Below are 57,281 nucleotides of genomic sequence, written 5' to 3' on the forward strand. Positions count from 1 at the left end.
CCGCGCGCCCCGCGACCGCGGCACCGGCCGCGCCTGCGCCGCGGCCTGGCGCCCCCGTGGCCCGGCCCGGAACCACCACGACCCGCCCGGGAACAACGACGGCGCGTCCTGCAACGACAACCGCACAGCGTCCGGGTGTACCGGCAGGTCGCGGCCCCGCAGTTGCAGCCGAACCGGATGAGGACGAGGCACCGCGCCAGATCCGCCGCGGTCCCGGCGGCGCCGCGCGTCCCGCGCCCCCGCCCAAGACCACGCACAAGCCCGGCCCGCAGAAAGAGCGCGGCCGCCTCACCGTCGTCACCGCGCTCAATGCCGACGAGGTGCGCGAGCGCTCGATCGCCTCGTTCCGTCGCCGCACCCAGCGCCTGAAGGGCCATGCCTCGAACGAGCCGAAGGAAAAGCTCATCCGCGAGGTGGTCATTCCGGAAGCGATCACGATCCAGGAGCTCGCCAACCGCATGGCCGAGCGCGCGGTCGACGTCATCCGCATGCTGATGAAGCAGGGCGCGATGCACAAGATCACCGACGTGATCGACGCCGACACCGCGCAGCTGATCGCCGAAGAGCTCGGTCACACCGTCAAGCGCGTCGCCGCGTCGGACGTCGAAGAGGGTCTGTTCGACCAGGTCGACGATTCCACCGACACCGAGACGCGTTCGCCCGTGGTGACCGTGATGGGTCACGTCGACCACGGCAAGACCTCGCTGCTCGATGCGCTCCGTCACGCCAACGTGGTCTCCGGCGAAGCCGGCGGCATCACCCAGCATATCGGCGCCTATCAGGTGGTGTCGCCCGAAAGCGGCAAGAAGATCACCTTCATCGACACGCCCGGCCACGCCGCGTTCACCGCGATGCGCGCCCGCGGCGCCAAGGTCACCGACATCGTCGTGCTGGTGGTCGCGGCCGATGACGGCGTGATGCCGCAGACCGTCGAAGCCATCAACCACGCCAAGGCGGCGCGGGTGCCGATCATCGTTGCCATCAACAAGATCGACAAGCCCGATGCCAGGCCCGAGCGCGTGCGCACCGAGCTGCTCCAGCACGAAGTGCAGGTGGAATCCTTCGGCGGCGACGTCGTCGACGTCGAGGTGTCCGCCAAGAACAAGACCAATCTCGACAAGCTGCTCGAGATGATCGCGCTGCAGGCCGACATCCTCGACCTGAAGACCAATTCGGAGCGCCCGGCCGAAGGCACCGTGATCGAGGCCAAGCTCGACCGCGGCCGTGGCCCGGTCGCGACCGTGCTGGTCCAGCGCGGCACGCTCCGTGTCGGCGACATCATCGTTGCCGGCGCCGAGATGGGCCGCGTTCGCGCGCTGATCTCGGATCAGGGCGAGACTGTGCAGGAAGCGGGTCCGTCGGTGCCGGTCGAGGTGCTCGGCTTCAACGGTCCGCCGGAAGCCGGCGATCGCCTCGCCGTCGTCGAGAACGAAGCCCGCGCCCGCCAGGTCACGAGCTACCGCGCGCACCAGAAGCGCGAGAACGCGGCAGCCTCGATCTCCGGCATGCGCGGCTCGCTCGAGCAGATGATGTCGCAGCTGAAGACGGCGGGCCGCAAGGAATTCCCGCTGATCATCAAGGCCGACGTGCAGGGCTCGCTGGAAGCGATCCTCGGCTCGCTGGAGAAGCTCGGCACCGACGAAGTCGCCGCCCGCATCCTGCATGCGGGCGTCGGCGGCATTTCGGAGTCGGACGTGACGCTCGCGGAAGGCTTCAACGCCGCGATCATCGGCTTCTCGGTTCGTGCCAACAAGGAAGCCGCTGCGGCCGCCAAGCGCAACGGCATCGAGATCCGCTACTACAACATCATCTACGACCTCGTGGACGACGTGAAGAAGGCGATGAGCGGCCTGCTCGCGCCGACCTTGCGCGAAACCATGCTCGGCAATGCCGCGATCCTGGAGATCTTCAACATCTCCAAGGTCGGCAAGGTCGCCGGCTGCCGCGTCACCGACGGCACCGTGGAACGCGGCGCCAATGTGCGCCTGATCCGCGACAACGTCGTCGTGCACGAAGGCAAGCTGTCGACGCTGAAGCGCTTCAAGGACGAAGTGAAGGAAGTCCAGTCCGGTCAGGAATGCGGCATGGCCTTCGAGAACTATCACGACATGCGTGCCGGTGACGTGATCGAGTGTTATCGCGTGGAGACGATCCAGCGCTCCCTGTAAGTCCAAATCTTACCGAAGCGCCCGGATCTTTTTGAACTGAAATAGCGGGAGTGAGATTGCCGGATTTTTCCGGCCATCCACGCCTCTTCGTTTCAACAGGACAAATGACAATGCTCGTGTCCCAAACACGGGCATGACGAGGTGATTTCCAGACCATGCCCCGCCACCATCAAAAGAAGAGTTCCGCGCCAGGCGGAGGCTCGCAACGCCAGTTGCGCGTCGGCGAACAGGTTCGCCATGCGATGGCCGAGATTCTGGCGCAAGGCAACGTGCATGATGCGGACCTCGAAGGTCACATCGTCACCGTGCCGGAGGTGCGGATGTCGCCCGACCTGAAGCTCGCGACAATCTACGTGATGCCGCTCGGTGGCCGCGACACCGAGGTCGTCATCGCTGCGCTCGAGCGCAACAAGAAATTCCTTCGCGGCGAAGTCGCGCGGCGCGTTAACCTGAAATTTGCACCTGATGTTCGCTTCCGCGTCGACGAGCGATTCGACGAAGCGGAACGGATCGAGAAGCTTTTGCGAACACCTGCGGTGCAGAAGGACCTGGAACAGGATCCGGATTCGGATCAGGAAGAAGAGCAATGACGATGGACCCGGCTCACGGCACGATCGGCGGTGAAGAGGCCGATCAGCGCGACGTGCAGAAAAATAATTTTGCGGACATGGGCGGCAATTCTCAGCCACACCAGGAGCCGCGCCGCGTCAACAACGATCCCCGCGCCAGGCAGCAGAAGGGCAACCAGCCGCGCCGCGACCGCCGCGACGTCCATGGGTGGGTCGTGCTCGACAAGCCGATCGGCATGACCTCGACGCAGGCCGTCGCCGTGCTCAAGCGCCTGTTCAACGCCAAGCGCGCCGGCCACGCCGGCACGCTCGATCCGCTCGCGTCCGGCGGCCTGCCGATCGCGCTCGGCGAAGCCACCAAGACGGTTCCCTTCGTCATGGACGGCCGCAAGCGCTACCAGTTCACCGTGTGCTGGGGCGAGGAGCGCGACACCGACGACATCGAGGGCCGGGTCACCGCGACCTCCGACCAGCGCCCGACCCGGGAGGCCATCCTGGCGCTCTTGCCCCGCTTCACCGGGGTGATCGAGCAGATCCCGCCGCGCTATTCCGCGATCAAGGTCCAGGGCGAGCGCGCCTATGACCTCGCCCGCGACGGCGAGGTCGTGGAACTGGCTCCCCGCCCGGTCGAGATTCACCAATTAACCCTTGTGGATCAACCGGATAAGGACCGGACCGTGTTCGAGGCCGAGTGCGGCAAGGGCACCTATGTCCGCGCCCTCGCGCGCGATATGGGCCGGATTCTGGGCACTTACGGCCATATCTGCGCGCTGCGGCGGACCCTGGTCGGCCCATTTGGCGAAAACGACATGATTCCGCTGGATCAGTTGGAGGCTTTGTGCGATAGAGCCGCGTCCGGCGAGGGAAGCCTCGCCGACGCGCTTTTGCCCGTTGAGACCGCGCTGGACGACATCCCGGCACTGGCCGTCACTCGGGCTGATGCGGCAAGGCTCCATCGGGGCCAGGCCGTTTTGTTGCGCGGACGGGATGCGCCCACTTGTAGCGGCACAGTCTATGTCACGGTGGCAGGCCGCCTTTTGGCGCTTGCCGAAGTCGGCAATGGCGAAATCATCCCCAAGCGTGTGTTCAACCTGACCGGCCTGACTGCCAGCCCCGGTCGCAACGAGAGAAATTGACGATGTCGATTGCCGCAGAACGCAAAGCGGAAGTCATCAAGACGAATGCCACCAAGGCCGGCGATACCGGCTCGCCCGAGGTTCAGGTCGCGATCCTGTCGGAACGCATCAACAACCTCACCAACCATTTCAAGACCCACGTGAAGGACAACCATTCGCGTCGTGGCCTCTTGAAGCTGGTTTCGACCCGCCGCTCGCTCCTCGACTACCTCAAGAAGCGGGACGAGGCGCGCTACAAGGCGCTGCTCGAGAAGCACAACATTCGTCGTTAAGTGTTCCTGCGCGCGCCACTGGCGCGCGTTTTCGTGCGTGGTTTCGAACGAAAGCGTTTGTTTAAAGGTTTTTGATCGAGGCTGCGTGCACGTCGGGTGCGGGCCAACACTGATTCGCATCCGGGGCATGATCGGCGAAGACCGCGGTTCGGTGTTCGCGTTCGTGCCGACTGACAGTCCAGCAGCAATCCGGCGGCTGGGCACAACGGGCAAGGCGCCCGTATGACCCGAAAGGATGGACGCCATCCGAATTCCAAAAACCATGGCAGGATCGCAGGACGCTGATCATTCGCTCCGATCAGCGTCCCGCAATCTTGCGCATGGTTTTTGTTTTTCAAAGCGTCCCTTCTTTCGAGAACCCATGAAAGAAGACCTCTATGTTCAATAAGCATTCAGTCGAGATCGACTGGGGCGGACGCCCTCTCAAGCTCGAAACCGGCAAGATCGCCCGCCAGGCCGACGGCGCCGTCGTCGCCACCTATGGCGAGACCGTGGTGCTCGCCACCGTCGTCGCGGCGAAGGCGCCGCGCGAAGGCGTCGACTTCCTGCCGCTGACCGTCGACTACCAGGAGAAGACCTACGCCGCGGGCCGCATTCCCGGCGGCTATTTCAAGCGCGAGGGCCGTCCGACCGAGAAGGAGACGCTGGTCTCCCGCCTGATCGACCGTCCGATCCGTCCGCTGTTCGTCGATGGCTGGCGCAACGAGACCCAGGTGATCGCCACCGTGCTGTCGCACGACATGGAGAACGACCCTGATATCGTCGCGCTGGTGGCATCGTCGGCTGCGCTGACTCTGTCCGGCGCTCCCTTCAAGGGTCCGATCGGCGCGGCGCGCGTCGGCTTCGTCAATGACGAATACGTGCTCAACCCGACGCTCGACGAGATGGTCGACACCCAGCTCGACCTCGTCGTCGCCGGCACCGCCGACGCCGTGCTGATGGTGGAATCGGAAGCCAAGGAGCTGAACGAAGACATCATGCTCGGCGCCGTGATGTTCGGTCACCGCCACTTCCAGCCGGTGATCAACGCGATCATCGAACTCGCCGAGAAGGCCGCCAAGGAGCCGCGCGAAGTCACCGTCATCGACAATGCCGCGCTCGAGAAGGAAATGCTCGGCCTCGTCGAGCAGGAACTGCGCGCTGCCTACGCCATTCCGGTCAAGCAGGATCGCTACGCCGCGGTCGGCAAGGTCAAGGAAAAGGTGATCGCCCATTATTTCCCCGAAGGGCAGGAGCCGAAATACGACAAGCTGCGCATCGGCGCGGTGTTCAAGGAGCTCGAGGCGAAGATCGTTCGCTGGAACATCCTCGACACCGGCAAGCGCATCGACGGCCGTGACTCCAAGACCGTGCGCAACATCATCGCCGAAGTCGGCGTGCTGCCCCGCGCCCACGGCTCGGCACTGTTCACCCGCGGCGAGACCCAGGGCCTGGTCGTGACCACGCTCGGCACCGGCGAGGACGAGCAGTACATCGACGCGCTGTCGGGAACGTACAAAGAGACGTTCCTGCTGCACTACAACTTCCCTCCCTACTCGGTCGGTGAGACCGGTCGCCTCGGCGGCACCAAGCGCCGCGAGATCGGCCACGGCAAGCTGGCCTGGCGCGCGATCCACCCGGTGCTGCCGCCGCATCACGAGTTCCCGTACACGATCCGCGTGGTCTCCGAGATCACCGAATCCAACGGCTCCTCGTCGATGGCTTCGGTCTGCGGCGCCTCGCTCGCGCTGATGGACGCCGGCGTGCCGTTGAAGCGGCCGACCGCGGGCATCGCGATGGGCCTGATCCTCGAAGACAAGCGCTTTGCGGTTCTCTCCGACATCCTCGGTGACGAGGATCATCTCGGCGACATGGACTTCAAGGTCGCCGGCACGGAATCGGGCATCACCTCGCTCCAGATGGACATCAAGATCGAGGGCATCACCGAGGAGATCATGAAGGTCGCGCTCGGCCAGGCCAAGGATGGTCGTATCCACATCCTCGGCGAGATGGCCAAGGCGCTCACCAACGCCCGCGCCGAGCTCGGCGAATACGCGCCGCGCATCGAGACCTTCAAGATCGCCACCGACAAGATCCGCGAAGTGATCGGCACCGGCGGCAAGGTGATCCGCGAGATCGTCGAGAAGACCGGCGCCAAGGTCAACATCGAGGACGACGGCACCGTGAAGGTCGCCTCCTCCGACGGCGAGGCGATGAAGGCCGCGATCAAGTGGATCAAGTCGATCGCGTCCGATCCCGAAGTCGGCCAGATCTATGACGGCACCGTCGTCAAGGTGATGGAGTTCGGCGCCTTCGTGAACTTCTTCGGCTCCAAGGACGGCCTCGTTCACATCAGCCAGCTCGCTTCGGCGCGCGTGCAGAAGACCTCCGACGTCGTCAAGGAAGGCGACAAGGTCAAGGTCAAGCTGCTCGGCTTCGACGATCGCGGCAAGACCCGCCTCTCGATGAAGGTCGTCGACCAGACCACCGGCGAAGACCTCGAAGGCAAGGGCGGCGAGGGCGAGAAGGCCCCGCGCGAAGCGGCCGGCGAGTAAATCGCTCCGCACATCAGAAACACGAAGGGCGGCCTCGCGGCCGCCCTTTTTGTTTGGGTTCGCTCCGGGCGAAATGCGCGCCCTCTCCCGCAAGCGGGAGAGGGGAAGCACCTCACGCCGCGATGTCGAACCGGTCGAGGTTCATCACCTTGGTCCAGGCCTTGGCAAAGTCCTTGACGAACTGCTCCTTGGAGTCCGACGTGGCATAGACCTCGGCGTAGGCGCGAAGCTGCGAGTGCGCGCCGAAGATGAGATCGGCGCGCGTGCCGGTCCCCTTCACCGCGTTGGTCTTGCGGTCGCGAGCCTCGTAGGTGCCGTCGGCCGCCGGCGTCCACTGCGCGCTCATGTCGAGCAGGTTGACGAAGAAGTCGTTGCTCAGCGTGCCCACCTTCGCGGTGAGGACGCCGTGCTTCGAACCGTTCGCATTGGCGCCGAGCACGCGCAGGCCACCGACCAGCACGGTCAACTCAGGTCCCGTGAGCTTCAGAAGCTGCGCGCGATCGACAAGCGCTTCTTCCTGCTGCAGGAACTGATGCTTCTTGCTGATGTAGTTGCGGAAGCCATCGGCCCGCGGCTCCAGCGGCGCGAACGACGCCGCGTCGGTCTGCTCCTGCGAGGCATCCATGCGGCCCGGCGTGAACGCGACCTTGACGTCGACGCCAGCGTCCTTCGCGGCTTTCTCGACCGCGGCGGTGCCGCCGAGGACGATCAGGTCGGCGAGCGAGACCTTCTTCGCACCGGCCGAGGCGTTGAACTCCTTCTGGATCGCTTCGAGCTTGCCGAGGACCTTCGAGAGCTGAGCCGGCTGGTTCACTTCCCAGTCCTTCTGGGGGCTGAGACGAATGCGCGCGCCGTTGGCGCCGCCACGCTTGTCCGAGCCGCGGAACGTCGAGGCCGACGCCCACGCCGTCGAGACCAGCTCCGGCACCGAGAGGCCCGAGGCCAGGATCTTGGTCTTCAGCGCAGCGATGTCCTGATCGCTGACCAGTTCGTGATTCACGGCCGGGATCGGATCCTGCCAGATCAGCGTCTCCTTCGGCACCAGCGGGCCGAGATAGCGCTGGATCGGACCCATGTCGCGATGGGTGAGCTTGAACCAGGCACGGGCGAATGCGTCCGCGAACTGATCCGGGTTCTCGAGGAAACGCCGCGAGATCTTCTCATAGGCTGGATCGAGGCGCAGCGAGAGGTCGGTGGTCAGCATCGTCGGCCGATGCTTTTTGGACTTGTCGAAGGCGTCAGGAATGATCGCCTCGGCACCCTTGGCCGTCCACTGGTTCGCACCGCCCGGGCTCTTCGTTAGCTCCCATTCGTACTTGAACAGGTTCTCGAAGAAGTTGTTGCTCCACTTCGTCGGCGTCGTCGTCCACGTCACCTCGAGACCGCTGGTGATGGAATCGCCCGCCAGGCCCGAAGCGTGCTTGCTCTTCCAGCCGAGGCCCTGATCCTCGAGCGCGCCCGCTTCCGGCTCCGGTCCGACCAGCGACGGATCGCCCGCACCATGGGTCTTGCCGAAGGTATGACCGCCGGCGATCAGCGCGACGGTTTCCTCGTCGTTCATCGCCATGCGGAAGAAGGTCTCGCGGATGTCCTTGGCCGCGGCGATCGGATCCGGCTTGCCGTTCGGGCCTTCCGGATTGACGTAGATGAGGCCCATCTGCACCGCGCCGAGCGGCTCGGCGAGCTGGCGTTCGCCGCTGTAGCGCTCATCGCCCAGCCAGGTGCCTTCCGGACCCCAATAGAGCTCTTCCGGCTCCCAGACGTCGGCGCGACCGCCGGCGAAGCCGAAGGTCTTGAAGCCCATCGACTCCAGCGCGACGTTGCCGGCGAGCACCATCAAATCGGCCCAGGAGATCTTGCGGCCGTATTTCTGCTTGATCGGCCAGAGCAGCCGGCGCGCCTTGTCGAGATTGGCGTTGTCAGGCCAGCTGTTGAGCGGCGCGAAGCGCTGCTGACCGGCCCCGGCGCCACCGCGCCCGTCGGAGATGCGGTAGGTGCCCGCGCTGTGCCAGGCCATGCGGATCATCAGGCCGCCATAATGACCGAAGTCGGCGGGCCACCACTCCTGCGAGTCCGTCATCAAGGCGGTCAGGTCCTTGATGACCGCGTTCAGGTCGAGCGTCTTGAATTCCTTGGCGTAGTCGAATTCCTTGCCCATCGGGTCGGACAGGCCGGAATTCTTGTGCAGCATCTCGATGCTGAGCTGGGTCGGCCACCAGTCGCGGTTTGCCGGCGCGCGTTTTCCACCCGAAAACGGGCACTTCGAAGTGTCGTCCATGAATACCTCCTCTGGTGGCGTCAAACTCGCGCCTTTGACCAGGTAGAACCACTCTAAGCCCCGCATTCCATCAGGGGAAGTTGACTTTAGTGATCGCTGCGATAGGATTTTCTGATGGTCAACGTGACGATGCGCCAGCTCCGGTATTTCGACGCGCTGGCGCGTCACGGGCATTTCGGGCGCGCAGCGGAGGCGAGCTCGATCTCGCAGCCGGCCCTCTCGATGCAGATCAAGGAACTGGAGGAGGCGCTCGGCGGCCTGCTGCTGGAGCGTACCGCCCGGCAGGTCGCGCTGACGCGGTTCGGCGAAGAGCTCGCTCCGCGCGTCCGCGACATCCTGCGCTCGGTCGATGAGCTCGGCGATTTCGCGCGGGCGTCGCAGGACCGCTTCGCCGGCCGCCTGCGCATCGGCATGATCCCGACGATCGCGCCCTACCTGCTGCCCAAGATCACCAAGAATCTCACGCGTATGCATCCGGAACTCGACATCCGCGTGCGCGAGACGATGACGCCGCGGCTGATCCAGGAACTGGTTGAAGGCCGGCTCGACACCGCCATCGTCGCGCTACCGGTGTCCGAGTCCTCGCTCACCGAGGTCGCCCTGTTCGAGGAAAAATTCCTGCTGGTGCGGCCGGGCGCGGATGAGGGAACGCCTGCCCCCTCGCGCGAGATGATGCGGGAGATGCGGCTCCTGCTGCTCGAGGAAGGACACTGCTTCCGCGACCAGGCGCTGTCGTTCTGCAACATGCAATCGGCGCCGCCACGCGAGATGCTGGATGCGAATTCGCTGTCGACGCTGGTGCAGATGGTCAGCGCCGGCATCGGCGTCACCTTGATCCCGGAGATGGCGGTGCCGGTGGAGACGCGATCGGCCTCGGTGTCCCTTACGCGCTTTCGCGACCCGCAGCCCTCGCGCACCATCGGCATGGTCTGGCGCAAGACCAGCCCGCTGGCGCGGCAGCTGCTCCAGATTTCCGAGGTGGTGTGCCTGTCGGCCGGCAAGGTGCGGACACGGCCATCCGTGCGCAATCAGCGGGCCTGAAGCCTCGATGTTGCATCCCGTCATCCGCCCCGCCCGCGCCGACGAATATGACGAGATCGGCCGCGTCTGGATGGAAAGCTGGGTCTCGACCGGCCTCGCCGAGGCGAGTGAATTCCTGCTGGCAAACCTGCGCGCACGCATCAGGCGCGAGATCGAGAACGGCTGGAGCCTGTTCGTCGCCGACGACAACGGCACGATCGCCGCCATGCTGGCGCTGCATCTGCCAAAACGCTATCTCGACATGCTTTTCGTCGGGCCCGCCTACCAGGGCCAATCGCTCGGACGGCAATTGCTCGCCTTCACACGCACGCAAATGCCCGACGAGATGTACCTGCGCTGTGTGCGCGAGAACGAAAAGGCCTGGCGCTGGTACGAGCGCGAGGGTTTTGTGTTCGAGAAGGAAGAGGTTGAACCGTCGAACGGGTTCGTGATGAAGTATTACCGGTGGAAGCGGCCACGGCCCAGCGGCAGGTAGGAAGACCGGGTCTTCACCTTGCGGTTGTCATCGGCGCGCTCTAGTAGACGTCTCACGTCGACGAGAACATCCTGGAAGCCGCAACCCGCATCAGCCGCCCCATGTTTCGCATCTGCTTGACTACGATCTTCCTGTTCGGGCTCATCGCAGGCGCGGCGGCCCAATCCGCTCCATCACCGGCTCGGCCAGCCAAGAGCGTCACGCCGAAAACCGCCCCGAGTTCCAAACAGCCCGCCGCTGCGGACGCGGGACCGTGCGCGATTGGCCTCATTTCCGTCGTCGGCAGTCGGTTCGGTGTTCAGCAGGTTGGCTTCACCATGTTCGGCAACGAGTACGCGCCCGTTGCGATCGATGGCTGGGGACTTGATGACATCGTCATGTCGCGGGTTCGCGCGGCCGCGTCCGGCAAATCCGTCAGGCGCCTAGCGTATTCGCCGAGCGCCTGGGCACGTGCGGGTGAATCGGGTTCGCCGATGCTGAGGCGAAACCCGGAGCGACAGGAATTCGTTCAGCAGAGCGCGGCAGGCGCCAAATGCCAGCTCTATGTCCTAATCGAGAGATTCCAGAACGGCTTCAGCAACACCAACCAATCCGTCGAAGGGTTTGGCATCGTGAAATGGGGCAACCCTATCAAGCGACGCACGTTCCTGTTCGCGCTGACTTATATCACCGTGTACGACGGACAGTCGTTCGAGGTCGTCAAGAAGGCCGCGGCGTCAACGAATGACGAACCCATGATGTCACGCTTGATCGGGATCAACCCGATCAGCGGCCCCAACAAGGAATTGGATGAGACGGCTTTTCCGGCTTCTGCCAATGAGGTGGCGGGCAACCAGGCGCTGCGCGATGGTGTCCGCACGCTGCTGACGACAAGCCTCGACAAGACGCTGCCCCAACTGCTCCGGCAATAAAGGGATTCCGCCATGATCAAGCTCTACTGGTCGCCCCGTTCTCGCTCGTTCACGACGCTCTGGCTGATGGAAGAGAGCGGCCTGCCCTATGAGCGCGTGCTGACCGACATCTCGACCGGTGCGCAGAAGGCGCCGGATTATCTAGAGATCAACCCGATGGGCAAGGTGCCGGCGCTCAGCGACGGAGACGCTGCGCTCGGCGAGGCCGCGGCGATCTGCGCCTATATCGCCGACCGCTATCCCGAGACGAAGCTTGCACCCGCTGTGACCGATCCGCGCCGCGCGCGCTATCTGCAATGGCTGTTCTTCTCACCGGGCTGCATCGAGCCCGCCATCATCCAGATCTTCACCAAGCTCGAGATCCCGACCTCGACGGCGGCGTGGGGCAGCGCGACGCAGGTCTTCGACGTGCTGGAAGCTGCGCTCGCCAAGGGGCCATGGATTCTCGGCGAGGATTTTTCGGCTGCCGACATCACGATCGGCTCCGGCCTGAACTTCGCGGTGCGCCGGTTCAAGATGGTGCCGTCGCGCCCCGCCTTCGATGTCTATCTGGCGCGCTGCATGGCCCGACCGGCGTTCCAGCGCGCGGAGAAGATCGCGGCGGGTTAGAGCGTTTTCAAGCGAAGTGGATACCGGTTCGCGTAAAGAAAACGCGTAAAAACTAGAATCCGGCTCAGAGCCTGATCTTGAGGACGGCGAGCCCGGACTGCTGAAGCAATCCTGAGGATGTCGCCGAGAGGCCGTAGCGGAGGCCAAGATCGAAACGACTGTTGTCGGCCGCGACGAGGCCCAGCGCGGTCGAGTAGATCCACGGCGACAGGGCAAGGCCGCCGGTCGTGAAGGTCTCGCCGCCGCCGGCAAACGCTGACTTAATCTGAAGTCCCTGATTCAGCGCGTTGTAGCCGACGCCGACGTCGCCGGTAAGATAGACGTGCTGCGCGATCCTGTAGGCGCCCTTCAGCCCTGCCGTCAGCGTCAATTCGCGATAGGTTTGCGAATCCACGTTGAGGCTGAAGCCGCCTGCGCCACCTTCCTGATAGGCGGGCGAACGGACCTGTCCATAGTCCAGCCGCAGTGACGGGGCGATCGCAAATCCCGGCTCGATCGGGATCAGCTTGCGAACGCCGATACCGGCGTGCCCGCTATAGGACCGATAGCCGGCCGCAGCCGTCCTGTTGATGAACGTGAGCGAGCGGCTCTCGCCATTGTCGTTCAGTGCGCCGTCAAGCTGGCCATCGACCTGAACGCCATGGCCGAGCGCATAGGCGCCGTAGAGTCCGGCCTGATAGGAATCGATCGCGAGCCGGTTCGGGACGGGATCCTCGCTGCCGGTGATCGTCTGATGCGAATAGGCGAACACACCGCCAAGCATTGCGCGTGGCGAGACCGTCGTGTCCACACCGACGGCAATGCCGCCGCCGGACGCGTTATAGCCGGGGACGCCATCCAGGCTGCTCTGCCGGACAACGCCGCCGAGCGGCTTCATCCAAAAATTCCGCTCAGGCGTTGCACCCGCGTTCAACCCGAGCAAATCGTCCAGCCGCCCCGTCATCGCCTGATGGAACATGCGCTGGGTGGAATAGGTCGCCTGCGATGCCGCGCCGGTGAGTACAGGCAATGTCTGGTTGACGGCGTTGACGAGACCGGAGCCGCTGAGATTGTCGAGCGCGGTGAACCCGGTCGCCATGCTGCCGGTCCAGCCGAGTGACGTCGCGGACAGGCGATAGAGCATGTCGGCCGCACCTAATCCCGCACGGCTGTTCTGCGCCTGAAGCGTCTCGGCGTAGGGGCGCACCAAGGAGAGATAGGCGACGCCGCCGGTCGGATTGCCCGAGAGATCGTAGCTGCTGACGAGCATCCGTGCACCCGAAGCGTCGCCGCTGGCTGCGCCATAGAGACTGGCGAGCGTGCCGCGCGAGAGCGTATTGAAGAGCACGTTGCCCTCCGGCGTCACCGACCCCAGCAGTGTGAAGTTCGCGGCACTGCTTCCCGCGGGCGCGACGCCGGCGCCCCAGAAATATCCGTTCTGGTAATTCGTGATGACGAAGCGGCCGGGCGCGGACGTGCCGAACAGCGTGGAGCTGACGATCCGCCACGGCGTACCCGATGTCCAGGCCCACTGCGGGACGGAGTTCGCGGGAACTGCCTGCGAGGCCGGCGGCGTGAAGGTCGCGGGATCGTAAGGAAGCATATAGGCCCAATGCGTCACCAGCAGGCTGTCGCCGGTGATCATCTGCATTTCCATCGCGGTCACGCCGTTGATGGTTCGCATATGGCCGAGACCGACGGTCACTGCGCCGCCCGCGGTCGGCGTGAACAGCATCGTGATCTGGCCCGCGGTCGTGACGAACCCCTGGATGGTCGAGGTATCCGTCAGAAGCGCCGGACCAAGCTTGAGTTGTGCCACGCTCGTTCCGGCGAAAGCACCGTTGGTCGCGGCCGCAAGCGACCATAGCGTCTGGTCGCCGATCGGGATTGGATTGGAGAAGCCGGTCTTCGGCGCGGCGTAAGCCAGCAGCTGCGCGGTTGGTACGTACCAGTTCGTGTTGGAGAGCGTCGAATCCCAGATCGCCGACTGCGCCAGGGCACGGGAGTTGCCGCAGACCAACGCGACGCCCATGGCGGCCGCCAGCGCGCCTGCGCGACAGATCGCATGCACTCTCGGCAAGATCGTTCCTCCCGAACCGCGGGACGCGCCATTCGCGCGGCGCCACCGGGCAGAGGAAACACCATCTTATGGGAGAGTCTGCCCCATGATCGTGGGGGATACGAGGAAACGTCGCGGCCTCAAGCGGCCTGCGGACGTTTTATTCCGGCTTCAGATCGTCCGGCCTCGGCATCAAGACGATGTTGTAGCCGGAATCGACGTAATGGATCTCGCCGGTCACGCCGCCGGAGAGATCCGACAGCAGATACAGCGCCGAGCCGCCGAGCTCGTCGAGCGTGACGCCGCGGCGGAGCGGCGAATGTTTTTGCATGAAGGCAAACATCGCGCGCGCCTCACCGATGCCGGAGCCGGCGAGCGTGCGGATAGGACCGGCGGAGATCGCGTTGACGCGAATGCCGCGCGGTCCGAAATCGGAGGCGAGGTAGCGCACGGAAGCTTCCAGCGCCGCCTTGGCCACGCCCATCACGTTGTAGTTCGGCATCGCGCGCTCGGAGGCACCGAAGGTCAGCGTGATCATGCTGCCGCCCTCCGTCATCAGCTCGGCCGCGCGTTTTGCGACCTCCGTGAACGAGAAGCAGGAGATCACCATGGTGCGCGAAAAATTCTCGCGGCTGGTGTCGGCGTAGCGGCCCTTCAGCTCGTTCTTGTCGGCGAAGCCGATCGCATGGATCACGAAATCGAGCCGGCCCCACTTTTCGCGGAGCGCGGCGAAGGTGGCATCGACGCTGGCGATGTCCTCGACGTCGCACGGCAGCACCAGATCCACACCAAGCTGCTCCGCCAGCGGCTTGACGCGCTTGCCCAAGGCATCGCCCTGGAAGGTGAAGGCAAGCTCGGCGCCGTGGGCACGCAGCGTCTTCGCCATGCCCCACGCGATCGAATGATCATTGGCGATGCCCATGATCAGACCGCGCTTGCCCTTCATCAAACCTTCCATTGCCACCATTCTCCGCTCTTCGTCATGCCCGGGCTCGTCCCGGGCACCCACGTTCTTCCGAGCCTCAGGCCAAGACGTGGATGGCCGGGACAAGCCCGGCCATGACGAAACAATCACCAGTCGCCGATAGTAACGTCACACATCCAGCCGGCTGAACACCAGCGTGGCGTTGGTGCCGCCGAAGCCGAAGGAGTTCGACAGCACGGTGCCGATCTTGACGTTGTCGATGCGCTTGCGCACGATCGGCATGTCGGCGAACACGGGATCGAGCTCCTGGATGTGCGCGCTCTCGCAGATGAAGCCGTTGTTCATCATCAGCAGCGAGTAGATCGCCTCCTGCACGCCGGTGGCGCCCAGCGAATGGCCGGTCAGCGCCTTGGTCGCCGAGATCGGCGGGCACTTCTCGCCACTTCCGAACACCCGACGGAGCGCGTCAATCTCCGGCGGATCGCCGGCCGGCGTCGAGGTCGCATGCGGATTGATGTAGTCGACCTTGGTCTTCACCGTCGACATCGCCATGCGCATGCAGCGCTCGGCACCCTCGCCGGAAGGCGCGACCATGTCGTAGCCATCGGACGTCGCGCCATAACCGACGATCTCGCCATAGATGCGCGCGCCGCGCGCCTTGGCATGCTCGAGCTCTTCCAGCACCAGCACGCCGGCGCCACCGGCGATGACGAAGCCGTCGCGGTTGACGTCGTAGGGACGCGACGCCGTAGCGGGCGTGTCGTTGTACTTCGAGGACATCGCGCCCATGGCGTCGAACAGCACCGACAGCGACCAGTCGAGCTCCTCGCAGCCGCCGGCGAAGATGACGTCCTGCTTGCCGATCTGGATCGTCTCATAGGCATTGCCGACGCAGTGGTTCGACGTCGCGCAGGCCGAGGAGATCGAATAGTTGACGCCCTTGATCTTGAACCAGGTCGCGAGCGTCGCCGAGGCCGTGGAGGACATCGCCTTCGGCACGGCAAACGGTCCGACGCGCTTCGGCCCCTTGGTGCGGGTGATGTCGGCGGATTCGACGATGGTCCGGGCGGACGGGCCGCCGGAGCCCATGATGATGCCGGTGCGGATGTTGGAGACTTCGTCAGGCCCTAGACCGGAATCCTGGATCGCCTGCTCCATCGCGACGTGATTCCACGCTGCGCCCTGGCCGAGGAAACGCATGGCGCGGCGATCGACCACTGTCGAAGGATCGAGCGTAGGCTCACCTTGCACCTGCGAACGGAAGCCGAGCTCGGCATATTTCTCAGCCCGCGAAATGCCCGACTTCGCCTCGTGAAGGCTCGCAAGCACTTCCTGGGTGTTGTTTCCGATGGACGAGACGATGCCCATCCCGGTGACCACAACCCGCCTCATGACAGCCTCGCCTAAATCGTTGTCTTTCTTTGTGATGCGTTCAGCCCAGGCTCGTGCCCTGCTTGAACAGGCCGACCTTCAGGTCCTTCGCGCGATAGATAATCTGGTCGTCGACCGAAAGCCACCCGTCGGCAATACCGAGCACGAGCTTTGCCCGCATCACGCGCTTGATATCGACGTTGTACACAACCTTGCGGGCCTCGGGCAGCACCTGGCCGCTGAACTTCAGCTCGTTCAGGCCAAGCGCGCGACCGCGACCTTCACCGCCGCTCCAGCCCAGATAGAAGCCGACCATTTGCCACAGCGCATCGAGGCCGAGGCAGCCGGGCATCACCGGATCGTTCTTGAAATGGCAGCCGAAGAACCAGAGGTCGGGCTTCACGTCGAGCTCGGCACGCACCAGCCCCTTGCCGAACTCGCCGCCATTGTCGTTGATTTCCGTGATGCGGTCGAACATGAGCATCGGCGGCAGCGGCAGCTGGGCATTGCCCGGGCCGAACATCTCGCCGCGCGCACACGCCAGCAGATCTTCGTATTCGTAACCGTTGCGCCTGTTCAGCATGCATGAGCCTCTGTTCAAAGTCCGATTGAGCGACGTTTTTTGGCGAAAATGGGCCCCGTCCCGGTCGGAGAGCAACGCCAATTGCCATCGTCAGGCGCAACTCCCACAAGCCGCGGATGGACTGCGGACCGGGCCTCGATGCCCGGATGCACCAAAATCGGCTAAGCGGAACCGCGCGCTCTCTAACACAGGCCATTTCGGTGGCAAAGCGCTGTCATGAAGGTAAAATGACGGGCTGCTCGCTCGGTTCCAGTCTCATTAGAACCTCTCTAGTTGCGAGAAACTTGCATCTGCATCTATCTGTTCTTATATTGCAGGTACATACTGTTCACGCGTGCCCGAAATCTGGAAATGAGCGAGAATACCGCGCCCCATCACGACGACGACGTCCATGCCGCAGCCCTCCTGTCCGGCCGCCAGCCGGCTTTGACCGGCTGCCCGTGGCACGACGTTAACGAAATGCTCCAGTCCGCCGGGCTCCGTCCGACGCGCCAGCGCATGGCGCTGGGCTGGCTCCTGTTCGGCAAGGGTGCGCGCCACCTTACGGCGGAAATGCTGTACGAGGAAGCCACGCTGGCCAAGGTTCCGGTGTCGCTGGCGACCGTCTACAACACCCTGAACCAGCTCACCGACGCCGGCTTGCTCCGCCAGGTCAGTGTCGACGGTACCAAGACCTATTTCGACACCAACGTCACCACCCACCACCACTATTACCTCGAGAACAGCCATGAGCTGGTCGACATCGAGGATCCGCATCTGGCCCTGTCCAAGATGCCGGAGGTGCCCGAGGGTTACGAGATCTCGCGCATCGACATGGTCGTGCGCCTGCGCAAGAAGCGCTGAGATCGATCCAAAGCTGTAGAATTTGTCGTCAATGGCCGGGCTTGTCCCGGCCATTGTTATTTGCGCGGTCATTCCGGGATAGTCCGAAGGACCAGACCCGGGATCTCGAGATCCCGGGCTCGATGCTGCGCATCGCCCCGGGATGACGCCTGCGGCGTCAGTTGACCTGCTCGTCCGAGTACACGCCCCAGAGGCGTTCCTGCTGGATCCAGCCGTCAAAGCCGTTACCGGTGACGCGGCACCAGTTTGCGCTGCACTTCTTCACCTGGGTGACCACACCGGCCTGGAGCTTGGCCGCAACCGCGCTGTCGGGATCGGCGCGGTCGTAGATCGGCGCGAGCTCGTCCTTGTGCTTCATGGTGACGACCGCGGTGCGGCGGCCCGACAGCAGCGAATGATAGACCCAGCCCTCGGCGCCTTCGGAATCGCGCACCCGGCGCCAGTTCTCGAACTCGGCGGTGATTTCGACCGGCAGGCCGGCACGGGTATAGACCCAGGCCACGTCATTGTCCTTGGTCGGACCGGCACGGACGTTCACGTGATCCGATTTGAGGCTGACATAGCGCGGCACCGGGAGGCCGCTGGCGCTCTGGGGGGTATTGTCCTTCGCCGAATGCGAGGGGCTGACCGACGCGCTCAACCAGGTGCAAACGAGCGCCATCACCGAACAAAAACGCCCCAACGCCATCAACCCGTCTCCTGTCGAGGAGCCGGCCGAGCCGGACCCTCACCCCAAAATTCCAAAAAAAACCCTGCCGCGGTCGTCCCTGACCCGCCCCACGCGGGTGTTCCCCAAGCCTGGCCCGTGGTTCTTGTCTTGGCCCGGCCTTCTGCTAGAGAGGACGGACGCTTGAACAACCAGTTTGGCCCGATTTTCCGGGTGGAAATATCGGGAGAGCTTGAAGGAAACGCCGGGGACGACACGGCAAGGGCAGTGTCGAACAACCGGGTTAATGAGGACTGAACGGCCGGCCTTTGGCGACAGAGGCGGGCTTGCGATGCCTCATGAGAGCAGGACATGTCGGTGAAGAAAAAGCCCCTCGTCGTGGTGACGCGCAAGCTGCCGGATTCGATCGAGACGCGGATGCGCGAGCTGTTCGACGCGCGGATCAATCTCGACGACACGCCGATGTCGCCCGAGCAGATCGCGGAAGCCGCGCGCACCGCCGACGTGCTGGTTCCGACCGTCACCGACCACATCACCGCCGACATCGTCAACCAGCCCGACTGCAAGCTGCGCCTGATCGCCAATTTCGGCAACGGCGTCGACAATATCGATGTCGAGGCCGCGCATGCCCGCGGCATCACCGTCACCAACACGCCGAAGGTTTTGACCGAAGACACCGCCGACATGACCATGGCGCTGATCCTGGCCGTGCCGCGCCGGCTGATCGAAGGCGCATCGATCATGACGGAAGGAAAACCCTGGGCCGGCTGGTCGCCGACCTGGATGCTCGGCCACCGCATCGGCGGCAAGCGTCTCGGCATCATCGGCATGGGCCGCATCGGCCAAGCGGTGGCGCGCCGCGCCCGCGCCTTCGGCCTGCAGATCCACTACCACAACCGCCGTCCCGTCGCGCCGAAGATCGCCGAGGAGCTTGGCGCGACCTATTGGGAAAGCCTCGACCAGATGCTGGCGCGGATGGACATCCTCTCGGTGAACTGTCCGCATACGCCGGCGACCTATCACCTGCTCTCGGCGCGGCGGCTGAAGCTGATCCGCAAGGACGCCTACATCGTCAACACCGCGCGCGGCGAGGTCACCGACGAGGACACGCTGATCAAGCTGATCGAAGCCGGCGAGATCGGCGGCGCCGGCCTCGACGTCTACGAGCACGAGCCCGCGGTGAATCCCAAACTGGTGCGGCTTGCCAAGGCCGGTAAGGTGACGCTGCTGCCGCATATGGGCTCGGCCACGATCGAAGGCCGCGTCGAGATGGGCGAGAAGGTGATCATCAACATCCGCACCTTCCTCGACGCGCACAAGCCGCCGGATCGCGTGCTGCCGAGCATGCTCTGAGGCGCTGTGCGCCGGGGCTCGCAGACGCGCGCGACTGTCTCCGCCCGGCAATGTGGGCAGCCGCTTCGTCACGCGCCTACTCGCGATGGATGCTTAGATCCTCGAACACAGGCCCATCGCCGTTGAGCGGATTGGCCGGATCGCGCGCGTAGCGCAGCGTCTCGAAGCGCATCGCGCGCGCATCGATCATCAGCAGGCGGCCAACGAGGCCGTCGCCGAAACCGACGATCTCGCGGATCGCCTCCAGCGCCATCATCGAGCCCAGCACGCCCGCGAGCGCGCCCATGACACCGGCCTCGGCGCAGGCCGGCACCGTGCCGGGCGGCGGCGCTTCCGGAAACAGGCAGCGATAGGTCGGATTGAATTCGCCGGCCTCGTTCTTTTCATGCGCACGGATGGTGGTGAGCGAGCCGTCGAAGGTGCCGAGCGCCGCGGTGATCAGCGGCCTCTTGGCGAAGAAGCAGGCATCCGAGACCAGATAACGCGTCGAGAAATTGTCGGAGCCGTCGAGCACGAGGTCGTAGTCGCCGATCAGGCTGAGCGCGTTGTCGGCGTTGAGCCAGGTGGCGTGACCGACGAAGCGCACATGTGGATTGAGAGCGGAAATGCGCTCGGCCGCGCTCTCGACCTTGTGGCGGCCGATGTCCGGCGTCGTATGGATCACCTGGCGCTGGAGGTTGGACAGCGACACCACGTCGTCATCGACCACGCCGAGCGTACCGATTCCGGCGGCGGCCAGATACATCAAGGCGGGCGCGCCGAGCCCGCCGGCGCCGATCACCAGCACGGAGCCCCGCTTCAGCGCAGCCTGGCCCGGGCCGCCGACGTCGCGCAGCACGATATGGCGGGCATAGCGTTCGAGTTCGTCCGGGCTCAGCATTCTCAGCTCTTCCTAGATTGCTGCCGCTCCCCGTGAGGAGCGCGGAAGTCGCGCACACTGTCATTCCGGGGCGATGCGAAGCATCGAACCCGGAATCTCGAGATTCCGGGTTCGGCTCTTCGAGCCGCCCCGGAATGACTCCGTAACACCCACGTCCTCTCAGATGAGGATCCGGCCTGCCCGCAGGCCTGAACCACCCCGAGATTGTTCGCGACCAACGAGATGTGCTTCAATGGCATTGCGTTCAATGGGCTGGCTGGATTTGTCATGAGATCGATGCTTGCGGCAACACTGATGTTTGCGGCTGCCACAGGCGCGAACGCCCAGATGACGACGCCGCAGATCCCCGGCACCAAGCCGAAGACGGTCCAGACTGTTCCGATCCGCCCGCCCGCGCTTCAGACGCCGTCGGAAACGGCCGATGCCATGGCGCAGGCCGAACGCCTGTCGCTCCAGTCCGACCTCGCCTGGGTCGGCCAATATAACGGCGCCATCACCGGCGACGTCAGCGAGCGCATGGTCAATGCCATCAAGGAGTACCAGAAGAACAAGGGCGGCAAGCCGACCGGCGTGCTCAATCCGCAGGAGCGCGCCGCGCTTGCCGAGACTGCGCGGCGGAAGCAGGACAGCGTCGGCTGGAAGATCGTGATGGAGCCGACCAGCGGCGCCCGGCTCGGTATTCCCGGCAAGCTGGTGCCGCAGCAGGCGACCGACGCCAACGGCTCGAAATGGACCTCGCCGACCGGAACGGTGCAGGTGCTGCTCAGCCGGCGCAAGGAGGCGAACCCGACCACCGCAAAGCTCGCGGACGCCGAGAAGAAGGAGCCGGCCGGCCGCAAGATCGACTACACCGTGGTGAAACCCGACTTCTTCGTGCTGTCCGGTCTCCAGGGCCTGAAGAAATTCTACGTGCGCGGCACCTTCAAGGGCGATGAGGTCCGCATCATGACGATCCTCTACGACCAGGCCACCGAGAACACGGTCGAGCCGGTCGTGATCGCGATGTCGAGCGCGTTCAATGCGTTTCCATCGGGACCGCAAGCCGGACCGGCACCGCGCAAGACCGTCGAATACGGCACCGGCATCGTCGTCAGCGACGACGGCGCGATCCTCACCGACCGCCTAGTCACCGACAGCTGTCTTGCGATCACCATCGCCGGCTACGGCAGCGCCGATCGTCTCGCCGAGGACAAGGAGCACGATCTCGCGCTGCTGCACATCTACGGCGCGCGTGGCCTGAAGCCGCTCAGCCTCGCTGGCGGCGGGGCGAAGACGAATGTCGACGTCGTCGGCATCGCCGATCCGCAAAGCCAGGGCGGCGCGGCCGGGGTCTCGAGCGTCAAGGGCGCGCTGGCGCCCGTCACGAGCAGCGATTCTGCGCTGTCGCCGCCACCGGCGGTCGGATTTTCCGGCAGCCCCGCGATCGACGCCGACGGCAAATTCGCCGGCATCGCGCTGCTGAAGCCGGCGATGGTGGCGGGACCCGCGACGTCGGTGCCGGCATCGCAGGCCGTGATGGTCTCAGCGGAGACGGTGCGCGATTTCCTGAAGGCCAACGACGTCACGGCGAACGGCACGTCAACGGATGCGAAGGCGGCCGTCGTCCGTGTGATCTGCGTGCGGAAGTAAGCCGGGCGACCATCACAATCTCTCGTGTCCATCGGCGCACATCGCACGTACGACTACGGGTCCAGTAATGGTACGGATTAGCTGGCATTCCCGATTCCGCCATCATTGTTACCGTTGATTCGGACTTCCGCGATCCCTTTGGATCGGGCCGGCACGTCCTGAGCGAGAAGAGCTCAGCATCCAGCAGCGATGCACGTTCGCGTGGCGTATTCCTGACCCAGACACTCCAAAGGATTTATCTTCCATGCACACGATCGTACTGGCCACCCAAAAGGGTGGCAGCGGCAAGAGCACGCTTGCCATCGGCCTCGCGCTGGCGGCCAAGCAGGCCGGCTTCACCGTCCGCCTGATCGAGACCGACCCGCAGGGCACGCTGTCCAACTGGCTGCGCCGTCGCACCACCGAGGATCTCGTGGTCGAGCCGATCTATCACGCCGCCGACATCGGGCCTCGCCTGAACATGCTGGCTGACAGCGGCCTGCAGCTTGCGATCGTCGACACCGCAGCCGGCCTCAGCGCCGCGACCACCGCTGCGATCCGCCATTCCGACCTCTGCCTGATCCCGGCCCGCCCGAGCGTCGCCGACATCGAGGCGACCGCCTCGACGCTGAGCGTCGCACGCGCCTGGAAGCGGCCCTACAGCTTCGTGCTGAACCAGACGCCGATCCGCGGCCAGCGCATCGACAATGCCGCCAACACGCTCGCCGAGGACGCCGCGCTCGATCTCACCGAGGTGCTCGCGCGTCCCCTGATCGCGATGCGCAACGACCACCAGGATTCACTCGCCAGCGGCCTCGCCGTCAGCGAATTCGCGCCGAACGGAAAGTCGGCGGACGAGATCCGCGGCCTCTGGCAGTGGATCGAGACCCGGCTCGAGCTCAGCGCCACGACCAATGTCCTGATCGACCAGGTCATCTCGGCCACGGACGGCATGCTGCATGCCGCCACCGAGCTTGCGGCGGACGAGACCACGACACTGGCGTCCTGAGCGGGGCGATCGCTCAGGCGGCAGCCGGCTTTTCACTATCCGGAAGGCTCCAGCGACGAAACAATCCGGCCACCAGCCCGGCCGGATTGCTTTGCTTCGTATTTTTCGGAGACTCCATCCACCCGTCATTGCGAGCGCAGCGAAGCAATCCAGAGTCTTTCCGCGGAGGGATTCTGGATTGCTTCGCTGCGCTCGCAATGACGGCTCCTTCCAGCCCGGATTGCGCTACGCTCCATCCGGGCTACGGTGCTGCGTCATTTCTGACATTTCCGACACCAGAAGGTCGAACGGCCGTTCTGGTTGAAGCGCTTGATCGTGCCGCCGCAAGCAGGCGTCTTGCAGGTCTCGCCTTCGCGGTCATAGACCTTGAACGAATGCTGGAAGTAGCCGAGCTCGCCTGTGGTCTGGCGATGGTCGCGCAGTGAGGAGCCGCCGGCCTTGATGGCGTCGTTCAGCACGGTGTGGATCGCACCGACCAATCTCTTCGCATGGTCTGTCGGCTCGCCCTTCCTGGTCGACAGCGTCGCGGCGATCCTGCGCGGCGAGAGATGAGAGCGATGCAAGGCCTCGCAGACATAGATGTTGCCGAGCCCGGCCACCACGCGCTGGTCGAGCAGCGCGGCCTTCAGGCTCGTGGTCTTGCCTTCGCAGGATCGCGCCAGCATCGCGGCATCGAATTCGTTGCCGAGCGGCTCGGGGCCGAGGCCGCGCAACAGCGGCTCATCTTCGAGCGCGTTGCGCGCGATCACTTTCATGTAACCGAAGCGGCGCGGATCGTTGAAGACGATGTCGGCGCCCGAGGACATCCGAAACAGCACGTGGTCATGGGTGGTGTCTTTGCCACGCGGATAGTGAAACTCGCCAGGTGCGGCCTCATTGTCCGGTTTGATGACGCGAAACGAGCCCGACATGCCCAGATGCATCAGGAGCACGTCGCCGGAGGCCAGATCGGCCATGAGATATTTTGCGCGGCGGCCAAGGCCGGTGACGACCTGCCCCTGGAGCCGGGCCACGAAATCCGGCTGGAACGGAAAGCGCAAGTCCGGCCGGCGGGCCTCCGCGACGACGATTTTCGCACCCTCCATGACGGGCTGAAGGCCGCGGCGGACGGTCTCGACTTCGGGCAATTCAGGCATGGTTCAGGCATTCACCTTATGAGGGCGGTGTGATAGCGCCATTGCGGCGGGCACGCTATGGTCCGCCTCGTGGAGTAGAGTAATGGATCGGCCGGGCGAAACCACGCATTTTGGCTTCAGGGACGTTCCCCTGGGGGACAAGCAGACGCTGGTGAACGATGTGTTTCACAGCGTTGCGTCGCGCTATGACCTGATGAACGACCTGATGTCCGGTGGCCTGCACCGGGTCTGGAAGGACATCATGATCAACGCGCTGGATCCGCCGAGGGGCGACCGGCCGTTCGCGTTGCTCGACGTCGCCGGCGGCACCGGTGACATTTCGTTCCGCGCCGCCAAGGCGGGCGGCCCCGGCTTTCACGCCACGGTCTGCGACATCAATTCCGACATGCTTGCCGTGGGCCGCGAGCGCGCCGCCAAGCGCCATCTCGAGACCCAGGTCGATTTCGTCGAAAGCAATGCCGAAGCGCTCGCTTTTGCCGACCGCAGCTTCGACGCATATACGATCGCTTTCGGCATTCGAAACGTGCCGCAGATCGACCTAGCGCTGCGCGAGGCCTATCGCGTGCTGAGGCCCGGCAGCCGCTTCCTGTGCCTGGAGTTCTCGACCGTCGAGATGCCTGGCCTCGACAAGCTCTATGACCTGTTCTCGTTCAAGGTGATCCCGCCGCTCGGCCGCATGATCACGGGCGATGCCGAATCCTACCAATATCTCGTCGAATCGATCCGCAAGTTTCCCAAGCCCCACGCCTTCGCCGACATGATCCGCGACGCCGGCTTCGCCCGCGTGAACTGGCAGATATTGTCCGGCGGCATCGTCGCACTGCATTCGGGCTGGCGTTTGTGATTTCTGCCATCACCCACACTGCGCGCCTGATGCGCGCTGCGTTCGTGTTCGCGCGCGAGGGCGTGTTCGGCTCGGTCGATCCGAGCCTGGTGCCGCCGCCCGGGCAGCTCGCGCTGAAGCTTGCGCGCATCATCGAACGGCGCGGTCCAAAGCACGGACCGCGACTATCGCGCGCGCTGACCCGGATGGGCCCGGCCTATCTCAAGCTCGGGCAGTTTCTGGCCACGCGCCCCGACGTCGTCGGCTTCATCATGGCGCGCGATCTGGAAAGTCTCCAGGATCGCCTGCCACCGTTTTCGCAGGAAGAAGCGGAAGCAGCGATCGCGACCTCGCTGGAGCGCCCGCTGAAAGACGTGTTCACGAGCTTCGGCCCGGCGGTCGCCGCCGCTTCGATCGCACAGGTGCATCGCGGGGAAGTCCTGCGCGACGGCATTTCCAAGTCGGTCGCGGTCAAGGTGCTGCGGCCCAACGTCGCCTCGCGCTTCCGCCGCGATCTCTCCGATTTCTTCTTCGTCGCGTACAAGGCCGAGGCCTATTCGTCCGAGGCGCGGCGCCTGCGCCTCATCGAGGTCATCAACACCATGTCGCGCTCGGTCGCGATGGAGATGGATCTGCGGCTGGAAGCCGCGGCGCTGTCGGAGATGGCGGAGAACACCCGCGACGATCCTGATTTCCGCGTGCCGACCGTCGATTGGGACCGCACCACGCATAACGTGCTGACGATGGAGTGGATCGACGGCATCGCGCTGAACGATCACAAGCGCCTGAAAGAAGCCCAGGTCGATCTGCCCGATCTCGGCCGCAAGGTGATCCAGAGTTTTCTGCGCCACGCGCTGCGCGACGGCTTCTTCCATGCCGACATGCATCCCGGCAATTTGTTCCTGGACGATACCGGCCGCCTCGTCGCGGTCGATTTCGGCATCATGGGCCGACTCGGGATGAAGGAGCGGCGTTTCCTCGCCGAAATCCTGCTCGGCTTCATCACGCGCGATTATCGCCGCGTCGCCGAGGTGCATTTCGAAGCGGGCTACGTGCCTGCGCACCACTCGGTCGAGAATTTCGCGCAAGCGATCCGCGCCATCGGCGAGCCGATCCACAACCGCACCGCCGAGGAGATCTCGATGGCGCGGCTGCTGACGCTGCTGCTCGAGGTCACCGGCCTGTTCGACATGACGACACGGCCCGAGCTGATCCTGCTGCAGAAGACCATGGTGGTGGTCGAAGGCGTCGCGCGCGTCTTCGATCCCAGGCTCGACATCTGGAAGGTCGCCGACCCAGTGGTGCGGGAATGGATCGAGCGCAATCTCGGACCGATCGGCCGGGTGCAGGGCGCGATTTCCGGCGGCGGCGATCTCGCCCGCGTGCTGATGCGCCTGCCCGACATCGCGCAGCGCTCGGTCGCGGTGCTCGAGCAGCTCGAGACCATGACGCGCGAGGGCATCCGGCTGTCGCCGGAGAGCATCGCGGCGATGGGCCGCAGCGAAGGCCGCAAGAACCGCTGGCGCACCGTGGCGCTCTGGATCATTGCCGCCACCTTCATCGGGATCCTGATCGCCGTCCGGAATCTATGATTGCACTGCAATCATGTGAGTGATAGCATCGCCATCATTCCGTGCATGGAGGGGCGTCATGGCAAGCCTGACCATCCGCAAGCTCGACGAGGGTGTCAAAACCTATCTGCGGCTGCGTTCGGCCAAGAACCACAGGTCCGTCGAGGAAGAGGTCCGGGTCATCCTGCGGGAGCTGATCGAGGGCCGTGAGGAGCCGCTGACGCCGTTTGCAGTGCCGCCGGCGGCATCCACCGCTCCGGCGCCTCAGCGCACCGGTGCCCTTCCCGAAGCCAGCGTCACCCTGATCATCGGCGGCGGGATCGCTGCCTTTAAATCGCTCGACCTGATCCGGAGACTGAAGGAGCGGCGCATCGAGGTCCGCTGCGTGCTGACCAAGGCCGCGCAGCAATTCGTCACGCCGCTCTCGGTCAGCGCCCTCTCGCATGAGCGCGTCTATACCGACCTGTTCGATCCCCAGAGCGAGTTCGACGCCGGCCATATCCGCCTGGCGCGTGACTGCGATTTGATCGTGGTCGCCCCCGCCACCGCCGACCTGATGGCCAAGATGGCGAACGGCCATGCCGACGACCTCGCCAGCGCCATCCTGCTCGCGACCAACCGCAAGGTGCTGCTGGCGCCGGCGATGAATCCGCTGATGTGGAACAACGCGGCGACGCGCCGCAACGTTGGCTTGCTCCAGCGCGACGGCGTGGTGCTGATCGGACCGAATTCTGGCGAGATGGCCGAAGCTGGCGAAGCCGGAATCGGCCGCATGTCCGAGGCGTTGGAGATCGCCGCTGCCGCCGAACGCCTGCTGCGGCCGCCGGTGCCGCGCCCGCTTGCCGGCAAGCGCGTGCTGATCACGGCGGGCCCCACCCACGAGCCGATCGACCCGGTGCGCTACATCGCCAACCGCTCCTCCGGCAAGCAGGGCTTTGCCATCGCCGCTGCCGCGCAGGCCGCCGGCGCCGAGGTGATCCTGGTGAGCGGCCCGGTCGATCTTGGGGACCCCCAGGGCGTGACGGTGAAGCATGTGGAATCGGCGCGGCAGATGCTGGAGCAGGTGCAGGCGGCCCTTCCCGCCGACATCGCGATCTTCGCCGCCGCGGTCGCCGACTGGCGTGTCGCCAATGAAGGCGAGCAGAAGCTGAAGAAGACCTCGGCCGGCATGCCGCCGCTTCAGCTGGTCGAAAACCCCGACATCCTCGCCACGATCTCGAAGCTGACCGACAAGCGCCCGCCGCTTGTGATCGGCTTCGCCGCCGAGACCGAGCACCTCATCGACAACGCCAAATCCAAGCTTGCCCGCAAGGGCTGCGACTGGATCGTCGCCAACGACGTCTCACCGGCGACCGGCGTGATGGGCGGCGACCGCAACACCGTGCATTTGATTAGTCGCAGGGATGGAGAGATTGCAGTTGATTCCTGGCCGGCGATGACCAAGGAACAGGTCGCCATCGAACTGGTCGCGCATGTCGCAAGGAGCGTGACCGACAAATCCCTGGAGTCCGCATCTTGAGCACGAAGGTCACCGTCGAACTGCAACAGCTCGCCCACGCCGAGGGCCTGCCGCTGCCGGCCTATCAGACGGCGGAGGCCGCCGGTCTCGATCTGATGGCCGCGGTTCCAGACAGCGAGCCGCTGACGCTTGCATCCGGCCAATATGCACTGGTGCCGACGGGACTTGCGATCGCATTGCCGCCCGGGCACGAGGCGCAGGTGCGGCCGCGCTCGGGACTTGCCGCCAAGCACGGCGTCACGGTGCTGAATTCGCCCGGAACCGTCGACGCGGACTACCGCGGCGAGATCAAGGTGATCCTGATCAACCACGGCGCGGCCCCCTTCGTGATCAAGCGCGGCGAGCGCATCGCGCAAATGGTCATTGCGCCGGTGGTTCAGGCCGCGCTGGTTCCCGTGGCGACATTGTCTGCGACCGATCGCGGCGCCGGCGGCTTCGGCTCGACCGGCCGCTAACACACGGTAACTCCAGCCGAATCACCGCAGAACTACGTGAACCGGGAACCGCGCACCCGGCATTTTTGTGGGACCGCCTTTGCGTTCACGATCTGGACTCTTACCGCTGGAGTCGCGGTGAGGGTATTGTCGTTTGATTCGCGCGCGACGGGGGTCGCCGCGCGCAAATTCGTGCGATCTTGGGGCAACTATGTCAGGCGTGATCGTGTCGATGCGTCGGACGCTGCTGTCGTGCACATCGCTCGTGCGCAACGGCCTGATCGGGAGCGCTCTCGCGGCGCTGCTGCCGGCTGCGCCGGCTGAGGCCGCCGACTTTGTCGACACACTTTCAGAATTGCTGGACTTCAACCGGCAGGAACTCGCGGTGCTCGCCACCGCGCTGGCGCTGCTCGGCTTCTCGGTGGTGGCCGCGATCCTGTTGATGCGCACGCGCGTGCGCACGGCGAAGAGCGAGGCGCGGCTGCGCGCGCGGATCGGGGAACTGCAACTCCAGGCCGACCGTTTCGGCGCGCTGCTGTTCGCCGAGCCGCAGATCCTGATCTCCTGGCCGGCCGGTGACCATCGCGCGCAGATTTCCGGCGACATCTCGATGGTGCTGCCGCGCGACTCCTCCCCGCAGCGCGTGCTCGCCTTCGGAACCTGGCTGCCGCCGGAACCCGCCCTCCAGATGGACCACGCTGTGGATGCGCTGCGCGACCGCGGCGACGGGTTCCAGCTGACGCTGACCACCGCGCATGGCCATACGCTGGAGGCCATCGGCCGCGCCATCGGCGGCCAGGCCATTGTCAGGATTCGCGAACTCTCGGGCCTCCGCCGCGATCTGGCCGAGACCAATCTGCGTTACAAGGCGCTCTCCGACGAGACCGAGATGCTGCGCGGCTTCGCTGCCGCGGCACCCTGGCCGATCTGGGCCAAGAGCGAGAACGGCGCGCTCACTTTCGCCAACCCGGCCTATGTCCGCGCGACCGAGGCTGCGAGCTTCAGAGACGCCCAGGAGCGCAAGCTCGAGCTGCTCGACAGCGCCGACCGCAGCGCGATGGAACGGGGCCTGAAGGACGCGGCCAATTTCACCTCCCGGCTGCCGATCGTGATCGGCGGCGAGCGGCGCATCTACGACGTGCGCGCCGTCAATGTCGGCAGCGGCAGTGTCGGCGTCGCGATCGACGCCAGCGAGGCGGATGCGCTGAGCTCGGCGCTGGTGCGGATGGCGGAGGCGCATCGCCGCACGCTCGACCAGCTCTCCTCCGGCGTCGCCGTGTTCGACGGCCAGCGGCGCCTCGCCTTCTACAACGATTCCTACCGCCGGCTGTGGGACCTCGACCGCTCGTTCCTCGACGCCGATCCCGATGATTCCAGCGTGCTGGACCAGCTCCGTGCCGCGCGAAAACTGCCGGAGCAGCCCGACTTCCGCGCCTGGAAGGCCAAGCTGCACGAGGCGTATCGCGCCGTCGAGGCCGCCAAGGACACCTGGTACCTGCCCGACGGCCGCGCCCTCTCCGTCGTCACCACGCCGAACCCGGAAGGCGGCGTCACCTATCTGTTCGACGACGTCACCGAGAGCCTCGAGCTCGCCCGCCGCTTCGACGGCATGATCCGCGTCCAGCGCGAGACGCTGGACAGCCTCGCTGAGGGCGTCGCGGTGTTCGGCAGCAACGGCAAGGCGCAGCTGTTCAACCCGGCCTTCGTCCGGATGTGGAAGCTGTCGAGCGACGCGATGCGCGACGAGCCGCACATCCAGACCGTCGAAGGCTGGTGCCATCAGCTGTTCGACGACCCCGTGGTCTGGCGGCAGATCCGCGAGGCCGTCACCTCGATCGAGAGCCGCGCTGACGTGCCGCTGAAGCTGGAGCGCAAGGACGGCAGCGTACTCGACGGCATGATCCGGCCGCTGCATGACGGCGCGACCATGCTGACGTTCCAGGACATCACCGACACCGAAAACGTCGAGCGCGCGCTGCGCGAGCGCAACGAGGCGCTGGAGACCGCCGACCAGATGAAGGTGGATTTCGTCCACCACGTCTCCTACGAGCTGCGCTCGCCGCTCACCACCATCATCGGTTTTGCGCATTTCCTCAGCGATCCCTCGACCGGACCGCTGACGCCGAAACAGGCCGAATATCTCGACTACGTCACCAAATCGACCAACGCGCTGCTGGCGCTGACCAACAACATCCTCGATCTCGCCACCATCGACGCCGGTGCGATGAAGCTGGAACTCGGGCCGGTCGACGTCAGCAAGGCCATCGAGCTCGCCGCCGAAGGCATCCAGGACCGGCTCGCCACCGACCGTATCCGCCTGAAGGTCGAGATCGCGCCCGATATCGGCAGCTTCATCGGCGACGAAAAGCGCGTGGTGCAGGTGCTCTATAACCTCCTCGCCAACGCCGTCGGGTTTTCTCCACAGGATTCCACTGTCGGCCTCAGCGCGCGCCGCACCGAGCACAGTGTGGTCTTCACTGTGACAGATTCCGGGCCTGGAATACCTGCCGACATGAAAGACAAGGTGTTCAACTGGTTCGAAAGCCGCTCGCAGGGGTCGCGTCACCGCGGCGCCGGGCTCGGCCTGTCGCTGGTGCGCTCCTTCGTCGAGCTGCATGGCGGCAAGGTGCGGGTGGATTCGATCGTGGGCAGGGGCACGGTCGTGATCTGCGACTTCCCGACCGACCGGGCGGCGCATCGCGACGCCGCCGAATGAGCGCGCCAACCACATTCTCCGTCGCGCTTCACAACGAGACGGCCACCGCGCAACTGATGGCCGATCTCGCGCTGCTGGTCGGCCCGGGCGATGTCATCACGCTCACGGGCGACCTTGGCGCCGGCAAGACCGCGGCCGCGCGCGCCATGATCCGCTACCTCGCTGCTGACGACGCGCTGGAAGTGCCGAGCCCGACCTTCACCCTGGTGCAGGGTTATGAGCTGCCGCCGTTCCCGGTCATGCACGCCGACCTCTACCGTGTCGAGGACGAGAGCGAGCTCGAGGAGATCGGGCTGTCGCCGCTGCCGGACGCCACGCTTGTCCTGATCGAATGGCCGGAGCGTGCGCCGTCGGCGATGCCCGCGGATCGCATCGACATCGCACTCACGCATCGTCCGGCTCTGGGCTCGAATGCGCGCGCCGCCGACATCACCGGCTACGGCAAGGGCATAGCCCAGGTCGCGCGCCTGAAAGCGCTGCGCGAATTCCTCGACGCATCCGGCTATCTCGACGCGACGCGGCGGCGCATGAACGGCGACGCCTCGACACGCTCCTACGCGCGGCTGGTGCGCGACGACGAGATCGTCATCCTCATGAACTTTCCGCAGCGCCCCGACGGCGCGGCGCTCTACAACGGAAGATCCTACAGCGCCGCGGTGCATCTCGCCGAGAACGTCAGGCCCTTCGTCGCCATCGACGAAGGCCTGCGCGCACAAGGCATCTCCGCGCCCGCGATCCATCACTGCGATCTCGACCAGGGCTTCCTCATCACCGAGGATTTTGGCAGCGAAGGCGTGATCGAAGGCGACCCGCCGCGCCCGATCGCCGAGCGTTACGAGGCCGCGACCGATGTGCTGGCCGTGCTGCACGGCAAGACGCTGCCGGAGACGCTGCCGCTGGACGGGCAGACCTACGCCATTCCGGTCTTCGACGCCGAGGCGATGCTGATCGAAATCGGATTGATGCCGGAGTGGTATCTGCCCGATCGCAACGCGCCGCTGAGCGAGGCGAAGCGCGCGGAATTCCTTGCGATGTGGCGCGAGCTGCTGAAGAAGCCGCTGGCCGCGCCGAAGACGTGGATCATCCGCGACTTTCACTCGCCCAATTTGATCTGGCTCGGGATGCGCACCGGCATCGAACGCGTCGGCGTGATCGATTTCCAGGACACCGTGCTGGGGCCACGATCCTACGACGTGGTGTCGCTGCTCCAGGACGCCCGCATCGACGTGCCCGAGAATCTCGAGCTGACGCTGTTGTCGCGCTACATCAAGGCGCGCCGCGCCGCCGATGCGAGCTTCGATCCGGCCGGTTTCGCCGAGCTCTACGCCATCATGTCGGCGCAGCGGAATACCCGCCTGCTCGGCACCTTCGCCCGGCTCAACCGCCGCGACGGCAAGCCGCATTATCTGCGCCACCAGCCGCGGATCTGGACCTATCTCCAGCGTTCGCTGGCGCATCCCGCGCTCGCCCATTTGCGCGACTGGTATCTTGCCTGCGTCCCGCCGCCCCAAGGGCTGCCTGAAGGCTGATTCGGGCCCGATTTACCGGCTGTTAGCCAAGACGTCGGTATTCTGGCGGCGAGGCAGCCGGGTACTTGCGGGGCTGGAGCGGGACAGATGGCGGTAAAGACGGACCAGCGCGGCAACAGCCGGGTTGTTTTCGAACGCGGGATTCCGGCCCAGATGATGGGGATCGACGGCACGTGGCGGCGCGACTGCACCATGGAGGACGTCTCCGAGAGCGGCGCCAAGCTGACCATCGACGGTTCGGTCGAAGGCCTGCATCTGAAGGAATTCTTTCTCCTGCTGTCGTCCACCGGACTCGCGTACCGGCGATGCGAGCTGGCCTGGGTCAATGGCGACCAGATCGGCGTCAATTTCCTCAAGCTCGGCGACAAGAAGAAAAAGGCCCGTTCCGCAGCCGTCGGGGCGTAACGGCCACACCCGTCGTACAACCGTCACGGCGGGTGGTTAAGGCGGTTGAGATGCGGTGCGGCTGAATGAGGGCCGTGCTAGGATTGCTGCGAACGCGAATTCCAAGGGTAATTTCAAGCGTAATTCCGAGAGTAATTCCAGGGGTTCTGAGTCCCCGAGGCTGAGAAAGACGAGTCTGAGAAGGCAAACGATGTCCGTCAAACCGACCAAAGCCATGGTGCTCGCCGCAGGGTTCGGCCTGCGCATGCGTCCGTTGACGGACAAGATGCCGAAGCCGATGGTGCCGGTGGCGGGCCAGCCCCTGCTCGACCACGTGCTCGACAAGCTCGGCCAGGCCGGCGTGACCGAGGCGGTGGTCAATGTGCACTACCTGCCGGACCAGATCATCGATCACGTCGCATCGCGCCAGCAACCGCGCGTGACCATTTCGGACGAACGCGACCAGGTGCTCGGCACTGGCGGCGGCGTGGTCAAGGCGCTGCCGCTGCTCGGCAACGCACCGTTCTTCCATGTCAATTCCGACACGCTGTGGATCGACGGCGTGCGCTCCAACCTGACGCGGCTCGCCGAAAACTTCGATCCCGCACGGATGGACATCCTGCTCCTGATGGCGCCGACGGCGACCAGCATCGGCTATAGCGGCCGCGGCGATTACGGCATGCTGCCCGACGGGGCCTTGCGCAAGCGCAAGGAGAAAGAGGTCGTTCCGTTCGTCTATGCCGGCGCGGCGATCCTGTCGCCGTCGATCTTCGCCGATGCGCCGCAGGGCGAGTTCTCGCTGACCAAGATGTTCGACCGCGCCAACGAGCAGGAGCGCCTGTTCGGCCTGCGCCTCGACGGCGTCTGGATGCATGTCGGCACGCCTGACGCGGTACATGCCGCCGAAGAGGCGTTTCTGGAGAGCGTGGCGTAGAGTTCAGCCACTCGCAGCGCTGTCATGCCCCGCCACCGGGTCTCGCCTTCGGCGAGCCCGATGACAGGCTCCGGCGGGGCATCCAGTACGCCGCGGCTTCTCGGCTGAATCTCGACCGTCTCTGGAATACTGGATCATCCGCCTTCGCGGATGATGACAGCGGGAAACAAGCCGCCAGAACCGTAGGATGGCGAACAGCGGGGACGACTTCACCTCCGCCCATGACCATTTGAGTCCACCTCCCTATATTGGCGCCTGATCCCGAATCAGGCAGCCGATGCGCGTTTTCAGTGTTCCCATCTCAGTTCCGTTCCTGCGCACGGTCGTCACGGCCCTGCTCGACGGCCGGCTGGTCGAGGGATTCGCGGCGCGCAAGGATCCGGCGCGGCTTGCGGACGCCACGCTCTACCTGCCGACCCGGCGCGCCATGCGCGTCGTGCGCGAGATCTTCCTCGACGAGATGAAGGCGGACGCCGTCGTGCTGCCGCGCATCGTCGCGCTCGGCGACATCGACGAGGACGAGCTCGCCTTCGCCGATGAAGGCGAGCAGTTCGCGGGCGCAACGCCGCTCGACATTCCGCCCCGGCTCGGCGAGCTCGAACGGCGGCTGACGCTGGCGCAGCTCGTCGCCGCCTGGGCCAAGGGCCCGGTGCTGTCGCCGCTGGTGGTTGGCGGCCCTGCCTCGACGCTGGCTCTCGCCGGCGACCTCGCGCGCCTGATCGACGACATGGTGACGCGCGGCGTCGACTGGAGCGCGCTCGATGGCCTGGTGCCGGACCAGCTCGATCGCTACTGGCAGCACTCACTGGAATTCCTGCGCATCGCACGCATCGCCTGGCCCGGCCATCTCGCCGAGATCAACCGGATCGAGCCCGCGGCGCGGCGCGATCTCCTGATCGCGGCGGAAGCGAGGCGCCTGACCGCGCATCCCCATGGACCCGTGATCGCGGCCGGCTCGACCGGCTCGATGCCGGCCACGGCGAAATTCCTGCATGCGGTTGCCTCGCTGCCGCATGGCGCGGTGGTGCTGCCGGGGCTCGACACCGATCTCGACGAGGACGCCTGGCGAACCATCGGCGGCGTCCGCGATGCGCTCGGCAAGTTCGCGGAGCATCCGGCGTCGAACCATCCGCAATATGCCATGCACGCGCTGCTGGAGCGGTTCGGCATCAAGCGCCGTGACGTCGAGCTGCTTCATCCGCCCGCGGAAGGCGGCCGCGATCTGCTCGCGTCGGAAGCGATGCGGCCGTCGGCCAAGACGGAAGTTTGGCACGACCGGCTGAAGCAGCCGGATGTCGCGGCAAAGATCGCCGGCGGCATGACGAGGCTCGCGGTCGTCGGGGCGCCCAACCCCGAAATGGAAGCGCTGGCGATTGCGATCGCGATGCGCGAGGCCCGGCACCTCGACAAATCGGCGGCGCTGGTGACGCCGGACCGCGCGCTGGCGCGGCGGGTGATGGCTGCGCTCACCCGATGGGATCTCGCCTTCGACGATTCCGGCGGCGACGTGCTGATGGAAACGTCCGCCGGCGTTTTTGCGCGCCTCGCGGCCGAAGCGGCGACCAAGGGATTGGAGCCGCCGACGCTGCTGGCGATGCTGAAGCATCCGCTGTGCCGGCTCGGCCGGCTACCTGGCGCATGGAAGGCAGCAATCGAAGGTCTGGAGCTCGCCGTCCTGCGCGGCACGCGCCCGCCTGCGGGCACGGCCGGCCTGCTGCGTGAATTCAACCGCTTTCGCGAGGAACTGGCAAAGCTGTGGCGCAGCGAGGTCTCCGCGCTCCACAAGGCCGAGCCGCGCGCACGTCTCAAGGCGGAGGACCTCGATCGCATCCAGGCCCTGATCGATGCCTTGCGACAAGCCTTGGCGCCGATCGAGAGTCTCGCATCATCAAAGCCATATGACTTCGCCGAGCTCGCGCATCGGCATCGCGAGATCATGATCGAGCTGTCGCGCGACGAGCAGGGCATCCCGCTGGCCTTCGAGGAGCGCGAGGGCCTCGCGCTCGCCAGTGCCTTCGACGATCTCCTGCGCGGCGGAACGACCAGCGGATTGATGGTTCCGCAGCCAGATTACCCCGACGTCTTCCAGACCGCGTTCGGCGATCGCGCGGTCCGGCGGCGTGACAGACCGGGGGCGCGGCTCCAGATCTACGGCCCGCTGGAATCGCGCCTGATGCAGGCCGACCGGATCATCGTCGGCGGCCTGATCGAGGGCGTCTGGCCGCCGGCGCCGCGTATCGATCCCTGGCTCAGCCGGCCGATGCGGCACGAGCTCGGCCTCGATCTGCCGGAGCGACGCATCGGCCTCTCCGCCCACGATTTCGCACAACTGCTCGGCGGAGATGAGGTGATCCTCACCCATTCCGCCAAGGCCGGCGGCGCGCCGGCGGTGGCTTCGCGCTTCCTGCATCGGTTGGAGGCGGTTGCGGGCGACGATCGCTGGAAGGCGGCCATTCGCGCCGGCGAGAAATACGTGCAGTTCGCTGCTACGCTGGACCAGCCCGACGAGGTCAGGCCGATCAAGCAACCCGAACCGCGGCCACCGCGCGCGACACGGCCGCTGAAAATGTCGGTGACCGCGATCGAGGACTGGCTGCGCGATCCCTACACGATCTACGCCAAGCACATTTTGCGGCTCGATGCGCTCGATCCCGTCGACATGCCGCTGTCGGCCGCCGACCGCGGCTCGGCGATCCACGATGCGCTCGGCGAATTCACGGAAAGCTATGCGACGCGCCTGCCCGCCGATCCCGCGCGCGTGCTGCGCGCGATCGGCGAAAAGTATTTCGCGCCGCTGATGGAGCGTCCCGAGGCGCGCGCGCTGTGGTGGCCTCGATTCCAGCGCATCGCGCGCTGGTTTGGCGAATGGGAGACGGTACGGCGTGATGCGATCGAGTCGATCACCGCGGAGACGCGGGGCGAGATCTCGATCAGGCTCGACCACGACCGCAGCTTCCAGCTCTCCGCCCGCGCCGACCGCATCGAGCGGCGCCAGGGCGGCAGCTATGCCATCCTCGACTACAAGACCGGTCAGCCGCCGACCGGCAAGCAGGTGCGCATGGGCCTGTCGCCGCAGCTGACGCTGGAAGCCGCGATCCTGCGCGAGGGCGGATTCCCTGACATCGACGCAGGTTCGTCCGTTAGCCAGCTCGTCTATGTGCGCCTGAGCGGCAACAATCCGCCCGGCGAGGAGCGCATCCTCGAGCTCAAGTTCAAGCAAGGCGACGAAGCGCAGCCGCCGGATACGGCTGCCGCTGAGGCCCGGGCCAAGCTGGAAGCGCTGATCCGCGCGTTCGAGGACGAGAACCAAGCCTACACCTCGCTGAACCTGCCGATGTGGTCCAACCGCTACGGCACCTATGACGACCTCGCCCGCATCAAGGAGTGGTCGGCGGCGGGCGGACTGGGGATCGAGGAATGGTGAAGGCGCCGCGTCCCATCCCCGATGAAGTGCGCGCGCGGCAGGCGCGCGCATCCGATCCAGCGGCATCGGCCTTCGTGTCGGCCAATGCCGGCTCGGGCAAGACCCACGTGCTGGTGCAGCGCGTGATCCGTCTGCTGCTGTCGGGCGTGCCGCCGGAAAAGATCCTCTGCATCACCTTCACCAAGGCCGCCGCCGCCAACATGGCCGAGCGCGTCTTCACCACGCTCGGCCATTGGGTGACGCTGGACGATGATGCGCTCACGAAGGCCATTGTTGCCGTCGGCATCCCGCATCCCAACGCAAAGCTGCGACGCGAAGCGCGAAAGCTGTTCGCCTGCGCGCTGGAAACGCCCGGCGGATTGAAGGTGCAGACCATCCACGCGCTGTGCACCCGCCTGCTCCAGCAGTTTCCGTTCGAGGCCAACGTGCCGGCGCGCTTTTCCGTCATCGACGAGCGCGACCAGACCGACATGATGGAACGCGCCAATCTGAAGGTGCTGCTGGAGGCCGCACGCGACCCGGAGACGGTCACCGGCCGTGCGCTGCTGACCGCGATGGCCAGCGCCGCCGACGTCACCTTCAAGGAGGTCGTGCGCGAGGCTTGTCTGAGCCGCGATCATTTCATGGCCTGGACGGACGAGGCCGGCAACGCAGAAGCTGCCGCCGCGCAGATGGCGGCGGTGCTGGGCGTTGATGCGAGCGACCGCATCGAGGACGTCGAGACGGAGATTCTGGACGGTCCGTTCCTGCCGCGATCGCGCTGGGACGACATCGCCTTCGCGCTGGAAGATGGCAGCAAGTCCGACAACGACCAGGCCAGCCGGCTCCGCGAGGCAAAAGCCTTTTCCGGCAGCGCGCAGGTCGATGCCTATCTCGGCGTCTTCCTCACTGACGAGAAGCTGCCGCGCAAGGCGGTGCTGACCAGGAAGTTTTGCGATCACAACCCCTCCGTCGCCCGCCTGTTCGAGAACGAGGCGCAGCGCATCTGTGGATTGATCGAGAAGCGCCGTGCGGTGACGATGCGTGACCGCACGGCGGCCCTGCTGCATATCGCGACCGCGGCGGCCGCGAACTATCGGCGCGAGAAGCAGGAGCGCGGGCTGCTCGACTACGACGATTTGATCGACAAGACGCTGGCGATGCTCAACCGCGTCTCCTCGGGCTGGGTACACTACAAGCTCGACCGCGGCGTCGACCACGTGCTGATCGACGAGGCCCAGGACACCAGCCCGCGGCAATGGGACATCGTCGCGCACATCATCTCCGAGTTCACCGCGGGCGAAGGCGCGCGCGAGGGGCTGAACCGCACCATCTTCGCCGTCGGCGACGAAAAGCAGTCGATCTTCTCCTTTCAGGGTGCCCAGCCCCGAGAATTCGACGCGCGCCGGCGCGAGTTGCACCGCAAGTTCACCGCCGCCGGGCTGAAATTCGATCCGGTCGCCTTCACCTATTCGTTCCGCTCGGGTGCCGCGATCCTGCACTCGGTCGACCACGTCTTCCGCGACCCCGCGATCTACAAGAGCATCCATTCGGTCGAGATCGGCCATCCCCTGCACAATGCGCTTGCCGATGCAGCTCCCAGCGTGATCGAGCTGTGGGACCTGGCTGAAGCCGACGATCGGCAGGACATCGAGGGCTGGCGCGCCCCGTTCGACGGCGTCGCCGTCACCAGCCCCGAGGTCAAGCTCGCCCGCCGCATCCAGGCCGAGATCAAGCGTCTGGTCGAAAGCGGCACGCTGACCGGACATGAAGGCGAACGGCGGCCGCTGCGCTACGGCGACATGCTGATCCTGGTCCGCCGCCGCGGCAACGCGTTCGACGCCGTGATCCAGGCGCTGAAGCACGCCAACGTGCCGGTCGCCGGCGCCGACCGGCTGAAGCTCACCGAGCACATCGGCATCATCGACCTGATGAACCTTGCGGACGCGCTGCTGCTGCCGCAAGACGATCTCGCGCTCGCGGTCGCGCTGAAGAGCCCGCTGTTCGGGCTCGATGACGACGATCTGTTTCAGCTTGCCCATGGCCGCAAGGGCTCGCTGCGCCGCGCGCTCGGCGAGCACGCATCGACGAGCGAGAAGTTCGCCACAGCACTGCGCCGGCTCGAGGCCTGCGAGACTCGCGCGCGCGAGGAGACGCCGTTCGCCTTCTACGCGTGGCTGCTCGGCGGCGACGGCGGCCGCGCGCGCATCCTGCGCCGGCTCGGCCATGAGGCCAATGACGCGCTCGACGAGTTCCTGGAGCTGGCGCTGAACTACGAGCGCAAAGCGCCGGCCTCGCTGCAAGGCTTCATGGCCTGGCTGCGCTCGGCCGACACCGAAGTGAAGCGCGACATGGAAATCTCCCGCGACGAGGTACGGGTGATGACCGTGCACGGCGCCAAGGGCCTCGAAGCGTCCGTCGTGTTCATGGTCGACACGACGTCGTCGCCCGCGGACTCGCAGCGGGTCCGGCTGATCAACGTGCCGCGCGGCAATGGCGGCGAGGTGGTGGTGTGGGCCGGCCGCAAGGCCGACGATCCCAAGCCGGTCGTCGAGGCGCGCAAGGCCATGCTCGAGGAGACTGAGGACGAATACCGCCGCCTGCTCTACGTCGCGATGACACGCGCGGCCGACCGGCTGATCGTCGGCGGCTGCATGCCCGGCAATATGAGGACGGTCCGCAAGCTGAGCTGGTACGATTTGGTCGACACCGGGCTCACCGGCTCGGGCCTGGAGAAGCAGACGGTGGAGACGCCGCTTGGCAAGGTGACGCGATTCGCCCGGCCGGAGGACGTCGTTGCCCTCGGCACGCCCACGACATCCGTGGACCAGACGATCGCGTTGCCGGACTGGCTGCGGACGCCGGCACCGCGCGAGATGCTTGATGACGATTCCGTGCGCCCCTCGGGCCAGTCGGCGGAGGAAGGCCGCTCGGTGCGGTCAGGCGAATCGGTGCAGTCGCGCGCGCGCGCGCTGCAACGCGGCACGCTGGCGCACCGGCTGCTCCAGTCGCTGCCCGACATCGCCCCCGAACGCCGGCGCGAGGCCGCGCTCGGCTTCATGGCGCGCAATGCCTCGGACTGGGCGGAGGCCGACCGCACCGCGCTGGCCGGCAAGGTGCTCGCGCTGATCGCCGAGCCGCGATTTGCCCCGGTCTTCGCCGCCGGCAGCCGGGCCGAGGTCGCCATCGTCGGCAGGCTGGAGCGGCCGGGCCGACCGCCGGCGCTGGTATCGGGGCAGATCGACCGGCTGGTCGTTCGTCCGGACGAGGTCCTGATTGTCGATTTCAAGACCAACCAGGCGGCGCCCAAAAGCGCGGCCGAGGCGCCCGCGGCCTATGTCCGGCAGCTCGCGCTGTACCGGGCGGTGCTATCGAGGCTTTATCCCCAAAAGCCTGTCAGGGCCGTCCTGCTCTGGACCGAGGCCCTTGAATATATGGAGATTTCAGCCCCCGCGCTGGACGCGGCGCTGGCATCCCTTCATCTCAGTGTGAGCGTCCTTGACCCGGCAAGGGGCCGTTCATAGGTTGACGGCATGATCCCGGGCGCGATTCCCAACCGCGCCGATTCTTTCAACCGAGTGAGGTACTCCAATGGCCGTTAGCAAGGTTTCCGACGCCGATTTCGAAGCCGAAGTGCTCAAGGCGAACGGCCCTGTCGTCGTCGATTTCTGGGCCGAATGGTGCGGCCCCTGCCGCATGATCGCCCCCGCCCTCGACGAGATCGCCGGCGCGATGGGCGACAAGGTCAAGATCGTGAAGCTCAATGTCGACGAGAGCCCGAAGACCGCGTCGAAGTACGGCGTGATGTCGATCCCGACCCTGATGATCTTCAAGGGCGGCGAGATGGCCTCCCGCCAAGTCGGCGCCGCGCCGAAGGCGAAGCTGCAGCAGTGGATCACGTCGGCGGTCTGATCCGCGGCGCGACCGACTTAGATTTGTGCGGCGGCCGGCAACTTGCCGGCCGTTTTGTTTTGCCCGTAGCCCGGATGGAGCGCAGCGCAATCCGGGGCCGTCATCGCGTGTGGCACGATTCCCGGATTGCGCTTCGCTCCATCCGGGCTACTCATCAACTCGCTCAATGCCTTCGACGAGCGCCTGAAACATCGCAACCAGTCGCTTGGTGTCGGACGCCAGCGGCTTAAAGAACGCGGCGTCGGCGTCTTCGACTGCCACGACAGCTTTCCGCGCGAGATCGCGGCCCACCTTGGTGACCGTGATCGCCTTGGCGCGCGGGTCCTGAGGATGATCGATCCGCTCGATCAACCCTGCTGCTTCCAGCGCGCGCAACACCTGGGACGTGGTCATCGGATCGATGCCGCTGAGCTGAGAGAGCCGCACCTGGGTCAGCGTTTCCTCAGCGCCGAACCAGGTCGCCGTGGCCAGCAACACGAATTGGGAATGGGTGAGCTCGTAAGGCTGAAGCGCCACCCGCAGCCGGCGTTGCCAGGCGTTCGAGATCTTCCAGAGCAGGAAGCCCGGGCTTTCGGCGGGTCCGGACAGACGGGTCGGGAGTGGCGGCTTCGTCATCGCGCCCCCTCGGCCAGTTTGGACAGGCTCGCGAGCACCTCGGGAAAATCGGCGGAAACCGCCGGGCCGATCTCGGCGGCCTGCGGGCCGCGGGCATCGACGGCGTAGACAATGCGCGTGCGCGCCGGTCCAAGCGGCTCGATGCGGTGGGCGACAAGGATGACGAGATCGCCCACCCGTGTTTCGTCGACGAAGCAGGTGCCGGTCGCAAACGGTCCGTCGATGTTGATCTGCTCGATGCCCGCGTTCCAGTTTTTCCAGGCGGGGACATCGCGAAAGATGCTCCAGATCGTCTCTGGGGTCGCCGACGTCTCGATGGCGTATTCGCTCCGCCAGGTGTTTTCGTCGCTCATGGCACGCTCCCTCTTTAATATGCGCGCTTATAATAAGCGCACTTATTATCGAGTCAAGCCCGAACCCCGGATTTCGCTGCGCTCCATCCGGGCTACGCGGTGGCGTCTACTTGATCCATCCCGTCGCGAGCGCGTTCGCGAGCTCCGGCTGATTGTTGCGGCGCGCGAGCGCGGCCATCGTTTCATGGTCGTAGGCGATCTGGCGGAACGTCACCTGCCAGGCACCGTCAGTGAGTTCGAGGATCGCGTAGCGCGCGTGCGGCGTGCCGGCCTCGACGACATGCGGGAACGGATGCTTGTCGCGATAGCCGGGGCTGCCGACGCTGCCGGGATTGACGATCAGCCGGCCATCGCGCAAGCGCACCGCGCGGGCGAGATGGGTGTGGGCGCAGAGGATCAGGGATTGCGTGATGCCTTGCGCGAGCTGCTCGATGCGATCGAGCGGCGACAGCGCGACCGTGCCGTCGGGATGCACGGTGTCGAGCCAATAGACCTCGTCATTGTCGGGCGTCGCGTGGCAGAGGAAAACCCGGTCGCGGAACACGCGCGTCATCGGCTGCGCCCGCAGCCAGTCGAGTTGCGCGGCACTCAGCTGCGCATGGGCAGGACGATCCCATGAACCCATCTTCTCCGGCGGACGGTCGAGCAGGTAGCGGTCGTGATTGCCGAGCACGTGCACGGCCTCGAGCTGCATCAGGATCTCGATGGTCTGCCGCGCGTCGAGCGGACCGCTCAACATGTCGCCGAGATTGACGATGTCGGCGATGCCCTGCGCGCGGATGTCGGCGAACACCGCCTCCAGCGCGAGATGGTTTCCATGGATGTCGGCAATCGCGGCAAAGCGCATTGGCATTCCTGTCGTAGCCCGGATGGAGCGAAGCGTAATCCGGGAATCTATCGGCTTGGCGAGACCTCCCGGATTGCGCTTCGCTCCATCCGGGCTACGCAACCGCTATGCAGGAGGCGTGCCGTTGATGCCGAGCACGTGGCCGGCGAGATAGAGCGAACCCGTGATCAGGATGCGCGGCGGCACCTCGTAGGCGAGCTTCGACAGCGCGCGCAGCGCGGCCTCGATGCCGGTCGCGTGCTCGACCCGCATGCCGAGGCTGCGTGCGGCGTCCGCGAGGCGGTCGGCCGGCATCGCATTCTCGGTGTCGGGAATCGGCACCGCGATGATGTGACGGGTGAGGCCGGCGAAATTGGCGAGAAAACCTTGCGCATCCTTGTTGGCCATCATGCCTGCGATCACGACCAGCGGCCGCGACACCCGCTCTTCGAGATCGCCGAGCGCGGCCGCTGCGACGCGCCCGCCTTCCGCATTGTGCCCGCCGTCGAGCCAGATCTCCGAGCCCTGCGGCCCCCAGGAGAGCAGCTCGCCCGAGGTGATGCGCTGCATCCGCGCCGGCCATTCGGCTCCGACGATGCCGGCCTCGAACGCCGCCTGATTGACCTTGAACGTCGGAATCGCGCGCAGTGTCGCGATCGCAAGCCCGGCATTGTCGAACTGGTGACGGCCGAACAGGCGCGGCGCGGCGAGATCCATCAGGCCGCGATCGTCGGAATAGACAAGGCGCCCATGCTCGACATTGACGTGCCAGCTCTCGTTCGCGGCAAACAGCGGCGCGCGCATGCGCTTGGCCTGCGCCTCGATCACGGCCATCGCCTCGCCCGCCTGCTCGGCCGAGATCACGGGCACGCCGCGCTTGATGATCGCCGCCTTCTCGCCGGCGATGGAGGTCAGCGTATCGCCGAGGAAGTCCGTGTGGTCCATGCTGACAGGCGTGATCACGGTGGCCGCCGGCGTGTCGACCACATTGGTCGAATCGAGCCGTCCGCCAAGACCGACTTCGAGCAGCACCACGTCCGCCGGGTTCTGCGCGAACAGATGAAACGCGGCGGCCGTCTTCAGCTCGAACACGGTCGCAGGCTCGCCGGCATTGACGCGTTCGACCTCTTCCAGCGCGGCGCACAGCTCGTCGTCGCCGACCAGCACGCCGCCACCGAGGCGGCCGAGCCGGAAGCATTCGTTGATGCGAACCAGATAGGGCGAGGTGTAGGCGTGCACGCGCAGGTTTGCTGCTTCCAGCGTCGCGCGCAGATAAGCGAGCGTCGAGCCCTTGCCATTGGTGCCGGCGATGTGGATCACCGGGGGCAGCTTGCTTTCGGGATGGCCGAGCCGCTCCAGCAGGCGGTGCATCCGCTCCAGCCCGAGATCGATACGCTTCTGATGCAGGGCCGACAGCCGCCCGATCAATTCGCCGAGCGGCGGCTTTGCGCTGTCAGGAGATGCGTTCACGCGTGCGGCGCGGCCGGCGCCGTCTCGGAAGCCGATACGATCTGCGCCGGGCTGACGACCGGCTGCACCGATTTCGACGCGGTCTCCAGCGCCGGAGCCTTGGTCAACAGGCGACAGAGCCGTGCCAGGGTCGGGCGCAGCTCATGGCGATGCACGACCATGTCGATCATGCCGTGCTCTTTCAGGTACTCGGCGCGCTGGAAACCTTCCGGGAGCTTCTCGCGGATGGTCTGCTCGATCACGCGCGCTCCGGCAAAGCCGATCAGCGCGCCGGGCTCGGCGATCTGCACGTCGCCCAGCATCGCGTAGGAGGCGGTGACGCCGCCGGTGGTCGGGTTGGTCAGCACGACGATGTAGGGCTGTTTTGCCTCGCGCAGCATCTGTACCGCAACGGTCGTGCGCGGCATCTGCATCAGCGACAGGATGCCTTCCTGCATGCGCGCGCCGCCGGATGCGGCGAACACGATGAACGGCGACTTCTTCTCGACCGCGAGTTCGAGCCCGCGCACGATGGCTTCGCCCGCGGCCATGCCGAGCGAGCCTCCCATGAAGTCGAAATCCTGCACGGCGATGACGACGGCGGCGCCTTCGAGCTTGCCATAGCCGACCTTGATCGCGTCGTTGAGGTTAGTTCGCGCACGGGCATCCTTGATGCGGTCGACGTATTTCTTTTCGTCGCGGAACTTGAGCGGGTCCGGCGTGACCTCGGGCAGCGCGACGTCGTACCAGGTCTCGTTGTCGAAGATCGACTTCAGACGTGCCACCGCGCCCATGCGCATGTGGTAGTTCGAGCCGGGAATGACGAACTGGTTGGCCTCGACGTCCTTGTAGAACACGAGCTGCCCGGAATCCGGACACTTGATCCACAGATTCTCCGGCGTCTCCCGCCGCAGCATGTTGCGGATCTTCGGCCGGACCACATTGGTAAGCCAGTTCATGGTTTGCTCCGATGTGCGATCCCGCTCCGGGAACCGCCTGAAGGGATATATGGCTGCCGGACCCTGCCCCGGCAAGCCGCCGTGTCGTCCGCCCCAAAAGCGGAATTATGGCCTATTCCGCCGCCTGCTGCGCGCCCTTGACGCCCTGGGCCAGGGAGGCCGTCAGTTCGGCGACGGCGTTAACGGTTTTGGCGGTGGCCCGGCCGTCTGCATCGAGGCTGTTCTTGAGCGCATCGACCAGCGCGGTACCGACCACCGCGCCGTTCGCATGCGACGCGATGGCGCGCGCAGTCTCCGGCGTGCGGATGCCGAAACCGACGCAGACCGGCAGCTTGGTGTGGCGCTTGATGCGGGCGACCGCTTCGCTCACCGCCGAGGAGTCCGCCGCCGCAGCCCCGGTGATACCGGTGATCGAGACGTAGTAGACGAAGCCCGAAGTGTTGGCGAGCACGGCCGGCAGGCGCTTGTCGTCGGTCGTCGGCGTCGCCAGACGAATGAAGTTGAGGCCGGCCTTCATCGCGGGCAGGCACAGCTCATCGTCTTCTTCCGGCGGCAGATCGACGATGATGAGGCCGTCGACGCCGGCAGTCTTGGCATCGACCAGGAACTTGTCGACGCCGTAGATGTAGATCGGGTTGTAATAGCCCATCAGCACGATCGGCGTCGCATTGTCGTCCTTGCGGAAGCCGCGCACGAGCTCGAGCGTCTTCTTCAGCGTCATGCCGGCCTTGAGCGCGCGCAGGCCCGCGGCCTGGATCGACGGACCGTCGGCCATCGGATCGGTGAAAGGCATGCCGATCTCGATCACGTCGGCGCCGGACTTCGGCAGCGCCTTGATGATTTCGAGCGAGGTGGCGGGATCCGGATCGCCGGCCATCAGAAAGGTGACGAAGGCCGAGCGGCCCTGCTTCGCAAGCTCGGCAAAACGGGTGTCGATACGCGTGGTCACTTGCTCTTGCCCCTCAGGATGTCGCCGACCTGCGGGACGTCCTTGTCGCCGCGGCCGGAGAGATTGACGACCATCAGGTGATCTTTTGCCCGCTTCGGCGCGAGCTCCATCACCTTGGCGATGGCATGCGCGGGTTCGAGCGCGGGGATGATGCCTTCCAGCTTTGACAGCAGCTGGAACGCAGCGAGCGCCTCGTCGTCGGTCGCGGACAGATAATTCACGCGGCCGATCTCGTGCAGCCAGGAATGCTCGGGACCGATGCCGGGATAGTCGAGACCGGCCGAGATCGAATGGGCGTCCTGGATCTGGCCGTCCGCGTCCATCAAGAGATAGGTGCGGTTGCCGTGCAGCACGCCGGGGCGGCCGCCCGCGATCGATGCCGCATGCAATTGCGTCAGCCCGTGGCCGGCGGCTTCGACGCCGAAGATCTCGACGGTGGAATCGTCGAGGAAGGGGTGGAACAGGCCCATCGCGTTGGAGCCGCCGCCGATGCAGGCGACGAGCGAGTCCGGCAGGCGGCCTTCGACCTCCTGCATCTGCGCCTTGGTCTCGTTGCCGATGATCGACTGGAAGTCGCGCACCAGCGTCGGGTAGGGATGCGGGCCCGCCACCGTGCCGATGCAGTAGAACGTGTTGTGCACGTTGGTGACCCAGTCGCGCAGCGCCTCGTTCATGGCGTCCTTCAGCGTGCGCGTGCCCGACTGCACCGGGACCACCTTGGCACCCAGCATCTCCATGCGGATGACGTTGGGCTGCTGCCGCTCGACGTCGACGGCACCCATATAGACCACGCATTCGAGGCCGAAGCGCGCGCACAGCGTCGCGGTGGCGACCCCGTGCTGGCCGGCGCCGGTCTCGGCGATGATGCGCTTCTTGCCCATGCGTCGCGCCAGCATGATCTGGCCGAGCACGTTGTTCACTTTGTGCGAGCCGGTGTGGTTGAGCTCTTCGCGCTTGAGGTAGATTTTTGCGCCGCCGAGATGCTCGGTGAGACGCTCGGCGAAATAGAGCGGCGAGGGCCGGCCGACATAGTTCTTGAGGTAGCCGTTCATCTCGGCCTGGAAGGCCGGGTCGGCCTTGGCCGCGGTGTAGGCCTTCTCGAGATCGAGAATCAGCGGCATCAGCGTTTCGGCGACGAAGCGGCCGCCGAAAATGCCGAAATGGCCGCGCTCGTCGGGGCCGCTGCGGTAGGAATTTGGCTTGGCGATGTTCATCGGACGCTCAACTCTTGACTTGCATCTTGGGTGGCGCGCGCGGCGCGGATGAAGGCCTTGATCATCTCGGGGTCCTTGACGCCGGAGGCGCTCTCGACACCGGAGGACACGTCGACGCCACCGGCGCGGGTGACGCGAAGGGCTTCAGTGACGTTGTCTGCGTGAAGCCCGCCCGAGACCATGTAGGGCAAGTTCAGATCGAGGTTTTCGAGCAGGTGCCAGTCGAACGGCGCCCCTAAGCCGCCGGGCCGCGTCGCGTCCTTCGGCGCGCGCGCATCGAACAGGATGCGGTCGGCGACCGCGGCGTAGCCGGGCAGCACGGCAAGATCGGCTGACGTTGCGACCGGCACCGCCTTCATCACGGGGCGGCCGAACTTCTGCTTGATGTCGCGCAGCCGCGCCACGCTCTCCTTGCCGTGGAGCTGGAAAATGTCCGGCGACAGCGCGTCCATGATGTTGTCGAGCGTGGCGTCGTCGGCATCGACCGTGAGCGCAACCTTGAGCGCGCGTCGCTGCACCTGGCGGCCGAGATCGCGGCCAAGCTCCAGCGACAGATGCCGGGGCGAGGGCGGAAAGAACACGAACCCCACCATGTCGGCGCCCGCGTCGAGCGCTGTTTCGAGCGTCTCGCGCGTGGACAGGCCGCAGATTTTGACGAGCAGGGACATGGTCTCAAAGCAGGTAAAGGCCGCAACTCCGCGGCCGGAAAGCAGGGTTTTCGGTTGCGGCCGCTTCTACAACGTCGCGCGCTGCTTGTCTCGCCCGACGGGCCCGTAAAGGCCCACCCCGACGGGGGCGGGGAGGCGCTGGGAATCGGGCTTCGCCGCGACCGCCTGGGCCCGCAAACCGGCCAGTTCGGTCCGGGCGCTGCGCGCATCCGCCTCATGCCGGCGGGCCGCGCGGCGCCAGTGCCGCTGGCCGAACCAGACGGCACAGCCGCCGGCCAGGACGCCCAGCGCCGCCACCAGGATCAGCAGCACGAACAGCGGCAGCGTGACCGACAATGCCGGGTCGTCGGAGACAAAGGGATCGAGGGAGACCGTGACGAAATGCCGGTTGGAGACGGCGAACACCACCAGGATCAGACCCAGCGGAATCACGATCAGCGCGGTCAGGAACTTTCGCATCTTCGCTCGCCTTGAATCAAGCTTCCGGCCGCATCGCTCGCGACCGCGGGAAACCCTGACGCCGGCCTCAGTCTGCCGCGCCGGGATCCGGATGGTCGCGGTTCAGCCGCTCGCGCATTTCCTTGCCGGTCTTGAAGAACGGAACGCTCTTCTGATCGACGGGCACATGGGCGCCAGTGCGCGGATTACGCCCCGCGCGTGCAGGGCGATGCTTGACCGAGAAGGCACCGAAGCCGCGCAACTCGACGCGGTCGCCGCGTGCGAGAGCCGCTACGATCTCTTCGAGAATCGCATTCACAATGTTCTCGACATCCCGCTGGTACAGATGCGGGTTGTGCTCGGCGATACGCTGAACAAGTTCGGATTTGATCATCGAGAGATAGGACCCGGAAGCGTGCGGATGACCATTTCCGTGAAAATACCGTGATCTGTCAAGACGCTAAATCAAGGTTGAGCGTCGTGAAAATGCGTGACAAATGCCAAAAAAGCAGGCTGTCCCGACACTCGCCGGACGCGAAAACCCTCAATTGCTCGCCCACCCCCGTCAGTTTGACGCAGCCGGCTGCCACAACGCGAGCATTCCATCCATTCCGAACCGATCAACGGCCTGCGCGACGCCGGTTTGCCCGATTTGATGCGCAATCGAGCCCAAACCCAGCGCTTCCAGCGTCACGGCAGCAGCAGTCTTGAGGAACGGCAGGTCGCCGAATCGCGTCTGGAGCTTGTAGTCACGTACCGAAAGCCCCTTCTTGACGCCCTTCTGCTCGACCAGCCAGGTCACTGCAGTCTTCTCGTCACCGATCTGGTCGATCAGCTTGAGATCGATCGCCTGGCGTCCGGTGAAGACGCGGCCGTCGGCCACTTTCTCGAGCTGCGTGTCGTCCATGCCACGCCGTTCCTTCACCAGTCCCTTGAACCAGGCGTAGGAATCCCTCACCAGCGCGTCGAGCGCGGCCCGCGCCTCGGGACTGGTCGGCTCAAAACCGTTGGGCGCGGCCTTCAGCGGCGAGGATTTTACCTCCTCGACCTTGACGCCGATGGTCTTCAGGAGCTCGGTGACATTGGGGTACTGGAACAGCACACCGATCGAGCCGACCAGCGAGCTCTGCTGCGCGATGATGTGGTCGCTCGCGATCGCCGTGATGTAGCCGCCGGAGGCGGCGAGACCCTCGACCACGACGACGAGCGGCTTCTTCGCCTTGAGCCGGACCAGCGAGTCGTAGAGCTGCTCGGAGCCCGCGGTGGTGCCGCCCGGCGAGTTGATGTGGACGATGACGGCGGCGGCCTGCGAATTCTCCAGCCGCTCCAGCGCCTGCGTGCGATCGGAATCGCTGCGGATCAGGCCCTCGATCTGGACCCGCGCAATCGAGCCGGCGGTTGCGAAGGTGCCGCGCGCACCGGGCGTCGCGATCAAAGCGAAGCCCGCAATCGCCGCGATCGCGATCAACGCGGCCACGACGCGCCAGAACGTCAGCTTACGGCGGATCCTGCGGCGATCGACGATGATGTCCGAATCGAGCGACATCGGAATATCTCCAAATGAAAGACCCAGGCGCGTTGTGCCGTCACGGCGTGACCAACGGCTTATCTGGATACATCAATTGCGGCGCAATTTGAAGAAAACAAGGCCTGCGGCTGCGTGGGCAAGGACGTCGCGACACCTTCCGGTGTCGTCCCCGCGAAGGCGGGGACCCATAACCACAGGGAGTGGTTGTGAAGCAAAGCAGGTAACTCCGAGTCTTCGCTAAACTGCTCCCTGTGGTTATGGGTCCCGGGCTCGCGCTTCGCGCGCCCCGGGACGACAGTTGAATATGCCGTCGCAACAAAAAAGCCCCGGCTCGCGCCGGGGCTTTGATGTCAGCAAAACGAGCGTTTCGCTTACTTGCTGTCGCGGTTCTTGAGCGCGGTGCCGAGGATGTCGCCGAGCGTCGCACCCGAATCGGAGGAGCCGTACTGCGCGATGGCTTCCTTCTCTTCGGCGACTTCGAGCGCCTTGATCGACACCTGGACCTTGCGGGCCTTCTTGTCGAACTGGATCACGCGGGCATCGACCTTCTCGCCGACGGCGAAGCGTTCGGCGCGCTGGTCGTTGCGGTCACGGGCGAGCTCCGAGCGCTTGATGAAGGTGGTAAAGTCGGTACCGGCGATCTTCACCTCGATACCGCTCTCCTTCACTTCGAGCACTTCGCAGGTCACGACCGCGCCCTTCTTGACATCGCCCGGCTCGGCGAAGGGGTCGCCTTCGAGCTGCTTGATGCCGAGCGAGATACGCTCCTTCTCGACGTCCACATCGAGCACCACGGCCTTCACCATGTCGCCCTTCTTGTAGTTGTCGATCACCTGCTCGCCCGGAAGCTTCCAGTCGAGGTCGGAGAGGTGGACCATGCCGTCGACGTCGCCCTCGAGACCCAGGAACAGACCGAACTCGGTCTTGTTCTTGACCTCGCCCTCGACCACCGAACCGGTCGGGTGACCTTCGACGAAGACCTCCCAGGGGTTGCGCATGGTCTGCTTGAGGCCGAGCGAGATGCGGCGCTTGACGGAATCGACTTCGAGCACCTGCACTTCGACTTCCTGCGAGGTCGAGACGATCTTGCCGGGGTGCATGTTCTTCTTGGTCCACGACATCTCGGAGACGTGGATCAGGCCTTCGATGCCCGGCTCGAGCTCGACGAACGCACCGTAGTCGGTGATGTTGGTGACACGGCCGGTGAAGCGGGCACCCAGCGGGTACTTGGCTTCGATGCCCTGCCACGGATCGTCCAGCAGCTGCTTCATGCCCAGCGAGATGCGGTGCGTCTCGTGGTTGATCTTGATGATCTTGACCTTCACGGTCTGGCCGATCGAGAGCACCTCGGTCGGATGGTTGACGCGGCGCCACGCGATGTCGGTGACGTGCAGCAGGCCGTCGATGCCGCCGAGATCAACGAACGCACCGTAGTCGGTGATGTTCTTGACCACGCCGTCGATGACCTGACCCTCTTCGAGGTTCTGCACCAGCTCCTGACGCTGCTCGGCGCGGGTCTCTTCCAGCACCGTGCGGCGGGAGACGACGATGTTGCCGCGGCGGCGGTCCATCTTCAGGATCTGGAACGGCTGCGAGTTGTTCATCAGCGGCGCAACGTCGCGGATCGGACGGATGTCGACCTGCGAGCGCGGCAGGAAGGCCACGGCACCGTCGAGGTCGACGGTGAAGCCGCCCTTGACCTGGTTGAAGATGACGCCGTTGACCTTCTCGTTGTTCTGGAACGCCTTCTCGAGCTTGCCCCAGCTCTCTTCGCGGCGCGCCTTGTCGCGCGACAGCACGGCTTCGCCGAGGGCGTTCTCGATGCGATCGAGGAACACTTCCACCTCGTCGCCGACCTTGATCTCGCTGTCACGGCCGGGGCCGGAAAATTCGCGCAGGGCGACGCGGCCCTCGGTCTTCAGGCCGACGTCGATGACGGCCATGTCCTTTTCAATTGCAACCACCTTGCCCTTGACGACGGAGCTTTCCTGCAGGTTGCCACCTGCGAAGGACTCGTCGAGCATCGCGGCGAAATCGTCGCGCGAGGGGCTATAGGTATCAGCAGAAGTCGAAGCCATTTGTTCTCCAGTTGCGGATGTCTTGCCGGCCGTTGGGTTCATGGGCGCATCGCACGCGCAGTGTCGGAAGGTCCGCAAGACCTTCGAGCGACCGCTTGCTGCCCCGGCCTGGCACCGGAACGGCGGAAGCGGGCCGGCTGAGGCCCGCGCGTTCGATACGTGGAAATCTTTGTCCGGAGCCTGGATCGCACCGGTCCCGAAACAGGCGGACCGGGGGGTATCGACCTCAAAGAGCGGGAGCGGGCGCTTCCTCCAATGACGGCTGCGGCTTAACCCCGCGACCGGCCCGCTCGGACGGCCTCGATAATGTCGATGGCGGCCCGGACGCCGCCTTCTATATCCAGTTGGGAGTTATCTAGCAAGTAAGCATCGGGGGCAGGTTTCAGCGGTGCAATCGGCCGGTTCTTGTCGCGTTCGTCGCGCTGGATGATGTCGGCGAGCACGGCCGCCTCGTCCGCCTCCTCGCCCCGCGCCTTGGCCTCCATGGTGCGGCGGCGGGCGCGAACCTTGGGGTCCGCCACGACAAAGATCTTCACGTCGGCATGAGGGCAGATCACGGTTCCAATGTCCCTGCCGTCCAGCACCGCGCCGGGCGGATCGGCGGCGAATTGCCGCTGGAAATTGACCAGGGCCTCGCGGACCCTTGGGATCGCCGAGACGATCGAGGCGCCCTCGCCGACCTTCTGGGTCTTCAGGGCAGGATCGCCGAACTTTTCCGGATCCAATTCCAGCGCCGCCGCGACCGCAGCCGCCTCGTCGCGGAGATCATGACCCGATTGCATCAGGGCGTAGGCGACCGCGCGATAGATCACGCCGGTATCAAGATGACGATAGCCGTAATGATGAGCGAGACGCTTGCCCAGCGTCCCCTTGCCCGAAGCCGCGGGCCCGTCGATGGCGATGATCATGAAAACTCGGCCCCAAGCGAACGCATCATCGGAATGAAGTCCGGGAAACTGGTGGCGATGAAGGCGGTGTCGTCGACAGTCACCGGCTGGTCGGAGGCGCAGCCCATCACCAGCGCGGACATCGCGATGCGATGGTCCATGTGGGTGGCAACGGTGCCGCCACCCGGAACGTGACCGTGGCCGTGGACGATCAGATCGTCGCCGGAGATCTCGACCTTGACGCCGTTGACGCGCAGCATCTCAGCGGTGGCCTCCAGGCGGTCGGATTCCTTGACGCGCAGCTCTTGCAGCCCGCGCATGATGGTCGTGCCTTCGGCGAAGGAGGCTGCCACCGCCAGCACCAGATATTCGTCGATCATCGAGGGCGCGCGCTCCGGCGGCACTTCGACGCCGCGCAGCTTTGACGCGCGCACGCGCAGCTGCGCCATCGGCTCGCCGGCATCGCCGCGCACTTCGCTCTCCTCGATCGAGGCGCCCATTTCGCGCAGCGTGGTGAACAGGCCGGTGCGCAGCGGATTGGTCATGACATCCGACAGCACGACATCGGAGCCCTCGGCGATCAGCGCCGCAACGACCGGGAAGGCCGCCGAGGAGGGATCGGCGGGCACCACGACATTGGCGCCATGCAGCTCGGGCTGGCCTTTGAGCGTGATGCGGCGGCCGTGCAGGCCCTCCTTCGTGGAGGTGATGTCGGCGCCGAAGTGTTTCAGCATCAGCTCGGTATGGTCGCGGCTGGCCTCGTTCTCGATCACCGTGGTGGTGCCCGGCGCCGCGAGGCCCGCGAGCAGCACGGCGGATTTGATCTGGGCCGAGGCGACCGGCGTCTGGTAGGTGATCGGCAGCGGATCGCGCGCGCCCTGGACGGTCAGCGGCAGACGGCCGCCCTCGCCGCCGGAGACGACCCTGGCGCCCATCTTCTCGAGCGGGTCCAGGATCCGGCGCATGGGACGGCCGCGCAGCGAGGCATCGCCGTCGAAGACCGCCGAGATCGGGCAGCCGGCGACCGCGCCCATGACCAGCCGGCAGCCGGTGCCGGAATTGCCGAAATCCAGCGCGGCCTTGGGCTGGGCGAAGCCTGCCACGCCCACGCCCTGCACCTTCCAGGCGAAATCGCCGATGCGCTCCACGCGGGCGCCCAGCGCCTGCATGGATTTGGCGGTGTTGAGGACGTCCTCGCCCTCCAGCAGGCCCGAAATCCGGGTCTCGCCGACTGCGAGCGCGCCCAGGATGAGGGCGCGGTGGGAAATCGACTTGTCCCCGGGCACCCGTACTTTCCCGGTCAGGGGACCGTTTGCGCGCGACTGAAGCGGCCTCGGTTGGTCGGAATGGGTCAAGATTGTGTCCTTGAATATGCCCCGGAGAGCTGGGGCGCAGGTACCACATGGTCCGCGCCTCGTCACCGGCATGTCTTTCTCCCGTAATGCGCTATTGACAGCGGGCCGCCAACTAGCCAAGTGAAACACCGCTTTTCAGACATTCCCAGGATTCCTCTGCCGTGGCCAAGTCCGAACTCGGAACCAAACGTATTTGCCCGACCACGGGCAAGAAGTTCTACGACCTCAACAAGAATCCGGTGATCTCGCCCTATACCGGCGAAGTGGTCCCGATCGCGCCCGTGGCGCCTGCGCGCGCCACTCGCGGCGCCGAGGCCCGCCACGCGGCCGCCGCGGACACCACGCCGGAGCCGGCGGAGGCCGAAGAGTTGGTCTCCCTCGAGGAGGCCGATGCCGAGGAGAACACCGGCAAGGTCAAGGCCGTCGTGCCCGAATCGGAGGACGATATCGAGGTCGACGAGACCCTCGACGACGACGATGACGATGATTCGACCTTCATCGCCGACGAAGAAGAGGGCGATGAGGACGTGACCGACATCATTGGTGATGTCGGAGGCGATGAAGAGACTTGAGATCAGCCCTGATCTGTGAAAAAGGGTGCACCGCGCGAGTCGCCTAGGGCTCGCCGGCCGGGACGGATCCCCCAGGATCCTCCCCACTGGAAGACTTAAGGGGCCATAGCTCAGCTGGGAGAGCGCTTGCATGGCATGCAAGAGGTCGGCGGTTCGATCCCGCCTGGCTCCACCACGCTTCGCCCTTCGGGCTACGCGTGGCGCAGCCGCGCAGGGCCCGATGGGCGAAGCGTGGTGTCCGGCGAAGCCCGTAGGGCGAAGACGGACTGGTAACGATCCTCACCATCCTATCGACTGGTTGCGCGGAAGCCGCCAATATCCGTGGACTACGCGTGGCGCAGCCGCGCAGAGCCCGAATGGGGAGCGTGGTGTCCGGCGTAACCCGCGGGGCGAAGACGGACTAATGACCTTCTCCTACCCTGCCCTAGCGACTGCCCAGGCGGAAACCGTCAATGTGGTATGTCTACATCCTCCGCAGCATCGAATTTCCCGAGCAGGAATACATCGGGGCCACTGAAGATCTGAAACGGCGCATTCCAGAGCACAACGCCGGCAAATCCGCTCACACGGCCAAATTCAAGCCATGGATGCTCGTTTGGTATTGCGCCTTCCCCGATAAGCTCAAAGCCCTGGCATTCGAGAAGTATCTCAAGTCGCATTCGGGCCGTGCTTTTACGAAGAAGCGCCTCTACTGAAGCCCCCCTACTCCCCGATCACCGCATTGAGCCGATCGCGCAGCGCGACGATCTCGTCTTTCATCGCCACCAGCTCCGACACCGAGCAATCCGACGCCGCCAGGATCGACTGCGGCACGGCGCGCGCCTTGTCCTTGAGTGCGTGGCCCTGCGGCGTCAGCGCGATCAGCACCTGACGCTCGTCCTCGCTCGAGCGGGTGCGCTTGACCAGGTGCGCGGCCTCGAGGCGCTTGAGCAGCGGCGTCAGCGTGCCCGAATCCAGAAACAGCCTCTCGCCGATGTCCTTGACCGGCACGTCGTCGCGCTCCCACAGCACCAGCATCACCAGATATTGCGGATAGGTCAGGCCGAGGCGGTCGAGCAGCGGCTTGTAGACGCGGTTGAAGGCATGCGCGGCCGAATAGACCGCGAAGCAGATCTGGTTGTCGAGGCGCTGCGGGTCCAGCGCCGATAATTTCCGGGGCATAGCGAATCTCACGCGGTTTCCTCCATTCTGGGACCGGCCGGCCAGACATTCAATTGCGAACAATTAAATGTGAGGCATGCAAATTTCAATTGCGCACAATCTAATTGTTTGCGATACATGCGCCGTCCCAACCGGAAGACCTGAGGAGACGAAAATGTCCGTGAACGTCCTGTACAAGACCAGCGCAAAAGCCACCGGCGGCCGCGACGGCCATGCCGCGACCCTCGACGGCGCGCTCGACGTCAAGCTCACCACGCCGAAGGAACTCGGCGGCGGCGGCGGCGCCGGCAACAATCCCGAGCAGCTGTTTGCGGCCGGCTACGCCGCCTGCTTCATCGGCGCGATGAAGTTCGTGGCCTCGCAGGGCGGCCCGAAGGTTCCCGCCGACGCCGCCGTCACCTCGACCGTCGGCATCGGTCCGCGCTCCGAAGGCGGCTTCGGCCTCGACATCGACCTCGCCGTCTCGCTGCCGGGCCTTGCCCGCGCCGAGGCCGAAGCGCTGGTCGCCAAGGCGCACCAGGTGTGCCCCTATTCCAATGCCACGCGCGGCAATGTCGACGTTCGCCTGACGGTCGTCTGATCGAAAGTGCGGATTGGC

At 65.5% G+C, this 57,281-nt stretch carries 50 protein-coding genes and 1 tRNA gene; 28 read left to right on the forward strand and 23 right to left on the reverse strand.

From position 1 onward, the window contains the following. From infB to pnp, 5 genes are all read left to right on the forward strand, one after another. On the forward strand, positions 1–2,168 hold a 2,168-nt coding region (gene infB / locus XI08_RS22465), incomplete at its 5' end, for a translation initiation factor IF-2 (protein WP_271576007.1). Between the two features lie 155 nt (positions 2,169–2,323). After that, positions 2,324–2,758 (forward strand): 30S ribosome-binding factor RbfA, encoded by a 435-nt coding sequence (rbfA, locus tag XI08_RS22470; protein WP_271576008.1) that lies wholly within the window; start codon positions 2,324–2,326, stop codon positions 2,756–2,758. Continuing rightward, positions 2,755–3,873 carry a tRNA pseudouridine(55) synthase TruB gene (gene truB, locus XI08_RS22475; protein WP_271576009.1) on the forward strand — a complete coding sequence of 373 codons (1,119 nt, stop codon included), beginning with the start codon at positions 2,755–2,757 and terminating at the stop codon, positions 3,871–3,873. Before rbfA ends, truB begins: the two co-directional genes overlap by 4 nt. A 2-nt stretch (positions 3,874–3,875) precedes the next feature. After that, complete coding sequence (rpsO, locus tag XI08_RS22480) at positions 3,876–4,145, forward strand: 30S ribosomal protein S15 (RefSeq protein ID WP_018644188.1); 270 nt, start codon at positions 3,876–3,878, stop codon at positions 4,143–4,145. 377 nt (positions 4,146–4,522) lie between these two features. Further along, positions 4,523–6,679 carry a polyribonucleotide nucleotidyltransferase gene (gene pnp / locus XI08_RS22485; protein ID WP_271576010.1) on the forward strand — a complete coding sequence of 719 codons (2,157 nt, stop codon included), beginning with the start codon at positions 4,523–4,525 and terminating at the stop codon, positions 6,677–6,679. 112 nt (positions 6,680–6,791) lie between these two features. On the opposite strand, the gene katG is transcribed toward pnp, so the two are convergent. Further along, positions 6,792–8,957 (reverse strand): catalase/peroxidase HPI, encoded by a 2,166-nt coding sequence (gene katG, locus XI08_RS22490; protein ID WP_271576011.1) that lies wholly within the window; start codon positions 8,955–8,957, stop codon positions 6,792–6,794. 114 nt (positions 8,958–9,071) lie between these two features. Here katG and XI08_RS22495 point away from each other — a divergent pair, with 114 nt between their 5' ends. The 4 genes from XI08_RS22495 to XI08_RS22510 all read left to right on the forward strand — a co-directional run bounded on the left by XI08_RS22495 (position 9,072) and on the right by XI08_RS22510 (position 11,993). After that, entirely contained in the window at positions 9,072–9,998 is a 927-nt protein-coding gene (locus XI08_RS22495; RefSeq protein ID WP_027546825.1) for a hydrogen peroxide-inducible genes activator, read from the forward strand. A gap of 7 nt (positions 9,999–10,005) precedes the next feature. After that, positions 10,006–10,473 carry a GNAT family N-acetyltransferase gene (locus XI08_RS22500; RefSeq protein ID WP_271576012.1) on the forward strand — a complete coding sequence of 156 codons (468 nt, stop codon included), beginning with the start codon at positions 10,006–10,008 and terminating at the stop codon, positions 10,471–10,473. A gap of 101 nt (positions 10,474–10,574) precedes the next feature. Next, on the forward strand, positions 10,575–11,384 hold the full coding sequence (locus tag XI08_RS22505; RefSeq protein ID WP_271576013.1) for a hypothetical protein: 810 nt from the start codon (positions 10,575–10,577) through the stop codon (positions 11,382–11,384). Between the two features lie 12 nt (positions 11,385–11,396). Then, the gene (locus tag XI08_RS22510) at positions 11,397–11,993 is read left to right on the forward strand and encodes a glutathione S-transferase family protein (RefSeq protein WP_271576014.1); all 597 of its coding nucleotides are present in this window, start codon (positions 11,397–11,399) and stop codon (positions 11,991–11,993) included. A gap of 64 nt (positions 11,994–12,057) precedes the next feature. On the opposite strand, the gene XI08_RS22515 is transcribed toward XI08_RS22510, so the two are convergent. The 4 genes from XI08_RS22515 to fabA all read right to left on the reverse strand — a co-directional run bounded on the left by XI08_RS22515 (position 12,058) and on the right by fabA (position 16,910). Further along, on the reverse strand, positions 12,058–14,043 hold the full coding sequence (locus XI08_RS22515; protein WP_271576076.1) for an autotransporter family protein: 1,986 nt from the start codon (positions 14,041–14,043) through the stop codon (positions 12,058–12,060). A 148-nt stretch (positions 14,044–14,191) separates the two neighbouring features. Beyond that, complete coding sequence (fabI, locus tag XI08_RS22520) at positions 14,192–14,989, reverse strand: enoyl-ACP reductase FabI (RefSeq protein ID WP_271576015.1); 798 nt, start codon at positions 14,987–14,989, stop codon at positions 14,192–14,194. Between the two features lie 135 nt (positions 14,990–15,124). Next, on the reverse strand, positions 15,125–16,348 hold the full coding sequence (gene fabB / locus XI08_RS22525) for a beta-ketoacyl-ACP synthase I (protein ID WP_027546831.1): 1,224 nt from the start codon (positions 16,346–16,348) through the stop codon (positions 15,125–15,127). A gap of 40 nt (positions 16,349–16,388) precedes the next feature. After that, on the reverse strand, positions 16,389–16,910 hold the full coding sequence (gene fabA, locus XI08_RS22530) for a 3-hydroxyacyl-[acyl-carrier-protein] dehydratase FabA (protein ID WP_027546832.1): 522 nt from the start codon (positions 16,908–16,910) through the stop codon (positions 16,389–16,391). 351 nt (positions 16,911–17,261) lie between these two features. Between fabA and irrA the strand changes: the two genes are divergently transcribed. After that, positions 17,262–17,753 carry an iron response transcriptional regulator IrrA gene (gene irrA / locus XI08_RS22535; protein WP_027546833.1) on the forward strand — a complete coding sequence of 164 codons (492 nt, stop codon included), beginning with the start codon at positions 17,262–17,264 and terminating at the stop codon, positions 17,751–17,753. Between the two features lie 157 nt (positions 17,754–17,910). On the opposite strand, the gene XI08_RS22540 is transcribed toward irrA, so the two are convergent. Further along, positions 17,911–18,441 (reverse strand): SH3 domain-containing protein, encoded by a 531-nt coding sequence (locus tag XI08_RS22540; protein WP_011083590.1) that lies wholly within the window; start codon positions 18,439–18,441, stop codon positions 17,911–17,913. 330 nt (positions 18,442–18,771) lie between these two features. On the opposite strand from XI08_RS22540, the gene XI08_RS22545 reads away from it, so the two are divergent. Continuing rightward, positions 18,772–19,773, forward strand: coding sequence for a 2-hydroxyacid dehydrogenase (locus tag XI08_RS22545; protein ID WP_027546835.1), 1,002 nt, complete (start codon positions 18,772–18,774; stop codon positions 19,771–19,773). A 76-nt stretch (positions 19,774–19,849) separates the two neighbouring features. On the opposite strand, the gene XI08_RS22550 is transcribed toward XI08_RS22545, so the two are convergent. Then, the gene (locus XI08_RS22550) at positions 19,850–20,653 is read right to left on the reverse strand and encodes a HesA/MoeB/ThiF family protein (RefSeq protein WP_027546836.1); all 804 of its coding nucleotides are present in this window, start codon (positions 20,651–20,653) and stop codon (positions 19,850–19,852) included. A 267-nt stretch (positions 20,654–20,920) separates the two neighbouring features. Here XI08_RS22550 and XI08_RS22555 point away from each other — a divergent pair, with 267 nt between their 5' ends. Beyond that, a complete protein-coding gene (locus XI08_RS22555) occupies positions 20,921–22,282 on the forward strand; it encodes a serine protease (protein ID WP_271576016.1) in 1,362 nt (453 codons plus the stop codon). A gap of 244 nt (positions 22,283–22,526) precedes the next feature. After that, the gene (locus tag XI08_RS22560; RefSeq protein WP_271576017.1) at positions 22,527–23,270 is read left to right on the forward strand and encodes a ParA family protein; all 744 of its coding nucleotides are present in this window, start codon (positions 22,527–22,529) and stop codon (positions 23,268–23,270) included. A 254-nt stretch (positions 23,271–23,524) separates the two neighbouring features. Here the strand turns inward: XI08_RS22560 and mutM are convergent, their stop codons facing one another. Further along, the gene (gene mutM, locus XI08_RS22565; protein ID WP_027546839.1) at positions 23,525–24,406 is read right to left on the reverse strand and encodes a bifunctional DNA-formamidopyrimidine glycosylase/DNA-(apurinic or apyrimidinic site) lyase; all 882 of its coding nucleotides are present in this window, start codon (positions 24,404–24,406) and stop codon (positions 23,525–23,527) included. Positions 24,407–24,488: 82 nt separating this feature from the next. Between mutM and ubiE the strand changes: the two genes are divergently transcribed. The 11 genes from ubiE (at position 24,489) to trxA (ending at position 41,631) form a co-directional block, all read left to right on the forward strand. Further along, positions 24,489–25,250: a bifunctional demethylmenaquinone methyltransferase/2-methoxy-6-polyprenyl-1,4-benzoquinol methylase UbiE gene (ubiE, locus tag XI08_RS22570; RefSeq protein ID WP_271576018.1), complete on the forward strand. Its 762-nt coding sequence runs from the start codon at positions 24,489–24,491 to the stop codon at positions 25,248–25,250. Further along, on the forward strand, positions 25,247–26,821 hold the full coding sequence (ubiB, locus tag XI08_RS22575) for a 2-polyprenylphenol 6-hydroxylase (protein WP_027546841.1): 1,575 nt from the start codon (positions 25,247–25,249) through the stop codon (positions 26,819–26,821). The genes ubiE and ubiB overlap by 4 nt, the downstream gene beginning before the upstream one ends. Before the next feature lie 58 nt (positions 26,822–26,879). Beyond that, positions 26,880–28,319 carry a bifunctional phosphopantothenoylcysteine decarboxylase/phosphopantothenate--cysteine ligase CoaBC gene (gene coaBC / locus XI08_RS22580; RefSeq protein ID WP_271576019.1) on the forward strand — a complete coding sequence of 480 codons (1,440 nt, stop codon included), beginning with the start codon at positions 26,880–26,882 and terminating at the stop codon, positions 28,317–28,319. Further along, a complete protein-coding gene (gene dut / locus XI08_RS22585) occupies positions 28,316–28,774 on the forward strand; it encodes a dUTP diphosphatase (RefSeq protein ID WP_271576020.1) in 459 nt (152 codons plus the stop codon). The genes coaBC and dut overlap by 4 nt, the downstream gene beginning before the upstream one ends. A 190-nt stretch (positions 28,775–28,964) precedes the next feature. Then, the gene (locus tag XI08_RS22590; RefSeq protein WP_271576021.1) at positions 28,965–31,469 is read left to right on the forward strand and encodes a sensor histidine kinase; all 2,505 of its coding nucleotides are present in this window, start codon (positions 28,965–28,967) and stop codon (positions 31,467–31,469) included. Then, a complete protein-coding gene (gene tsaE / locus XI08_RS22595; RefSeq protein ID WP_271576022.1) occupies positions 31,466–32,998 on the forward strand; it encodes a tRNA (adenosine(37)-N6)-threonylcarbamoyltransferase complex ATPase subunit type 1 TsaE in 1,533 nt (510 codons plus the stop codon). Before XI08_RS22590 ends, tsaE begins: the two co-directional genes overlap by 4 nt. An 87-nt stretch (positions 32,999–33,085) precedes the next feature. Further along, a complete protein-coding gene (locus tag XI08_RS22600) occupies positions 33,086–33,403 on the forward strand; it encodes a PilZ domain-containing protein (protein ID WP_271576023.1) in 318 nt (105 codons plus the stop codon). Positions 33,404–33,593: 190 nt separating this feature from the next. Beyond that, a complete protein-coding gene (locus XI08_RS22605) occupies positions 33,594–34,316 on the forward strand; it encodes a nucleotidyltransferase family protein (RefSeq protein ID WP_027546847.1) in 723 nt (240 codons plus the stop codon). A 277-nt stretch (positions 34,317–34,593) separates the two neighbouring features. Continuing rightward, on the forward strand, positions 34,594–37,740 hold the full coding sequence (addB, locus tag XI08_RS22610) for a double-strand break repair protein AddB (RefSeq protein WP_271576024.1): 3,147 nt from the start codon (positions 34,594–34,596) through the stop codon (positions 37,738–37,740). Continuing rightward, positions 37,734–41,243, forward strand: a complete 3,510-nt coding sequence (addA, locus tag XI08_RS22615; protein ID WP_271576025.1) for a double-strand break repair helicase AddA — start codon at positions 37,734–37,736, stop codon at positions 41,241–41,243. Before addB ends, addA begins: the two co-directional genes overlap by 7 nt. Positions 41,244–41,310: 67 nt before the next feature. Then, positions 41,311–41,631 (forward strand): thioredoxin, encoded by a 321-nt coding sequence (gene trxA, locus XI08_RS22620; RefSeq protein WP_008540017.1) that lies wholly within the window; start codon positions 41,311–41,313, stop codon positions 41,629–41,631. Positions 41,632–41,778: 147 nt separating this feature from the next. Here trxA and XI08_RS22625 read toward each other — a convergent pair whose 3' ends face one another. The 14 genes from XI08_RS22625 to aroA all read right to left on the reverse strand — a co-directional run bounded on the left by XI08_RS22625 (position 41,779) and on the right by aroA (position 54,950). Continuing rightward, positions 41,779–42,246 (reverse strand): MarR family winged helix-turn-helix transcriptional regulator, encoded by a 468-nt coding sequence (locus tag XI08_RS22625; RefSeq protein ID WP_271576026.1) that lies wholly within the window; start codon positions 42,244–42,246, stop codon positions 41,779–41,781. Continuing rightward, a complete protein-coding gene (locus XI08_RS22630; protein WP_271576027.1) occupies positions 42,243–42,599 on the reverse strand; it encodes a hypothetical protein in 357 nt (118 codons plus the stop codon). Before XI08_RS22630 ends, XI08_RS22625 begins: the two co-directional genes overlap by 4 nt. A 106-nt stretch (positions 42,600–42,705) precedes the next feature. After that, positions 42,706–43,446 carry a metallophosphoesterase family protein gene (locus tag XI08_RS22635; protein WP_271576028.1) on the reverse strand — a complete coding sequence of 247 codons (741 nt, stop codon included), beginning with the start codon at positions 43,444–43,446 and terminating at the stop codon, positions 42,706–42,708. Between the two features lie 105 nt (positions 43,447–43,551). Continuing rightward, positions 43,552–44,895, reverse strand: a complete 1,344-nt coding sequence (locus tag XI08_RS22640; protein WP_271576029.1) for a bifunctional folylpolyglutamate synthase/dihydrofolate synthase — start codon at positions 44,893–44,895, stop codon at positions 43,552–43,554. Next, positions 44,892–45,833 carry an acetyl-CoA carboxylase, carboxyltransferase subunit beta gene (gene accD, locus XI08_RS22645; RefSeq protein ID WP_027546854.1) on the reverse strand — a complete coding sequence of 314 codons (942 nt, stop codon included), beginning with the start codon at positions 45,831–45,833 and terminating at the stop codon, positions 44,892–44,894. Before accD ends, XI08_RS22640 begins: the two co-directional genes overlap by 4 nt. Before the next feature lie 112 nt (positions 45,834–45,945). Further along, on the reverse strand, positions 45,946–46,782 hold the full coding sequence (gene trpA / locus XI08_RS22650) for a tryptophan synthase subunit alpha (protein ID WP_271576030.1): 837 nt from the start codon (positions 46,780–46,782) through the stop codon (positions 45,946–45,948). After that, positions 46,779–47,996, reverse strand: a complete 1,218-nt coding sequence (gene trpB, locus XI08_RS22655; protein WP_135175182.1) for a tryptophan synthase subunit beta — start codon at positions 47,994–47,996, stop codon at positions 46,779–46,781. The genes trpA and trpB overlap by 4 nt, the downstream gene beginning before the upstream one ends. After that, complete coding sequence (locus XI08_RS22660) at positions 47,993–48,664, reverse strand: phosphoribosylanthranilate isomerase (protein WP_271576031.1); 672 nt, start codon at positions 48,662–48,664, stop codon at positions 47,993–47,995. The genes trpB and XI08_RS22660 overlap by 4 nt, the downstream gene beginning before the upstream one ends. Positions 48,665–48,730: 66 nt before the next feature. Then, positions 48,731–49,123, reverse strand: a complete 393-nt coding sequence (locus XI08_RS22665; protein ID WP_271576032.1) for a lipopolysaccharide assembly protein LapA domain-containing protein — start codon at positions 49,121–49,123, stop codon at positions 48,731–48,733. Between the two features lie 67 nt (positions 49,124–49,190). Then, on the reverse strand, positions 49,191–49,496 hold the full coding sequence (locus XI08_RS22670) for an integration host factor subunit beta (protein WP_008539997.1): 306 nt from the start codon (positions 49,494–49,496) through the stop codon (positions 49,191–49,193). A gap of 171 nt (positions 49,497–49,667) precedes the next feature. Beyond that, positions 49,668–50,648 (reverse strand): signal peptide peptidase SppA, encoded by a 981-nt coding sequence (gene sppA / locus XI08_RS22675; RefSeq protein WP_027546859.1) that lies wholly within the window; start codon positions 50,646–50,648, stop codon positions 49,668–49,670. Positions 50,649–51,001: 353 nt separating this feature from the next. Next, on the reverse strand, positions 51,002–52,708 hold the full coding sequence (gene rpsA / locus XI08_RS22680; RefSeq protein WP_027546860.1) for a 30S ribosomal protein S1: 1,707 nt from the start codon (positions 52,706–52,708) through the stop codon (positions 51,002–51,004). Positions 52,709–52,977: 269 nt separating this feature from the next. Next, entirely contained in the window at positions 52,978–53,616 is a 639-nt protein-coding gene (cmk, locus tag XI08_RS22685) for a (d)CMP kinase (protein WP_092190353.1), read from the reverse strand. Continuing rightward, entirely contained in the window at positions 53,613–54,950 is a 1,338-nt protein-coding gene (gene aroA, locus XI08_RS22690; RefSeq protein ID WP_271576033.1) for a 3-phosphoshikimate 1-carboxyvinyltransferase, read from the reverse strand. Before aroA ends, cmk begins: the two co-directional genes overlap by 4 nt. Before the next feature lie 161 nt (positions 54,951–55,111). Between aroA and XI08_RS22695 the strand changes: the two genes are divergently transcribed. From XI08_RS22695 to XI08_RS22705, 3 genes are all read left to right on the forward strand, one after another. Continuing rightward, a complete protein-coding gene (locus XI08_RS22695) occupies positions 55,112–55,522 on the forward strand; it encodes a TIGR02300 family protein (RefSeq protein WP_027546863.1) in 411 nt (136 codons plus the stop codon). Between the two features lie 99 nt (positions 55,523–55,621). After that, positions 55,622–55,697 (forward strand) — tRNA-Ala (locus tag XI08_RS22700). A 277-nt stretch (positions 55,698–55,974) separates the two neighbouring features. Then, on the forward strand, positions 55,975–56,217 hold the full coding sequence (locus XI08_RS22705; RefSeq protein ID WP_025576685.1) for a GIY-YIG nuclease family protein: 243 nt from the start codon (positions 55,975–55,977) through the stop codon (positions 56,215–56,217). Between the two features lie 7 nt (positions 56,218–56,224). Here XI08_RS22705 and XI08_RS22710 read toward each other — a convergent pair whose 3' ends face one another. Continuing rightward, the gene (locus XI08_RS22710; RefSeq protein WP_027546865.1) at positions 56,225–56,683 is read right to left on the reverse strand and encodes a MarR family winged helix-turn-helix transcriptional regulator; all 459 of its coding nucleotides are present in this window, start codon (positions 56,681–56,683) and stop codon (positions 56,225–56,227) included. Positions 56,684–56,837: 154 nt separating this feature from the next. On the opposite strand from XI08_RS22710, the gene XI08_RS22715 reads away from it, so the two are divergent. Continuing rightward, positions 56,838–57,263, forward strand: a complete 426-nt coding sequence (locus tag XI08_RS22715; RefSeq protein ID WP_011083560.1) for an organic hydroperoxide resistance protein — start codon at positions 56,838–56,840, stop codon at positions 57,261–57,263. Positions 57,264–57,281 lie beyond the last annotated feature (18 nt).

The sequence above is a fragment of the Bradyrhizobium sp. CCBAU 11361 genome (assembly GCF_028128935.1).
GTDB classification, from domain to species: Bacteria; Pseudomonadota; Alphaproteobacteria; order Rhizobiales; family Xanthobacteraceae; genus Bradyrhizobium; species Bradyrhizobium niftali.

What these genes read in the sequence shown, in the direction of transcription:
- rbfA (WP_271576008.1), top strand. Translation starts at nt 2,324, where the DNA reads ATGCCCCGCCACCATCAAAAGAAGAGTTCCGCGCCAGGCGGAGGCTCG.
- truB (WP_271576009.1), top strand. Translation starts at nt 2,755, where the DNA reads ATGACGATGGACCCGGCTCACGGCACGATCGGCGGTGAAGAGGCCGAT.
- rpsO (WP_018644188.1), top strand. Translation starts at nt 3,876, where the DNA reads ATGTCGATTGCCGCAGAACGCAAAGCGGAAGTCATCAAGACGAATGCC.
- pnp (WP_271576010.1), top strand. Translation starts at nt 4,523, where the DNA reads ATGTTCAATAAGCATTCAGTCGAGATCGACTGGGGCGGACGCCCTCTC.
- katG (WP_271576011.1), bottom strand. Translation starts at nt 8,957, where the DNA reads ATGGACGACACTTCGAAGTGCCCGTTTTCGGGTGGAAAACGCGCGCCG.
- XI08_RS22495 (WP_027546825.1), top strand. Translation starts at nt 9,072, where the DNA reads ATGGTCAACGTGACGATGCGCCAGCTCCGGTATTTCGACGCGCTGGCG.
- XI08_RS22500 (WP_271576012.1), top strand. Translation starts at nt 10,006, where the DNA reads ATGTTGCATCCCGTCATCCGCCCCGCCCGCGCCGACGAATATGACGAG.
- XI08_RS22505 (WP_271576013.1), top strand. Translation starts at nt 10,575, where the DNA reads ATGTTTCGCATCTGCTTGACTACGATCTTCCTGTTCGGGCTCATCGCA.
- XI08_RS22510 (WP_271576014.1), top strand. Translation starts at nt 11,397, where the DNA reads ATGATCAAGCTCTACTGGTCGCCCCGTTCTCGCTCGTTCACGACGCTC.
- fabI (WP_271576015.1), bottom strand. Translation starts at nt 14,989, where the DNA reads ATGGAAGGTTTGATGAAGGGCAAGCGCGGTCTGATCATGGGCATCGCC.
- fabB (WP_027546831.1), bottom strand. Translation starts at nt 16,348, where the DNA reads ATGAGGCGGGTTGTGGTCACCGGGATGGGCATCGTCTCGTCCATCGGA.
- fabA (WP_027546832.1), bottom strand. Translation starts at nt 16,910, where the DNA reads ATGCTGAACAGGCGCAACGGTTACGAATACGAAGATCTGCTGGCGTGT.
- irrA (WP_027546833.1), top strand. Translation starts at nt 17,262, where the DNA reads ATGAGCGAGAATACCGCGCCCCATCACGACGACGACGTCCATGCCGCA.
- XI08_RS22540 (WP_011083590.1), bottom strand. Translation starts at nt 18,441, where the DNA reads ATGGCGTTGGGGCGTTTTTGTTCGGTGATGGCGCTCGTTTGCACCTGG.
- XI08_RS22545 (WP_027546835.1), top strand. Translation starts at nt 18,772, where the DNA reads ATGTCGGTGAAGAAAAAGCCCCTCGTCGTGGTGACGCGCAAGCTGCCG.
- XI08_RS22550 (WP_027546836.1), bottom strand. Translation starts at nt 20,653, where the DNA reads ATGCTGAGCCCGGACGAACTCGAACGCTATGCCCGCCATATCGTGCTG.
- XI08_RS22555 (WP_271576016.1), top strand. Translation starts at nt 20,921, where the DNA reads ATGAGATCGATGCTTGCGGCAACACTGATGTTTGCGGCTGCCACAGGC.
- XI08_RS22560 (WP_271576017.1), top strand. Translation starts at nt 22,527, where the DNA reads ATGCACACGATCGTACTGGCCACCCAAAAGGGTGGCAGCGGCAAGAGC.
- mutM (WP_027546839.1), bottom strand. Translation starts at nt 24,406, where the DNA reads ATGCCTGAATTGCCCGAAGTCGAGACCGTCCGCCGCGGCCTTCAGCCC.
- ubiE (WP_271576018.1), top strand. Translation starts at nt 24,489, where the DNA reads ATGGATCGGCCGGGCGAAACCACGCATTTTGGCTTCAGGGACGTTCCC.
- coaBC (WP_271576019.1), top strand. Translation starts at nt 26,880, where the DNA reads ATGGCAAGCCTGACCATCCGCAAGCTCGACGAGGGTGTCAAAACCTAT.
- XI08_RS22590 (WP_271576021.1), top strand. Translation starts at nt 28,965, where the DNA reads ATGTCAGGCGTGATCGTGTCGATGCGTCGGACGCTGCTGTCGTGCACA.
- tsaE (WP_271576022.1), top strand. Translation starts at nt 31,466, where the DNA reads ATGAGCGCGCCAACCACATTCTCCGTCGCGCTTCACAACGAGACGGCC.
- XI08_RS22600 (WP_271576023.1), top strand. Translation starts at nt 33,086, where the DNA reads ATGGCGGTAAAGACGGACCAGCGCGGCAACAGCCGGGTTGTTTTCGAA.
- XI08_RS22605 (WP_027546847.1), top strand. Translation starts at nt 33,594, where the DNA reads ATGTCCGTCAAACCGACCAAAGCCATGGTGCTCGCCGCAGGGTTCGGC.
- addB (WP_271576024.1), top strand. Translation starts at nt 34,594, where the DNA reads ATGCGCGTTTTCAGTGTTCCCATCTCAGTTCCGTTCCTGCGCACGGTC.
- addA (WP_271576025.1), top strand. Translation starts at nt 37,734, where the DNA reads ATGGTGAAGGCGCCGCGTCCCATCCCCGATGAAGTGCGCGCGCGGCAG.
- trxA (WP_008540017.1), top strand. Translation starts at nt 41,311, where the DNA reads ATGGCCGTTAGCAAGGTTTCCGACGCCGATTTCGAAGCCGAAGTGCTC.
- XI08_RS22625 (WP_271576026.1), bottom strand. Translation starts at nt 42,246, where the DNA reads ATGACGAAGCCGCCACTCCCGACCCGTCTGTCCGGACCCGCCGAAAGC.
- XI08_RS22630 (WP_271576027.1), bottom strand. Translation starts at nt 42,599, where the DNA reads ATGAGCGACGAAAACACCTGGCGGAGCGAATACGCCATCGAGACGTCG.
- XI08_RS22635 (WP_271576028.1), bottom strand. Translation starts at nt 43,446, where the DNA reads ATGCGCTTTGCCGCGATTGCCGACATCCATGGAAACCATCTCGCGCTG.
- accD (WP_027546854.1), bottom strand. Translation starts at nt 45,833, where the DNA reads ATGAACTGGCTTACCAATGTGGTCCGGCCGAAGATCCGCAACATGCTG.
- trpB (WP_135175182.1), bottom strand. Translation starts at nt 47,996, where the DNA reads ATGAACATCGCCAAGCCAAATTCCTACCGCAGCGGCCCCGACGAGCGC.
- XI08_RS22660 (WP_271576031.1), bottom strand. Translation starts at nt 48,664, where the DNA reads ATGTCCCTGCTCGTCAAAATCTGCGGCCTGTCCACGCGCGAGACGCTC.
- XI08_RS22665 (WP_271576032.1), bottom strand. Translation starts at nt 49,123, where the DNA reads ATGCGAAAGTTCCTGACCGCGCTGATCGTGATTCCGCTGGGTCTGATC.
- XI08_RS22670 (WP_008539997.1), bottom strand. Translation starts at nt 49,496, where the DNA reads ATGATCAAATCCGAACTTGTTCAGCGTATCGCCGAGCACAACCCGCAT.
- sppA (WP_027546859.1), bottom strand. Translation starts at nt 50,648, where the DNA reads ATGTCGCTCGATTCGGACATCATCGTCGATCGCCGCAGGATCCGCCGT.
- rpsA (WP_027546860.1), bottom strand. Translation starts at nt 52,708, where the DNA reads ATGGCTTCGACTTCTGCTGATACCTATAGCCCCTCGCGCGACGATTTC.
- cmk (WP_092190353.1), bottom strand. Translation starts at nt 53,616, where the DNA reads ATGATCATCGCCATCGACGGGCCCGCGGCTTCGGGCAAGGGGACGCTG.
- XI08_RS22705 (WP_025576685.1), top strand. Translation starts at nt 55,975, where the DNA reads ATGTGGTATGTCTACATCCTCCGCAGCATCGAATTTCCCGAGCAGGAA.
- XI08_RS22710 (WP_027546865.1), bottom strand. Translation starts at nt 56,683, where the DNA reads ATGCCCCGGAAATTATCGGCGCTGGACCCGCAGCGCCTCGACAACCAG.
- XI08_RS22715 (WP_011083560.1), top strand. Translation starts at nt 56,838, where the DNA reads ATGTCCGTGAACGTCCTGTACAAGACCAGCGCAAAAGCCACCGGCGGC.